Below are 57,671 nucleotides of genomic sequence, written 5' to 3'. Positions count from 1 at the left end.
GTCGATGGCGCGCAGCGCCGGCAGCAGGGTGCGCACCACGAGCGGCACGGCCACGACGGCCTGCGCCAGCGGCAGGATCCACCAGGAGCGGGTCAGGGCCAGCGGCGGGCGCGCCAGGGTGATGAGGAAGCCGAAGCCGACCGTCACGGCGGAGACGCCCAGCGGCAGCATGAAGGCGGCGTCGAGCCCGGTGATGACCCGGGCCAGTGCCCGGCTGCGGGGGCGGCGCGAGACGACCAGGCATACCACCACCCCCAGGGTCAGGGCGATGGCCGCGGCCGCCACGGCCACGCTCACCGAGTTCGCGGCCGCCTCCCACACGGTCACGAGCAGGGCGCTGCGCCCGCCGGTCGAGCCCAGGTCGGTGTAGTTGGCCAGCGTCCAGGCGCCGTCGCGCTGCAGGGAACGCGCCAGCAGCACCGCCATCGGCGCCACCAGCAGCCCCCCGACCGTGGCGGCGGTGAGCGCGAGCGCGGGGGTGTCGGCGGCGCGCAGCCGTGGGGCGGGCACCTCGGTGCGCAGGCGCAGGCGCGTCTGGGTGGCGGCGCGCGCCCGCTCAGCCACCCATAGGGCCAGGGCGATGACGCCGAGCTGAACCACGGACAGGACGGCGGCGCCCCGCAGGTCGAGGTACTGGGTGGTCAGCCGGTAGATCTCGGTCTCGATGGTGCCGATCCCCACCCCGCCGAGCACAAGCACCACCCCGTAGGCGGTGGCGCAGAACAGGAAGGTCAGGGAGGCGGCTGAGGCGATGGCGGGGGCCAGCGCGGGCAGGGTGACGGTGGCGAAGGCCCGCATCGGCGAGGCCCCCAGCGCCCGGGCGGCCTCCACGGCGCGCGGGTCGAGGCGCGACCACATGGTGCCCACGGTGCGCACCACGAGTCCGTAGTTGAAGAAGGCCAGTGCGGCCACGACCGCGGTCAGGGTCCCGTCCAGGTCCAGGGCCTCCAGGGGCCCGCCGCGGGTGACCAGGGCGTGGAAGGCGACGCCGACGACGACGCTGGGCAGCACGAAGGGCACGGTCACCACCCCGCGCAGCAGGTCGCGGCCGGGGAAGGCGCGTCGGTAGAGGACGAGGGCGCCGGGGATGCCGAGGGCCACGCACACGGCGGTGCCCAGTACCGCCTGGATGAGGGTCTGCGTGAGGATCCGCCAGGTGCGCTCGCGGGCCAGGACCTCGCCGAAGCCGCTCAGGTCCAGGGCGCCGTCGGGGGCGAGGCCGCGGCCCATGAGTGTGGCCACGGGCCAGGCGAAGAAGACCGCCAGGAAGGCCAGCGGGCCGACGACGGCCAGGGTCCAGCCGGCCCGCTCGCCCCAACCGGGCCGGGGGCCGCCGGTGCGCCGGGCAGCAGCAGCGCCACCTCCGGCCGGCCGGACTGCCGTCCCCGACGCCACCCCCGGCGCCGACGCCGCTCCCACCGACGGGGAGGCTCCGGCGGCGGGCCGGACCGGACCGCCTCCCGAGACCTCTGCTGAGCCCTGCACCCCGGCCACCGTCCGAGCCCGGCGGGGCGTCCCGGCGGGCTCAGCGTTCCGGGAGGCTCCGGCGTCGGCTCGCGCGGCGGCGTCGGCCCCTGGCGTCTCCTCGCCCGGCGCGTTCACTTGCCGACGGCCTCGGTCCAGGTGTTGAGCCACTCCTCGCGGTGGGTGGTGATCTCCTTGGGCTCGACCTTCACCGGCGACTTCGACAGCGGCCCAAACTTCGTGAGGGCCTCGGGCAGGGCGGCGTCGGGCAGGACCGGGTACATGTACATCTGTCCGGGGATGTCCTCCTGGACGGCCTTGGAGAGCATCCACGTCACGAAGGCCTTGCCACCCTCGGGGTTGGCGGCGCCCTTGAGGACCCCGGCGTACTCGACCTGGCGGAAGGCGGTGTCCAGCAGGGCGGAGGTGGAGCTGGAGCTCTTGTCCTTGGAGACCGTGAAGGAGGGCGAGGAGGCGTAGGACACGACGATGGGGTAGGTGCCCTTGCCGCTGCCGGAGAAGTCGGTCTCGTAGGCGGCGCTCCAGTCCTCGGCGATTCGGGCGCCGTTGGCCATGAGCTGCTTCCAGTATCCGGCGAAGGAGCCGGCGCCGAAGTGGCCGATGGTGGCCAGCAGCCAGGCCATGCCGGGCGAGGAGTTCGTGGGGTTGATGGCCACGAGCAGGCCCTTGTACTCGGGCTTGGTGAGGTCCTCGAAGGTGGCGGGGGGCGTCAGGCCCTTGCCGGTGAAGTAGCCGGTGTCGATGTTGAGGCAGACGTCACCGACGTCGATGGGCGCCAGGGCCGGGGTGTCGGCGACGACGTAGCTCTCGGCGCCCTTGGGGAGGGTGACGGTGGCGGAGGTGTCGATGACGCCCTGGTCGAGGGCGCGGGTGGCGTAGGTGTTGTCGATGCCGAAGACGGCGTCGCCCAGGGGCGCATCCTTGGTCAGGACGAGCTTGTTGACCAGGGCGCCGGCGTCCCCGGAGGTGGCGATCTTGAGGGTGTAGCCGGTCTCGGAGGTGAAGGCCTTCTGGAGGTCCTCCGAGACGTGGAAGGAGTCGTGGGTGACGACGGTGACGGTCTTGGAGTCGGCCTGGGAGCCGGCCTTCTTGCCCTTGCCGCAGGCGGCCAGGCTCAGGCCGACGGCGCCGGCGGCGGTTCCGGCGAGCAGGGCCCGGCGGCTGAGGGCCGGGCGGGGCCGGCCCGAACGGGGGTTGGACTGGATGCTCATGTGTGCCTCCTGGATGGTTCTCCGGAGGGCCCGGCGACCACCTGCGGCGCGCCGGGGAGATGGTCTCGACTTCCTTCGCCGGTACTAACCGGAGCAGGTTCGAGGGTCTGCGGGCTTCCGCACTCTCAGCGCCATCGGCGGCGGCCCGTCGACCAGTGGCGGCCGGGCCGACGACGGGGCGCTCCCCTGTCGTTGCAGGTCAACTGTAGTTCGAGGGCGCCCGCTGACACCAACTCCATCCGGCCCGCGCGGCGCACCCGAGCTGTGCCGCGGCCCCCGCACGTTCACCTTCCCGCACCATCGCCTTCCCGCGCGATCGTAGGGTAATCCGCGAGGTCGTACCTTGAACCCTCGACAGCGCGACCTACGGTACGACTGCGCAGGTCCGACGGCGGTGCCCGGCCGGTCCGACCACCTCCCCCCAGGGAGGAGTCGGGGCACACGCCGTCGTCCGTAGGGTGGAGGGCCGGCTCCCACGAATCGTCCCAACGACGCTCACACCCACCGGCAGCCGCCTCCTAACCTGCTCATATGAGCGCAAGGCGGCACCAGCCTGCCCCGGTTCTATGATGAGCGCCGCCCCATCAGCACCCACCGTCCCGCGCCATGCCGGGAAGGCCCGCCTTCCCCGCATCCAGGACAAACCCACCCCCTGCACCACGAGAGGAAGCCGCCCCATGAGCACCCCCTGGTTCCTCCCCGCTCCGCTGGTCGACGTCGCCGCCCTGGCGCTGTGGTGGGGGCTCCTCAGGCTCTCGCGGCGCCGCGACAACCGCCGGCTTCGCAACGGACTCCTGTTCCTGCTCCTGGTCGGCGCGACGGTGAGAGCACTGCTCCACCTGGCCTCCCTCATCCCCGTCCTCACGATCCCAGTGGGTCTGGGCAGTGTCGCCTTCTTCCTGCTCATCGCCCTCATGCCGTTCCTGCTCATGTTCAACGGCGTCGTCCTCATCCGCCGCGAGGGCCGGCGCCTGAGCAACCTGCTGTGCCTGGCGGCCGGCCTGGGACTCATCGCCACGCCGATGGCCGCGGTCGCCCTCGTGGCCACCGCCAACCCCTGGGCCCTGCTGGTTGCCGCGCTCATGTTCTGCGCCTGCGCCTACCTGGGCGTCTTCCTTCTCATCTTCCTGGGCCAGACGGTGGTGCAGCGGATCTGGGGCGGGCGTCGGGCCATGCCGCACCCCGACGTCGTCGTGGTCCATGGCGCCGGGCTCATCGACGGGAAGGTCGGGCCGCTGCTGGGCTCGCGGATCAAGGGAGGCATCGAGGCCTGGCGCGATGAGGAGGCCCTGCGCCCCGGGGTGCCGCTGCTGGTCATGAGCGGCGGGCAGGGCGCTGACGAGCCGGTCAGCGAGGCGCGCGCCATGGCCGACTATGCGATCACCCGCGGCGTCCCGCCTGAGCGGATCCTCCTGGAGGACCGCTCGACGACGACCCGCACGAACATCTCCTACACGCGCGACCTGCTGGCCGAGCGCGGCATGGTCGACCCGCAGGTGCTGCTGGTGACGAGCTCCTTCCACGCGGTGCGCACCGCGATCCTGGCCTCCGACATGGGGGTGCCGTGGGCGGTCGCGCCGGCGCGCACGGCCTGGTTCTACATCGTCAACGCCTGGCTGCGTGAGTACGTCGCCGTGCTGACCTACCGGCGCCGCTCGGCCCTGGCCTGCGCCGCAGTCGCCGGGGTCTTCGCCGTCCTGTACGCACTGCTGGCCCTCGGCGCGCAGACGGGGCTCATCGGCTGAGTGAGACGGCCTCCCTCACCCATGAGTTTCAGAACGATTGTTCTTGACTGATTGTTCCAGAATGTCTATTCTGGATTCATGGGACGACGACGTACCTTCATCGAGAGCGAGGTCATCGGCTCCGCCACGGCGGTCTTCGCCGAGCGCGGTTTCGCGGGAGCCTCTGTGGACGATCTGGTTCGTGCCACCGGCGTCAATCGCGCCAGCCTCTACGGGGTCTTCGGCTCCAAGGACGGGCTCTTCCAGCGCTGCCTCACTGGGGCACTGGCTGCTCTGAGTCCTGCGGCCACCCCCAGAGATTCCGCCGACGCCGCAGGGGCGGGACGCGAGGAGCTCGACCTGATCCTTGTGGCACTCATGGAGATCGCCCCCGGGGACCCGGCCGTGCGCGAGGCCCTCGAGATCGCTTTGAACCGGGCGGGCATCACCGCCGAGGCGCTCGGCCGGCGACTGCTGGTGCGGGCCGGCGCCACGACGTCGGGCTCGGCCGCATCAGCCCCGACGGCATCGACCTCACCGCCGACATAGCCCACCCCGCCCCCGCGCTCACTAGCCAGACCACCAGCTCACTTCCACCCAACCGACCTGCCCGCGAGAGGAGCAGACATCATGAGCCGCAACACCGTCACCATCACCGATACCTCCCTGAGCGTTGAGCCGCACGGGCTGGACAAGATGTGGTCCTACACCTCCCGACTGGAGTTCCCGCTCGCGCACGTACGCGGCGCCACGCACGACCCCGGTCTGCGTCACGAGCCCAAGGGCTGGCGCGGGCCCGGCCTGCAGGCCGGCAGCAAGCTCTCCGGGACCTTCCACGCCGAGGGCACCGCGCAGTTCTGGAACATCTCCGGTTACGAGAACACCCTGGTCGTCACCCTGGAGGACGAGCGCTTCACGCACCTCTACCTCACGGTCGACGACCCCGCAGGCTTGGCCGCACAGATCAACGCCGCCATCCGCCCAGCCCAGGCGTGAACCCAGACCTGAGCCGCCGCCTCACCCAGGCAGCGGCTCAGCACCACACACCACGACACCCATCACTCTCCCGCGCGTTCGGGGGTCAGGGCACCGCTTCGAGCCCTGACCCCCGAACGCGCGGCGCACAGTACGAACGCCCGGGCCCGGCGGTTGGCGCCACGCGGGCGGGCACTGGCTGCGCCGTCGGCCCGGGAGGTACCACACACTCCAACACCCTCACATACGAAGGGGGAGGCCACCTCCAGCCAACTGGCTCAACCAGATTGCTTCAGCCCCACCTTCTTTGAGGACCTCCAGGTTCGCCAGCAGGCGACTCCGACCAACAGAACCAGCGGCCCAATGACTCCCGCCGCGGAGCCGGCGTTCGTCCACATCGCCACCAAGGGCAGCGGCACGAGGAGTAGCACGGCACCGACAGCCGCGGCGAAGGACTTTGAGTGAAGCGCCATCAATGCACAGGCAATGACGGCAACAGAAGCCAGTGACAAGACTCTTCCCGAACCCGACCAGTTAACGGCAACAAAGAGCACTGCGAAAACAATGACAATGACATACGTCAGTAGGGCACTCACACTACTGTGCTCTCGCAGCATTCATGCACCCCCATCAAGCAAGCGCGGCGCCTACTCTTCAGCAGACGAGCCCACCAGCAGGCACCCCCTGGAAATCCTGACTGTTCAAGACGAATCGAGAGACTTCCAACACCTCATGAAAGAAGGTAACAGGGCGAACTGACGAGTACAAGGCGCCTGCCACTCATTTTTCTGGGAACCACTGAGGCTCTCCCTGAAACGTCTTAACAATCCAATGCATTGATGCCATCCGCCCTGCTCGTTCAAGCGCCTGGCGCCACGAGAATCCCCTCCCACCCGGGCCCGCCGGTTGGCGCCACGCGGGCGGGCACTGGCTGCGCCGTCGGCCCGGGTACGGCATGATCGGGACGGAACGGACCGACTCCGTCGGCCCCACCACCAAGCAGGCAGGTACCCACGACACCGCCCGGCCCGGGCGCAAGGAGGACTCATGAGCGCACAGGACCCCGCCGAGATTGACCAGACCACCGACTTCATGTGGAAGGCGACCGCGGCCGTGGCCACGCTGGCCTCGGGGTTCGTGGCTGAGAAGGTCGTGGCGCTCGGCTGGCGAGCCATCTCCGGCAAGCCGGCCCCGCGCGAGGAGGACCAGCTCCTCAACTACAAGCTGGCTGAGATCGTCACCTTCGCCATCATCTCCGGGGCCACCGTCACCCTGGTACGTGAGCTCGGACTGCGCCAGGCCGCCAAGTGGTACAGCGCCCGCCGCCCCGACTCCCCCTACGCGCAGCGCGCCATCAGCGCCTGAGGACTCCATCGGTGCCGGCCCCAGTGCGGGGTCGGCACGCTTTTTTGCGGTCCCGTGTCACGATTGGCGACTTTTCCCGCCCGACCACCGTTCACGAGGGACCTCCACACACTCGGCACCACGGTGTCCGCGCAGGTCAGAGCCAGTCTCCGAGGATCCGGCTTAGCTCGCGGCCACCGGCCGCGCCTTGAAAAGTCGCCAATCGTGACACTTTTTCCTCTGCCGCGCCTCACCTGCCTCTTCCAGCTCCCCGCCGACCCACAGGTAGGCTGAAGGGAAGCGCCAACGGTGTGCCGCGCAGGCGACCCTCCGGGGCGCCACCGGCCACCTCCCAGCGCTTCCGCCTTTGCCTTCGGAGACCTGAGGAAACCCGCCCCGATGAGTGCCGTGCAGATCGCCTGTCTCGTTATCGTCGTCATTGCCACGACGATCGGTATCGCAGTTTTCGCACGCGCCTGTTGCACTATTGGCGCCCGCATGGCCGTGGGCCGCGCAACCGCACCGGAGCGCCTGCGCCCGGTCGGCCGGCGCCTGGCGCTCACGCTGGGGGCGCTCGTGGGCCACACCGCCTTCAAGGGCCGCCCCTTCATCAAGGCCGCCCACTGGCTGGTCATGGTCTCCTTCCCCCTGCTGTTCCTCACGCTCGTGGCCGGCTACGGGCAGGTGCTGGGCGGGCCCGACTTCGCGCTGCCTCTCATCGGCCACGCCGCCTGGTGGGCCTGGGTCGTCGAGATCATCGCCTGGCTGTCCACCTTCGGGATCGTGGGCCTGACCATCCTGCGCTGGCGCCTGACCCGGGCCGGCCGGGCCGCCCCGCCCTACGCCCCGGACTCCGACGGCGGTAAGCGCCCGCGCACCTCCCGCTTCGCCGGGTCGACGTCGGCCCAAGCGAAGTTCGTCGAGGCCACCATCATCGGCGTGGTCGCCTGCGTGCTGGCGCTGCGGATGCTGGAGCACGCCCACCTGGCCGCCTCCTCCGACCCGGCGCAGCGGGCCCTGGCCTCCTGGACGCACTTCCCCTTGACGGCCTGGACCGGCGCGCTGCTCGCCCCCGCGAGCGCCGGCGCCCTGGCCAACGCGATCCTCGTCGTCGCCACCATCAAGGTGGTGCTGTCGATGACGTGGTTCGTCGTCGTGGGCCTGCAGCCCTCGATGGGTGTGGCCTGGCACCGGTTCCTGGCGATCCTCAACGTCTACGCGCGCCGCGAGGTGGACGGCTCCAAGGCGCTGGGCCCGCTTCAGCCGCTCATGGTCGGCGACGAGCCCCTGACCGAGGCCACCATGGACACGCTGGAGGAGGCCATGGAGGCCGCCGACTCCGGCGAGGGCCCCGAGGTGCGCCTGGGCGTGGGCCGCATCGAGGACTTCACCTGGAAGGGCCTGCTGGACTTCTCCACCTGCACCGAGTGCGGCCGCTGCCAGGACCTGTGCCCGGCGTGGAACACCGGCAAGCCCTTGTCCCCCAAGCTGTTCGTCATGGCGCTGCGCGACCACCACTCGGCGGCCGCCCCCTACCTGCGGGCCGCGAGCGCCCTGGGGGTCGAGCCCGACGACGTCACCGAAGAGATGGTGGCCTCCCGCCCCACCTCCGGCGGGCTGGTCGGCAAGGCGCTGGGCATGCACGATGGGCTGGCGCGCGAGACGAACCTGGGCCTGGAGCCGGGTACCGCCCACACCGGCGACGTGCTCGGCGCGCTGCTGGCGGCCAAGGCGGCCCCCACCGAGACGGGTGTGGCCACGCGGCCGGCGCCCCTGGCCGGGGAGGTCATCCCCGCCGACGTCCTGTGGGCCTGCACCACCTGCGGGGCCTGCGTGGACCAGTGCCCGGTGGATATCGAGCACGTCGACCACGTCGTCGACGTGCGCCGCCAGCAGGTGCTCATGGAGTCGGCCTTCCCCAAGGAGCTCGGCGGCATGTTCCGCAAAATGGAGTCCAAGGGGAACCCGTGGGGGCTGCCGGCGCGCAAGCGCATGGACTGGGCCAAGAACCTGGACTTCGAGGTGCCGGTCATCGGCGACGACGTCGAGAGCGCCGCGGATGTCGACTACCTGTTCTGGGTGGGTTGCGCAGGCGCTTACGAGGACCGGGCCAAGAAGACGACACGGGCGGTGGCCGAGCTGCTGCACACCGCGGGGGTGAGCTTCGCGGTCCTCGGCGACGCCGAGACCTGCACCGGCGACCCAGCCCGGCGCGCCGGCAACGAGATCCTCTACCAGATGCTCGCCGCGCAGAACGTGGAGACCCTGGGTGAGGTCGGGGCGCAGCGGATCGTGGTGACCTGCGCGCACTGCTTCAACACGATCTCGCGGGAGTACCCGCAGATCGGGGGCCGCTACGAGGTCGTCCACTACACCCAGCTGCTGAACCGGCTCGTGCGCGAGGGTCGGCTGCGTCCGGCGCCGCCGCAGGCTGCGGGTGGTTCGACGACGCCCGACGCCCCCTCCGCCCTGGCCACGCCGGCACCCGCCACCGGGCAGGACGGCGACTCACCGACCGAGGACGCCCCGACATCGAGTGCCGAGGCCCCAGCGGCGCCGTCGGGCGAAGAGGAAGCCGGTAAGACAGCGGGCGAGCCGGTCATCCCGACGGTCACCTACCACGACGCCTGCTACCTGGGCCGCCACAACCAGGTCTACTCCCCGCCGCGCGAGCTGCTGGAGGCGACCGGCGCGACCACGGTGGAGATGCCGCGCAGCCGCGAGCGGGGCTTCTGCTGCGGCGGCGGCGGGGCGCGCGCCTTCATGGAGGAGACCATCGGGACGCGCATCGCCGTGGAGCGCTCGCGCGAGGCCATCGGCACTGGCGCGCAGGTCATCGCCACGGCCTGCCCCTTCTGCACCACGATGCTCTCCGACGGCGTCGCCTCCGAGGGCGCCGACGTGCGGGTCACGGACGTGGCCACCCTCATGCTGGAGGCCGTGCGCCGCGGCGGGGAGTAGGCGAAAGTCTGCCTCACCCCGTCGGCCCGGCCGGGGACATTCCCCTCCGGCCGGGGACATCCTGCGCGTGCGGGGACAGGATTCCGGCCCCCGCACGCGCGAACCGCACCCGGCCGGAGGAGAATGTCCCTGTCGATGAGAGGCACCGCGGCAACCGGCCTATGTCTCAGTCCCCCGACCGTGCGAAACGGCTCCGCACGCGTCGATGGTCCCCGGCCGGGGCAGGACGCACCCGCCGTTGGGATACCGGTGGACCATGCACCGCAGGACAGGCAGGACAATTCCCGCCATCGGGCTGACAGGGCCCGGCCGCCCGGGGGAGACTACGAGGTGCGCGGCCCCACTGCCGACCCCCGCACACGGGGCCGCCCGCGACACGACCGGCAGGACCGGCGGCGTCCCACCACGGCGCCTCCACTCGGGAGGACACCCCATGACCTTCACCTACACGCTCACCTGCACACTCAACACCACCACGGCCCTCCCACCTGTGGCCGGCAGTGAGGAGCAGCGCGCCTACTGGGTCACCCCCACCATCCTGGCGTGGCCGCTGTCGCTGCTGCCCCGGGGAATGGACCGCGAGGTCGTCGTCACCGACGCCGGTGACCCCCTTCCCGGCTCCGGCCTCGCCCTGCGTCTCATCACGGCGCCCGACGGCGGCGCCGCAGCCATCCACGGCCGGATCCTGGGCGCGGACGGCATGCCCGCCCCGACGGTCACGCCCCTGCGCATCGTCGGGAACCTGCCAGGTGAGGTCCTCGCCGCGCACCCCCACCTGGAGGGCTGCATCGCCCTGAGCGCGACCGACGCCACCGGCACCCCCCTGCTCGACGACGCTGCCGTCACCTCCGCTCTGACCGGCCAGGTTGCCATCGCCCAGTACGTCGGGCTCCCGGACCCCACCGAGGCCGCCGACATCAGTGGCGCCCGTCTCGACGCCTTCACCGGGGTGCAGACCGCCATCCTGCTGGACCATCTCTACGCTGAGGCCGCCACCCGCGCCGAGCTGGGCGTCACCTTCACCGGCGGCCGGCCCTCGTTCGCCCTGTGGGCACCCACCGCGCAGGCCGTCACCCTCCTGACCTGGGAGACCGGCGACCCGCTGGGATCGGTGCCGGAGGTCCCCGACCCGCCGCGACGCACCCCGGCGGTGCGCACCAGCGACGGCCGCTGGGTCGTCACCAACCACCCCGATTCCCCGGCCGACGCCGCCTCGAGCGCCCCCTCCGCCCCCATCACTGCCGGCTGCCAGTACCTGTGGGAGGTGCGGGTCTACGTGCCCTCCACTCGGCGCGTGGAGACCAACGTCGTCACCGACCCCTACTCGACGGCGCTGACAACGGACTCGACCCGCTCGGTCGCCGTCGACCTGGCCGACCCGCGCCTGGCCCCCGAGCAGTGGGCCACCACCCCGGCTCCGGCGGTCCGCAACGACTCGGCCCGCAGCATCTACGAGCTCCACCTGCGGGACTTCTCCGCCGCCGACGGCACCGTACCGCCCGAGCTGCGCGGCACCTACCGGGCCTTCACGGTGGCCGGCTCGGCCGGCGTGCGCCACCTGGCCGAGCTGGCCCGGGCCGGCATGAACACGATCCACCTGCTGCCCACCTTCGACATCGCCACCATCCCCGAGCACCGCGGCTCCCAGCGCCACCCCAACATCCCCGACGGCGCGCACCCGGCCTCGGCCGACCAGCAGGCGGCCATCGCGGAGGTGGCCGACCACGACGCCTACAACTGGGGCTACGACCCGCTCCACTGGGGCGCCCCCGAAGGCTCCTACGCGACCGAGGGCCACCAGGACGGCGGGGCGCGCGTCGTCGAGTTCCGCGAGATGGTGGGGGCCCTGCACGGCCTGGGCCTCCAGGTGGTCCTCGACCAGGTCTACAACCACACGGCCGCCTGCGGGCAGGACCCGCGCAGCGTCCTGGACCGGGTGGTACCGGGCTACTACCACCGTCTCGACGCCGTCGGGCGGGTGACGAGCTCGACCTGCTGCGCCAACACGGCCACCGAGAACGCCCTGTGCGCACGCCTCATGGTCGACTCGGTGGTGCGCTGGGCGCGCTGGTACCGGGTCGACGGCTTCCGCTTCGACCTCATGGGCCACCACCCGCGCGCCGTCATGGAGCAGGTGCGGACGGCCCTGGACGAGCTGACGCTGGAGGCCGACGGCGTCGATGGCCGCTCCATCTACCTCTACGGGGAGGGCTGGAACTTCGGGGAGGTCGCGGGCAACGCCCTGTTCGTGCAGGCCACCCAGGGCCAGCTAGACGGCACCGGGATCGGCGCCTTCAACGACCGCCTGCGCGACGCCGTCCACGGCGGGGGCGCCTTCGACCCCGACCACCGTGTCTTCCAGGGCTTCGGCACCGGCCTGCTCACGCAGCCCAGCGGCCTGGACCACCGCGGCTGGCACGAGCAGTCGGCGGACCTGGCCCACCGCACCGACCTGGTGCGGCTGGGCCTGGCGGGCAACCTCAAGGACTATGTCATGACGATCTCGGACGGGTCGGTGCGCCGCGGCATCGACCTCATCCACAACGGGGCGCCGGCGGCCTTCGCCTCCCACCCTCAGGAGAACGTCAACTACGTCGACGCCCACGACAACGAGACGCTCTACGACCTGCTGGCCTACAAGCTGCCCCAGGGCATGCCGGTGGCCGAGCGGGTGCGCATGAACACCGTGTGCCTGGCCACGGTGGCGCTGGCGCAGTCGCCGGCCTTCTGGTGCGCGGGCACCGAGCTGCTGCGCAGCAAGTCCCTGGACCGGGACTCCTACAACTCGGGGGACTGGTTCAACACCATCGACTTCACGGGGCAGTCCAACGGTTTCGGGCGGGGTCTGCCGCCGGCCAGCCGCAATGAGAGCTCCTGGGCTATCCAGGGGCCGCTGCTGCAGGACGACTGGCTGCGGCCGTCACCCGAGGAGATCGCGGCGGCCCGCTCCCAGGCCCTGGACCTGCTGCGGCTGCGCGCCTCGACACCGCTGTTCAGCCTGGGCTCGACCCGCCTCATCCAGGACAAGCTGAGCTTCCCGGGGGCGGGCTTCGGGGCGCCGGCGGGAGTGATCGTCATGCTCATCGACGACACCCGGGGCGGCAGCGACGTGGACCCCGAGCTCGACGCCGTCCTGGTGGTCTTCAACGCCTCGGGCCAGACGCTCACTCAGTCGCTGCCCGAGCTGGCGGGCCGGGACTTCCGCCTCTCCCCCATTCAGGCCGAGGGGGCCGATGAGGTGGTGCGCCGCACCGGCTTCGACCGTGCCAGCGGGACGATCTCAGTGCCGGCGCGCACCGTGGCCGTCCTGGTGCAGCCCCAGAGCCGCTGAGGCGGCGCGCTCGTTCGACTGAGGCTCCTCGACGAGGAAAACTGTCACGTTTGGCGACTATTCCTCGACCCTCGCCACTCTGCTGCGACCAGCAAACCGCCCTGACCTGGGCAGATGCACACAAGCCACGGAGGACCGTGGAGGCGATCAGCCCAAAAAGTCGCCCACAGTGACACAAAGCGGCCCAGGGCGGCTGACTCAAAGAGCTTGCATGCGTCTTCACGCCCTCCCCAGGACGTCGGCGGGGTCGACGACGCCGCCGCGCAGGGCCAGCAGCACGAGCTGGATACGGTCGCGGCAGCCGGTTGTGGACAGCAGGTGGCTCACGTGAGTCGTGACCGTGGGCATGGACAGCCACTTCCGGTCGCAGATCTCCTGGTTGGTGAGCCCCAGGGCGATGAGCGCCAGGATTTCGCGCTCGCGCTGGCTCAGGCCCGCGACCTGCTGGGAGGCCTCGGCGGCCCGGAGTGCCTCGACTGAGTCCTCTGAGGCGTGGCGCCCGGCCCCCTCCCTAGCCCGTACACCACTGACGTGGCCGGTGCGCGCGGCGGTGAGCAGCCGGCGTGTGGGCCCCGGGGAGATGACGGAGCTGCCGTCGTGAACGGTACGGATCGCGGCGGCGAGCTCCTGGGGTGGGGTGCTTGTGAGCAGGAGGCCGGAGGCACCGGCCTCGATGGCGTCCATGACGGAGCCGTCGGTGTCGGAGGTGGTCAGGATGACGACTCTGCCGGTCGCACCGCGGGCCATGAGCTCGCGGGTGGTGGCCGGGCCGCTCAGGCCCGGCATCTGCACGTCGAGGAGGAGGACATCGGCCGGGTCGGCGGCGTTGCGCGCGAGCGCTTCCTTGCCGTCGGCGGCCCGCCAGATGATCTCCATGTCCGGCTGCGCCCCCAGCAGCGTGGCCAGGCCCATGATGTGCAGCGGCTCGTCGTCAGCCAGACCCAGGCGGATCACAGGCGCCTCCCCTTCTTGACGGCAACTCACCGGAAGTATCCGCCCTTCCGGTTCGGCCGGTGCGGTTTTGTCCTGATGAAGTGCCGACGGCGCCCTGCGAGGTTCGCCATATCAGAGTGATTGGCTCTCACTGTGACCAGGCGGGGGGCCTTACCGCCACCCACCACCCCGGCGGAGCCGGCCGATCCGACCAACCCCGCCGGCGCCCGGCCCTCACGCGCCCTTGGCGAAGTGGTTGAGCAAGGAGTCGATGTCCTGCTGGATGCGGCCCCAGCGCACGACGTGGGCGCCGGTGTCCTCGTAGCGCTCGTAGCCGATGCCGGCGCCGTCGAGCACCTTCTCGAAGTTCTGCTGGCTGGGCAGCACGATGCTCTCGTAGCGATCGCTCTCGGTGCCGCAGACGAGGAAGACGCGCTTGCCGCGGTAGCTCTCCACGTGCTCGACCGGATTGTCGGCACTCACCCGCGCCTGGTCCCACGGGATCCCGTAGATGGTGCCGCCCTTGAGGTCGGTGGCGCTGGCGGTGAAGTTCGCCCAGTGGACCACCGCCCCGTCCTGGATGCGCAGGTCGGCCGGCCCCGAGTGGCTGGAGACCGACGCGAAGAGCTCGGGGTACTTCGCGGCGTACTTCAGGGCCCCGAAACCACCCATCGAGAAGCCGGAGATCGCGCGACGGGATGCCTGCCCGGTGGTGGCGAAGGTGGCATCGACCCAGGGGAGGAGCTCCTTGATGTGGAAGGTCTCCCAGTTGCGCGGCCCCACGTTGGAGGACTCAGGGTCGCAGTACCAGCCGGCCGCCCCGCCGTCGGGCATGACGACGATGAGGTCGCGGCCCGCGGTGTGGTTGCGGATGTCGTACTTCGTGTCGAAGGTCGAGTAGTTCTCGCCGCCGCCGTGCAGCAGGAAGAGCACCGGGTAGCGGCGCGAGGTGTCGTAGCCGTCGGGCAGCAGCACGTTGACGCGTGGCAGCCAGCCGATCGAGGACGTGGCCAGCTTGTAGTACTGCATGCGGCCGTGGTCCTCGTGCTCGGCCACGGTGAGGGCGGCCTGGGCCGGGGCCGCTCCGGCGACGACGCCGCCGCCCCCGATGACGGAGGCGGCGGCGAGACCACCCACCCCCTTGAGCAGGGTCCGGCGGCTGAGCCGGTGGGCGCAGGCACGGTTGGGCTGAAGGTGGGATGGCGAGTCAGCGGGCGGGGTCTGTGCACTGAAAGGCATGGCGTGTCCTTGGATGTCGACGGTGACGGGCATGGCGGGGCGGACCTGCCGCCCCGTGGACCAGCCGGCTGACGGGCACCGGCCGACCCTTGCGACAGGGCCTCACGGCGGCGCCTCCATCGGCATCCACCTATGAGACTTGCTTCACACCATACGCTAACCGCTCGGTTAATACCACCCCTGTCGCGGCCGACCCGGAGGAGCTCAGGCGTCGAGCAGGGCGCGCAGGTTGTACACGTACCGCTCGAAGGCCACGCGCCCCTCAGGGGTCAGTGCCAGGTAGGTGGCGGGACTGCGCCCGGAGTAGGTCTTGTTCTGCTGCACGTAGCCCGCCCCCTCCAGCTTGGACAGGTGCGTGGACAGGTTGCCCGCCGTCATGTCCAGCAGCTCGCGCAGCCGCGGGAAGTGCAGCTCGTCGCCAACGGGCACGGCGGCCAGGGTCGCCATGATCCGCAGGCGGGCCTGGGCGTGAATGACGGGGTCGATATCGACGGCGGAGGCCGTTGCAGCAGCGAGGACTTCAGCTCCGGCACCGGCCGACTCAGCCGACTCAGCCGCCCCCTCCGCCCTGCCGGCACTCTCCGACCTCTCGGGCCGCTGCACCCTCGCCCCTCCGGTCACGTCACGCACCTCGCTTCGATTCTGCGGCAGCAGCGACGACAGCGGCCACCAGCATGCCGCCCCCACCGGCCACGGACATGATCCACCAGGCCCAGGGCATCCCGACAATCGTGACCACCAGGGTGACCAGGAGGATCCAGCCGCCCAGGACCCCCATGACCGCCTCATTCCACAGTGCGGCACTCATGAGGAAGATGACGCCGACGACGAGGCAGGGCAGGGCGTTGGACACCACGCTGGCAACCTCGTTGGCCTGGCTCGTGTCGAGGGCGGCCAGGAAGGCATTGACCCGACTGAGGATGAGGGCGCTCAGCGGCATCCCGAGGCACCAGGCGAGACTGTAGTAGGTGCCCTCTCGGCTGCTCCGGCCGCGGATGCCGCGCACCTTGGGGACGATATAGGCGAAGGTGAACAGCAGGGCCGCCGCGAGGCAGCCGCAGAAGAACAGGTAGGGCACCAGCGGCAGGCTGTAGTCCGACCTGCGGGAGAGGGCCAGGGCGGCATAGCCGATCAGCCAGGCCAGCCCCCAGGCGACCAGGACCGGAGTCGCCTTGACCCTGTGCCGCTTGAGATAGGCGCTCCGCTGGGCCTCGACGACGGCGAGGGCCTCGTCGGGTCCCGCCGGAATCCGCTGATCCTCAGTGGCAGCACTCATGGTGAACCTCCTCGTCAACAGGGGTTTGCGTTTCAAACCAACTCCAGGATAACGCCCCTTGGTTTGCGTTGCAAACTACTTTGAACAAGCCAACGTCGCCGCGCGGCTCCTTCCGGCGTAGGAGGGTCCACCCAGGCTCTCCCCCTAGAATCGGCGTCATGACAGATGCGGCACCAGGGTCGCCCCCGCCGGCCGGCGACCTCGACCACGCCTCGACGCTCACCTCGCCTCCTGGCGAGTCCCCCACCGCCGTCGACCAGCAGGCATCTGCGGCCGCCGTCTCGTCGGCCACCTCGTCCACCACCGCGCCCTCCGCGCCCTCCGCGCCCTCCGTGGAGTCGACCTCCACCTCTCCTGTCGGCATCCCGGTCATCGGGGTCGCCCCAATGGCCGAGCCCGCCCCGGCCTCCAGCCCCGCCCCCCGCTCGACGACGCTCCTGGTGGACACCACCGCGCACCGCCTGCGCCGCACGGAGGACCTGCTCGACCTGGCCCTGACGCTCCTGGGCATCTTCGCCGTCCTCGTCCTGGCGATCTACGCCCACGAGACCACCACCGGCGTCACCCAGGACGTCCAGAACGCCCTGGCGGTGGTGCTACGCCGCATCCTCGTCTTCCCCCTGCAGACCATTGAGGGCCTAGTCACCTTCATCGTGCCGCTGGCCGTTCTGCTGGACCGCGTCCTGCGCCGCTCCTGGCGTTCCTGCGGCCAGGCCGTCCTGTCAGGGATCGCCGGCCACCTGGTCGCCGTCGCCGCCATGACCGGCCTCGTGGCCTGGGGCCCCACTGCCCTGGTCATGGGACTGACGGTCACCGCCTCGGGCACCGCCCAGCTGGGCATCTCCACGGTCTTCGCCTCCATGGCCGGCCTGCTCACGGGCGCCGGCGACCGCAACAGCTCCACCGTGATGCGCTCGGCCTGGGCGGCCCTGTGGGTGGTCCTGGGCATGGCGGTCCTGCGCGGCGCCCTGACCCTGCCGGGCGCGGTGCTCTCCCTGCTGCTGGGCCGCACCGTCGGCCTGCTGGTCCGTTACGTCTTCGGTGTGGAGGACCGCCGCGCCCACGGGGTCACGCTCGTGCGCGCCCTGCGCCGGGCCGGGATCGACGCCGTGCGCGTGGTCCGCATGGACCGTGCCCCTGAGGCGCGCGCCTGGGTCGTCACCACCGATGCCCCCCTGGGCTACACCGAGCAGGTTCGTGAGCAGGTGCGTGAGCAGGTCAGCGAGAACCCGCTGGGCCCGGCCCCGCAGGAGCCGGCGGGCCTCGAGCCCACCACCGACGACGCCTCCGCCCCCACCGACGCGCAGGTCACCGACGCACTCACCGGCTCATCGAGCGGCGAGACCGCCTCCCCCCTCGACTCGACGCCGTTGGACACGGCCGGGACCGGGGGCACCGGGGCGCCGGCGGGCGCGAACACGATCAGGCCGGCCTCCGATGTCGACCTGGCCGCGGTCCTGGCCGAGGCCTCCAGCGAGGCCCTGTCCCAGGAGCGGGCCTCGGTCCACCGCATGTACGCCGTGTGGGACTCGGCCGGTGAGCGTCACAACGTCACCCTCCTCGACGCCGACCGGCAGGTGGCCGGATTCCTCTCCAACATCTGGGACCAGATCCGCGTTCGGGGCCTGTCCCCCACCCGCGACCTGTCCCTGCGCCCGGCCGCCGAGCACGCCGCCCTCATGACGATGGAGGCCCGCCGCGCCCGCGTGCGCACCCCCGGCCTGCTGGGGATGGCCGAGGCCGCCGAGTCCGTGCTGCTGGTGACCGACCACGTCGTGGGCGCCCGGTCCATCAGCGACCTGGGGGCCGAGGTGGACGACGACGTCCTGGACCAGCTGTGGAGCCAGCTCCAGCGCGCTCACGCCGCGGGGCTGGCGCACGGCAGCATCGACGCCTCGAGCGTCGTCGTCGACGAGTCCGGGCGGCTGTGGCTCCTGGACTGGGCCTCGGGCGAGACGATCTCAACCGAGCTCTCCCGCCGCGTGGACCTGGCTCAGGCCCTGGCGCTGACGGCGCTGGCGGTCGGTGCCCAGCGGGCCATCGACGCCGCCTCCCGCTCACTGACCACCGCGCAGCTGGCCTCGATCGCCCCCATGCTTCAGCGGGTGGTGCTGCCGCGTCAGACCCGCGAGGTCATGGGGCGGCGCGGAGCGAGCCGGCAGGTCCTCCAGGATCTGCGCGACGCCCTCGTGGCGCTGACCCCCACGGCCGACGCCGAGCCGGCCCGCCTCAACCGCTTCTCCACGCGCACCGTCCTCATGGCCGTGGTGGCCCTGGTGGCGGTGTGGACACTGTTGGCCCAGCTGGACTTCCAGCAGGTCTCCGCGGCCGTCTCGCAGGCCAACGTCTGGTGGATGCTGGCGGCCCTGTTCTTCTCGGTGGCGACCTACGTGGGCGCGGGGCTCACGCTGGTGGCCTTCAGCCCCGAGCGGCTCTCCCTGTGGCGCTCCACCGAGGTGCACCTGGCCAGCGCCGTCGTCTCGCTCGTGGCCCCGGCCGGTGTGGGCGGGGCGGCCATCAACCTGCGCTTCCTCAACCGCAAGGGGGTGCCCACCGCGGTCGGCGTGGCCACGGTGGCCCTGGTCCAGGTCGTCCAGTTCGTCGTCACCGTGGTGCTGCTCGTGGTGCTGGCGGCCATGACCGGCCAGTCGACGGGGCTGACCCTGCCGTCCGGCTGGGTGCTGGTCGCCGCGGGCGCCGTCGTCGTGGTGGCGGCGGTGGTCCTGACCATCCCCAAGGCGCGCAGCTGGGCCTGGGCCAAGATCGAGCCCACCTACCGCCAGGTGTGGCCGCGGCTCGTGTGGGTCATGTCCAACCCGATGCGCCTGGTGCTGGGGGTCGGCGGCGCGCTCATGCTGACCCTGTCCTACATCCTGTCCTTCAGTGCGAGCCTGTGGGCCTTCGGCTACACGGTGCCCTTCGCGGTCCTGGCCATCACCTACCTGGCCTCCAACACGGTGGGCTCGATCGTGCCCTCCCCCGGCGGTATCGGGCCGGTCGAGCTCGCCCTGACCGCCGGGCTCGTCGCCGCCGGCGTCCCCTACGGGGTGGCGCTGTCCACGGCGATCGTCTACCGCCTGGTGACCTTCTGGATCCCGATCCCGGTGGGCTGGCTCAGCCTCCAGCGCCTTCAGAAGGTCGGGGACCTGTAGTGCGCGTGCACGGACAGGGCCCTGTCATGAAGGTGCCTTCGGTGCGGGCCGGTCACGCCCGGGCAGAGGCGCCCACGCACCCCAGTCAGCGAGGCCACGGTCAAGACTCACGTATCCGCCATCATTGCCAAGCTCGGAGTCCAAGACCGGGTGGGCACAGCGGTGTACGCCCTGCAGCACAATCTGGTGTGATCGGACTCATCCAATCCGTCTATCCGGACGGGTGATTTACCTTGTCACCCAGGTAAAATACCCAGTGCACCATATCCAGGAAGGAAGAACGATGTTCAACCTCATTTTCTCACTCAACCCTGCCTCTTTCAGCAAAGAATTCACATGGTTGAAATTTTGGGATTGGGCAGTCAGTTTCTGACCGGAACACACATGCTTGTTGCAGCAGACCCGGAGGCTTATTCACGGTATCCATCGAAGGTGCTGTGACCTGCGCAGATGCCAGCGTCGGCTAGCCCTGTGAATAAGCCTCCCGGGCTGAGCGAGAAGCTCCGACATGGCCGGCCTGAGCCGCCACGCGTTCCTCCCGGCAGGTCGCCCCTGCGCGGCCCCGGTCGTCGAACGCACACCCTCAGTGACGTCAGCGGGCGGGCCGAGTGCACCTCGGCCCGCCCGCTGACTCGTTGGCTACACGCCTACTCGTTGCCGTGGCAGGTCAGGCCCTTCTTGGGCATGGTGCCGGAGATCAGGTAGGCGTCGACGGCGTCGTTGACGCAGGAGGCGTCGCCGCCGTAGGCGGTGTGCCCATTGCCCTCCCAGGTCAGCAGCTGGCCGGAGTCGAGCTGCTCGGCCAGGGACTTCGACCAGGTGTACGGGGTGGCCGGGTCCCCAGTGGTTCCCACCACGAGGATCGGCGCAGCCCCGCGGGCATGGATCTGCGTGGGCTTGCGGGTCCCGTTGTGCCCCCACACGCTGCACACCAGGTCCATCCCGACCGCGGTGTTCCCGAAGACCGGAGCCTCGCGCTGGGCCTGCTCGTACTGCGCGGCCCAGGTCGTCTTGTCGCCCTCCACCGGGTAGTCCAGGCAGGTGACGGCCTGGAAGGCCCCGCCGCCGTCATCCTTCGAGGAGGTGTCCTGCTCCTCGGAGGCCACGAAGGCTGAGCCGTCGCGGTGGTTGATGGCCTGGTCGAGGGCCTTGTTCAGGGGCTCCCAGTTCTGCTCGGTGGTGTAGAGGTACTCGCTCAGGGCGGTGACAATGTCCGCGCCGGTCACGGTGCGGTTCGGGTCACCGGTCGCCAGGGGCGTGCTGTTGGCGGAGGTGATGAGGTCGCGGATCTGCTGGACTCCGGCGTCAGTGCCCCCGCTCAGCGGGCAGCCGGTGGAGTTCTGGCAGTAGTCCACGTAGGTGCGCAGCGCCTGCTCGAAGCCCTTGGCCTGCCCCAGTCCCTGCTCAGCGAGGGATAGAGAGGGGTCGATGGCGCCGTCGAGCACCATGCGGCCCGTGTTGCCGGGGAAGGTCTCGGCGTAGACGGTGGCGAGGTAGGTGCCGTAGGAGAAGCCCAGGTAGTTCAGCTTCTCCTGGCCGGCCACCGCCCGCAGGATGTCGAGGTCCCGGGCTGCGGAGACGGTGTCGACGTGGTCGAGCAGGGCGGCGGGCTTGGTGTTGGCGGCGCACTTCTCGGTCAGCTCCTGGAAGGACTGCCGGGTCGACTCCGCCCACTCCTCGTAGGAGTCGCCGCCCGAAGCGGCCTCGGCGGAGGCCTCCGCGGAGGGCTCAGTGCCTGCCGACGGCGTGCCCGAGGCCGACGGCGAGGCCGTGGCCCCAGCCGAGGCGGAGGGCTCAGCGGTGCCGGAGGATGAGTCGTCGTCGCTGGAGCAGGTGATGGCCGTGGAGGAGCCGACCCCGCGCGGGTCGAAGCCGATGATGTCGTAGGCCTCGAGCAGATCGGGGCTGAAGGCGTTGCCCGCCCGCTCGGCGAAGGAGACCCCGGAGTCGCCGGGACCACCGGGGTTGATGAACAGGGCGCCCTGGGCGTGGCCGCCGGTGGCGGCGCGCTTCTTCACGGCGATCGAGATGGTCTCGCCCTTGGGATTGGCGTAGTCCAGGGGGACGGTGATGACGGCGCAGCTGAAGGTGGCCGTGTCGGTCTCCTCCTCGGAGGAGCCGGCCGTCCCGGTCGCGCCGGTCGCGCCGTCGGCGCTCGGGGTGGCGGTGGTCTGCGCCGGGGCCGTGGCGGCCGTCGTGAAGGCGCTCGCCTGGGCGGTCTTCTCGGAGGCCTTCTCCACGCCGTCGGTGGCGGCGCAGGGGTACCAGTTGACGGCCTGGCGGTAGAAGGACTCCAGGCCGGAGGGAATCGGGCCCGGGACGGTGGCCGAGCCGCCCGCTGCGGCGGACAGTCCCGTCCCACAGGCGCTCAGGCACCCGCCGACGAGGACCGCCAGGGCACTGATGCCCGTGCGACGACGGCGCGGTGCGCCGCCTGTCATCGAGGACTGCGCGGACGTCTGCGCCGCGCTGGCGCGCCCTGGATCGACCGGACGCCGCCTTGGTGTTCTTGTCATGCGCGGCATCCTACGAAGGCCACCTGTGTCCCCCATATGCCCGGCGTGTTCGTCGGGTAAGTCACGCGGCCGTACCCTGAACCCTCATCGCGCGGCATCACCCTCGACAGCGCGGGAGCACGATCACGAGGCGAACAAGTGCGAGACCTCTCGCTTCTGGCGCCGTCCGGGGACGGTCAGGGCCAGGTGGATCGCGACGGCGAGCATCACCGCTGCCCCCACCCCCAGGCTGACGCTGAGCCCCGCATCCGTGGCGGAGCGGACCAGCGGTGCCAGGTGGGAGCGCATGTCAGCCGTCATGGCGGTGGGCCAGCCGTCCAGGGCCCGCAGCCCCTTGCCGGAGGCCACCAGGGAGATGAGACGCTCCCGATCCGCGGCCCGCCCCAGGACACCGATCTGCGGGGCCGTCGTCATCACGCTCCGGATGACGCGCTCATAGCTCACACCCATGACCGCGACCCCCATGACGATGCCGAGCTGCCGAGCGGAGGCGGAGAATCCTGAGGTCATCCCCGCGGTGTCCTCATCGGCCGAGGAGACCGCCAGCTGGTTGACGATCGTACCGGTGGCCCCGGTGGCGGCCCCCGCCAGGACGAGCCCGGGGATGAGGACCAGCCAGGTACTCGATCCGCGCAGGAGCATGAGCAGGCAGGAGCCGACGACGCCGCCCAGCACGATTCCCAGCAGGCTCGCCCTGGCTCCGTGGCGTCTGACCGCTCCCCCGCAGGTGGCGGCCACGATGAGGGCGGAGGCGCTGAAGGGCAGGAAGCACAGCCCGGTCTGGGCAGGGGTCAGCCGGTAGATGTTCTGCGCGTACAGGGACAGGAAGGCCATTGGGCCAATGAGGGCCGCCTGGATGATGAAGCCGACCAGGACGCTGCCGGCGTAGGTGGGTTCGGTGAGGATCGAGACGTCGACCATGGGGCTGGCCGATCGTCTCTCGACGAGGCAGAACGCGGCGAGCAGCACCGCCGAGCCGGCCAGCAGGGAGACGATCACGGGCGAGGCCCATCCCCACGTGTTGCCCTGGAGGAGCGCCAGTGTGAGCGCCCCCGTCATGGCGACGCACAGCACCGTGCCCGGCCAGTCGACCTTCCTGGATGCCGCCTTGCCCGCAGCGCCGCCCCGGTCCGCGCCGACCTCGGGAACCCAGCACGATCCGAGCCAGACCGCCAGGCCCACCGGGACGTTGACCCAGAAGATCGAGCGCCAGCCCGCCATCAGCACGAGCCCTCCGCCAAGGAGCGGGCCCAGGGCGATCGCCGCACCGGAGACCGCGCCGTAGACACCGATCGCTCGCGCCCGGGCGGGGCCGGCCTGGTAGCGGTCCGAGATCATGGGGACGCCGACGCCCAGGAAGATCGCGCCACCGACCCCCTGAATGAAGCGGCTCCAGTCCAGGACACCGACCGACGGCGCCAGCGTGCAGACCAGGGAGCCGGCCGTGAACAGGACAACGCCCCAGCGGAAGAGGCGCAGCCGCCCCACCGATCCGCTCAGCGTCGCCGCCGACATGAGGAGTGTCCCCAGCGGCAGGGTATAGGCATTGACCACCCACTGGAGCTCGCTCAGCGACGCCCCCAGTGCGGCCCCCATGTCAGGCAGCGCGACGGAGACGACCGTGACGTCCAGGACGTTCATGAAGCTGGCGGTGCAGATCAGCAGCAAGACGAGTGTCTGCCTCACATGGCGCACCTTTCGCGAGGGTTCTCGGGTGGCGGCACGCGCCCCCAGACCTAAACGACCGCCACACAGATTAACACCGGGGCGACCACCTGTGCGCAGCGCTCACCCGGCTGCACGACCGCGCGGTCGTAGGGTAGGTAGCGCGGTCGCACCCTTAAACCCTCGATCTCGAGGCATAAGGCACGACCGCGCGAAGGCAAGCACCCTGCCCGCCGCAGAGAGCCTCAGGCCCCGACGGCGCGCAGGTGCCCCAGCACCTCGGCGTGGGCGGTCGGGGTGCCCACGAGGAGTGAGCCGGCGCGGCGCACGTCGAAGGGCGCCCCGTCCATCCGGGTCAGGACCGCGCCGGTCTCGGTGCACAGCAGCGCCCCTGCCGCGACGTCCCAGGGCTGGAGCCGCGGCTGGGCGTAGACGACCGCGCCGCCCGCGGCCACCTCCGCCATCTCCAGGGCGGCCGCCCCGTAGCAGCGCATGCCGCGCGAGGCCTCGATGGCCTGACTGATGCCCGCGTTCTGCGTGAGCTGGTAGTGGGCGATGAGCATGCCCTCGCTCAAGGGCAGGTCCTTCAGCCGCTCCAGGGCCCGCGGCGCCGCGTCGTCGGTGCCCGCCGACCCCGCCCGGAGCGGCTGCACCCATGCGCCCCGCCCGCGGATGGCCGTGTAGAGCCGGCCCGCCACGGGGTCGGCGAGTACGGCGAGCGTGGGTACGCCGTCGTCGACCAGGGCCAGGGAGATGGCCCAGTCGCGGTGGGTGGCCACGTAGTTGAGGGTCCCGTCGATGGGGTCGAGCACCCAGGTCCGCCCGCGGTAGGTCTCGAAGTCCTGGACGCGGTGCGCCTCCTCGCCGTGGATGGGCACGCCCGTGGCCTCCAGATGGCTGGCGATGCGCTCCTCGACGCCGCGGTCGACCTGGGTGACCAGGTCGTTGCGGTGGGCCTTGGCCTCGATGCGCAGCTCCTCACCCGGGTCCAGGGCGAAGGCGGCCGCCTGGCGGACCGCACCCACCCCGCGGGCGAGCAGCTCCTCCAGGGAGGCCGACGACGTCGGCCCCTCTGACGGCTTCGGGGTCACTGACCCACCACCGGCACTCACGACTGGAGCTCCTGCTGCCTGGCGAGCCGGCTGCTGTGGACGAGCCAGGCCACGCCTAGCACCACCAGCCACAGGGGCGAGGCGAAGACCGCGATGCGAGTGTCGTGGGCCTGAGTGAGGGTCCAGATGACGAAGGCGAAGAAGGCCAGGCACAGCCAGGCCGCCCCACGCTCACCGGGCAGGCGGAAGGTGCTGGCGCGGTGAAGCTCGGGCCGCAGGGTGAGGAACCGCAGGTAGCTCACGACAATGACGCACCACACGAGGATGAACAGGACGCTGGCCACCGTGGTCACCGTCGTGAAGGCCGCGATGATGGACGTGGAGGTGTAGAGCAGCGGGATCGAGGTGAGCAGACTGGCGCAGGTGACGGCCAGGGACACACCCGGCACCGAACGGGCCGTCAGCTTGCGGAAGACGTGAGGGGCGTTGTCCGCCCAGGACAGGCCGAAGAGCATCCGGGAGGTGGAGTAGACCCCGGAGTTGGCCGACGACGCCGCGGCCGTGAGCACCACGAAGTTGACGACGCTGGCGGCCACGCCGAGCCCCGCCAGGGCGAACATGGCCACGAAGGGGCTTGCCTCGGGGTTGATCTCCTGCCACGGGGTGACGGCCATGATGGCCGCGAGCGCCCCCAGGTAGAACAGGACGATGCGCACCGGGATGGCGTTGATGGCCCGGGGCAGGGTGACCTCCGGGTCCTTGGCCTCGGCGGCCGCGGTCCCCACGAGCTCGGTGCCCACGAAGGCGAAGATGGCGATCTGGAAGGCCCCGAAGAACCCGCTCAGACCATTGGGGAAGAGCCCGCCGCTCCAGATGTTGGAGAACTGGGCGTGGGCACCGTTGGGCGCCGTGAACCCGCGCAGCACCATGAGGACACCGACGACGACGAGCGCCATGATGGCCACGATCTTGACGATGGAGAACCAGAACTCGATCTCACCGAAGGCCTTGACGGTGGCGAGGTTGAGGCTGAACAGCAGGATCACGGTCACCACTGGCGTGATCCACAGAGGCAGGTGCGGCCACCAGTACCTCACGTAGCCGGTGATGACGATGACCTCGGCCACGGCCGTCACCAGCCAGCACACGTAGTAGGTCCAGCCCACGAAGAAGCCCGCCCACGGCCCGATGAGGTCGTGGGCGACGTCGGCGAAGGACTTGTAGGACAGGTTGGACAGCAGCACCTCGCCCAGGGCCCGCATGACCAGGAAGAGGATGGCGCCGATGACCGCGTAGACGAGGAACACACCGGGGCCGGCCAGGGAGATCGTCTTCCCCGACCCCATGAACAGCCCGGTTCCGATGGCCCCGCCGATGGCGATGAGCTGGACGTGGCGGTTGGTGAGGTGGCGCTGGAGCTGGGGCTCGGCGTCGTGGTCCACCATCTGGTCGAGGTCAGGCCGCTGAGGCGGCGAGGACTCGGCCGCCGAGGTGGAATCGGCGGGCGGCGGCGTGAGGGGCATCTCGTCTCCTGATCGTGGGTGACACCACGAGCCTAGCGCTACCAGGTTCATCCCCGATTCACACGGGTAGGCTCGGCGCCGTGAACCTCAAGGAGCAGATTCGCCACTCGATTCCGGCTGCGATCGTCGTCGTCATCGGCGCCTGGGTGATGATCTACTACTCGATCGTCCAGTGGGAGACGATGAAGCCGGTGCCCAGCTGGGATCTGGCGATCTTCTCCGAGCTGGCCAAGGCCTACGCCCACTTCCAGACCCCGATCGTGCCGGTCAAGGGTGACGGATACAACCTCCTGGGTGACCACTTCCACCCGATCCTCATTCTGCTGGGGCCGATCTGGAGGCTCTTCCCCACGCCCCTGAGCCTGCTCATCACTCAGGACCTGCTGCTGGCGTTCTCGGCCTGGCCGCTGACCCGCCTGGCCAGCCGCCTGACGAATCAGTGGGTGGCCGGCGGGCTGGGGCTCGTCTACGTCCTGTCCTGGGGGATGCAGGGGGCCGTGGCGGCACAGTTCCATGAGATCGCCTTCGCGATGCCGCTGCTGGCCTATGCCTCGGTGGCCTTCGTGGAGCGGCGCTGGGGGGCGGTGACGGCCTGGTCGGTGCCCCTGGTCCTGGTCAAGGAGGACATGGGGCTGACGGTGCTCATGATCGGAGTGGCCGTCATCCTCACCTCAGCCGTCCCGGCCTGGTACCGCAGCTGCACGGTCATCCGGCCCAGTGGACGCGGGGCCGACGGCCTCAACGCCGCCGCTGGGAACGCTCCCACGGACGAGGCCACCCGCAACCGGCATCGGGGGCTGCGCCTGGGCGTGGGCATGATCGTCGGCGGGATCGCGGCCTTCCTCTTCGCCATCCAGGTGTTCCTGCCGGCCTTCAACATCAACGGGGTGTGGGACTACGGCCTGGGCTCGCAGGACCAGCCCGCCTCACCCGACGCCCTGACCCAGAAGGCCACGGTGGTCGTCATGCTGATCCTCACCAGTGGGGTCGTCGGGGTCACCTCGCCGTGGCTGCTCGTGGTGCTGCCGACGCTGGCGTGGCGGTTCCTGGGGTCGGTGGAGTTCTACTGGGTGTGGGACAACTGGCACTACAACGCCACCCTCATGCCCATCGCGCTGGGGGCGCTGCTCGACGTCGTCGCCCGGCGCCGGGCCCACGGCTCCTACGTGGCCGACCGCCCCGTCAGGCAGGTGGGGGTCGATGGCCGAGCGGTCATGGGGCGCTCCGCCCAGGCCGCCCTGGCCGCCGGGGAGGCAGGGGAGGCAGGCACCGCCGGCGAGTCCGACGTCGACGGCCCGCGCCGGCGCCCGACCGCCTTCCCCACCTGGCTCACGGTGCCGATGCGGCACCGCTTCGTGGTGGCCACGAGCATCCTCACCGCGGTGGCCACCGGGGTGCTGACCGCCCCCTACCTCCCGCTGTGGCAGGCCACCAACAAGAACTTCGACCCGCTCGCCGCCGAGGCCAAGCAGAGCGACGAGGCGAAGAGAACCGAGACGCATCGGGTGGCCGTCGCCCACGAGGTCATCGCCACGATCCCCGAGGGGGCCACGGTGGTCACCGACCTGTCGCTGCTGGCCTACCTGGTGCCCCGGGCCGAGGTCTCCTGGGCGGGCACGAGCGGCCCCGACAAGGAGTACATCGTCATGACCCCGACCAGCGCCAACCAGTGGGGCAGTAGCGATGCCGCCGCCTGGGGCAAGAAGCACTCCAAGCAGGGAGCCACCTACACCCTCATCTACAACAAGGACAACTACCAGATCGCCAAGCGCAATGGCTGAGGCAGACCCCGGCGCCGGCGCCGGAACCCGCGGCGCCTCCGAGGCCGGAGGCGACCCCGCGCCGGGGACCTTCACCCGCCCGGGGGCCGGGCCGGGGACTGAGCCGGCCCCGGCCGTGGCCCCCTCCCCGCCGGCAGCCGGGCGGGCCCCATCCGTGGCTGCGTCCCTCGCCCCGTCCATGGCTGCGTCCCTCGCCCCGTCCATGGCTGCGTCCCCCTCTGCAGCCGGCTCCCCCTCGGCAGCCGGGCGAGCCCCGTCCGTGGCCGCCTCCCTGGCCCTGGTCGCCGCGGGCGGATGCGCGGGCACGCTGGTACGCGCTGCCCTGGAGCGGGCCTGGCCCGCCTCCCCCGGGCACCTTCCGGTCACGACCCTGGCCCTCAACGTCGTCGGGGCCCTGGCCCTGGGGCTGCTGCTCGGGGCGCTCGGCGAAGGCCGCCCCCGCCTGCGACTGGCCCTGGGCACGGGGGTGCTGGGCGGGCTGACGACGCACTCGACCTTCATCCTGGAGAGCCACCGGCTCCTGACCTCCAGCGGGGACGGCGGCCACCCGGTCCTCGGCGCCGCCTACCTGGTGGGGTCGATGGTGGCCGGGCTGGTGGCGGCCGGGATCGGGCTGTGGCTGGCCGGCCGTCTGCGCCACCCGGACAGCACGGGCAGTGCGGGCCGAGCAGGCAGAGGCCCCCTCCCGGAGGCGTCATGAGCGGGGCCGCCGCCGGGCTGGGGACCTGGCTCGCCGACTGGCTCCCCCTGGCGCTGGCCGGCGGGGTGGGGGCGGCCTGCCGCTGGGGCGTGGACACCTCCGTCAGCCGCCTCAGCGGCCGAGCCGCCCGGGAGGCTGCGGCGGGAGGCCGGCAGCGGCGTCGTTCCGGGGTGCGGGCGCCCTGGATGTCGCGGATGCTGCGAATGCCGTGGGGCACGGTCGTCGTCAACGTGACCGCCTGCCTGCTCATGGGCCTGCTCGTGGGCCGGACGGCAGACCCGCCGCACTCCGGGACCTGGGCCGCCACCGCACTGACGGTCGTGGGGACCGGCTTCCTGGGCGGGTACTCGACCTTCTCCACGGCCTGCGTCGAGGGAGCGCGCCTGCTGCTGGCCGGACGGTGGGGGCCGGCCCTGGCGCACGCGACCCTCATGACGGCGGCGACGCTGGGCGCCGTCGGACTCGGGCTGGCTGCCGGCGCAGCCCTGCGTTAGAGCGCCACCGGGCCGGCCCCGACCTCACTTCGACAAAATCTTCATAATCGACGCGGCTCCGGGTCGATAATGAAGATTCGGTCGAAGTGTGTGGGTCGGAGGATGGGCGACGGCGCCTCCGGGGCCGATGATTCTCGGTGACCTTCGTGAGCGTGCCGTAAGCGGCTCGTGAGCGCCCCGTGAGGTTGGCGGGCCTGCCGAGATCGGCCTGAGACGGCTGTGACGAACTGTGCTCTCATCAGCCATATCAGGCGTATTGCGGGGCCTGTCTCCTCTGACAGACTCGCTGCCATGAGTGTTCAGCCGCCTTCTTCGACGCCGACGCAGACGCAGTCGAAGACCAACCGCGCCACGGTCATCACCCTCGTGGTCATCGCCGTCATCCTGGCCGTCCTCGCCGCAGTGCTGCTGCAGAACGTCGCCTCCCGGCGCCATCAAGCCGCCGCCGCCAGCCAGGCGCCCGCCTCCTCCTCCGATTCGGCCGCCGCGGTCCCCGAGCCCGAGCCGGCCCCACCGGTCGCCGACCAGCAGACCCTCGAGCTCATCCACTCCGAGATCCACCGCGACCCGGCCGACGGCCAGGCCAAGGGCAAGGTCGACGCGCCGGTCGTCATGGTCATCTACTCCGACTTCGCCTGCCCCTTCTGCACCCAGTTCGCCCAGAATGTCGAGCCCGAGCTGAACAAGCTGGTGGAGGAGGGCACACTGCGCATCGAGTGGCGCGACCTGGCCCAGATCAGCGAGACCTCGCCCCTGGCCGCCCAGGCCGGGCGGGCCGCCGCCAAGCAGGGAAAGTTCTGGGAGTTCCACGACGCCGTCTACGCCGCCGCCGACCCCAAGGGCCACCCGGCCTACACCGAGGACTCCCTGGTCGACTTCGCCAAGAAGGCCGGGGTGGCGGATCTGTCGAAGTTCCGCACTGACATGACCGCCGCGGAGACCGTCAAGGCCGTCGCCGAGTCCACCGACCACGTCCACTCCATCGGCATTCAGGGAACTCCGTTCATGATCGTGGGCGAGACCTACATCAACGGGTACCAGGACGCCGACTACATGACATCCGTCGTCAAGAGCCAGGCCGCCAAGGCCAAGGAGGCCAAGGGAGCCCAGGGCACTACCGGGTCCGCGAGCCCGACGAGTCCCGCGGCACCGGCGTCGGCGCACTGACCGCCGCGCAGCGGAGCGCCGACGGCGCCCGTCGGCTCAGGTGCTCCTGCCCCACCCCGGGGCTCCTCCCCCGACTCGCCCCACGGGCGGGCCGGGGGACGCTATTCTTCCATCACTTATCCCATTGATCGTCTGACGAGCGACACCGCACGCAGCGACGTCAGCAACGGTCGTTTCACCAAGGAGTGCGCATGGCACTGAGCATCGGAGTGGATGTCGGCGGAACGAAGATCGCGGCCGGCGTCGTCGACGACGAGGGGAAGGTTCTTCAGACGATTCGGCGAGACTCCCCCGCCGCCGACCGCCAGGCGATCATTGACACGATCACGACGGTGGTGCGCCGGCTGCGGGAGGACTTCCCCGACGTGGCCACCGTGGGCATCGGGGCGGCGGGCTTCGTGTCCTCCGACCGCAACACGATGGCGCACGGCACCAACCTGGACTGGACCGGGATGCGGATCGGCGACGTCGTCTCCGAGGGCGTGGGCCTGCCCGTCGTCGTCGAGAACGACGCCAATGCCTTCGGGTGGGCCGAGGCCCGCTTCGGGGCGGCCCGCGGCAAGCGCAACGCCCTCATCGTGGCCATCGGCACCGGCGTGGGCGGGGCCATCATCGTTGACGGCCACCTCCTGCGCGGGGCGGCCGGATTCGGCGGGGAGATCGGGCACCTCAACGTCGTTCCCGGCGGGCGCCCCTGCGGGTGCGGCCTGCGCGGGTGCCTGGAGCGCTACAGCGCCGGCACGGCCCTGGGCATCAACGCCTGGGAGCTGGCGCAGTTCCGCCCCGACTACGCGGCCCGCATCATCGAGCTCTCCGGCGGCAACCCGGAGCACATCTCCGGCAAGGCCGTCACCGCAGCCGCCCGCGAGGGGGACCCCGCCGCCCTGGAGTGCTACGAGCAGCTCACCCACTGGCTGGGGGTGGGACTGGCCGACATGTGCGCGCTGCTGGACCCCGAGGTCATCGTCATCGCCGGCGGCCTGGCCGAGGCCGGCGACATCCTGCTCGCCCCCACGCGCAAGGCCTTCGCCGAGAACCTCACCGCCGGCACCCACCGCCCCGACATTCCGGTGGTCCTGGCCGAGGGCGGCCAGGAGGCCGGGCTCGTCGGCGCCGCGGACCTGGCCCGTCAGCCCTGAGCGCCGCGGCCGGCCGGGCCGGAGGCCACGTCGTCGAGAACGTACTTTCTACACGAGGACTGCGTTCTCCTCCAGATGACTGGGGACGGACCTCAGTGGTCTGGAGGAGAAGTACGTTCTCGGGGCGAAACGCAGTCGCCGATTCCCTGAGCGCCAGGCTCGCCCTGCGGCCGTCAGTGCGCCGGGGCGCAGGCCTGAGCTCAGTCCTTGGTGGCCCGGCTGGAGTCCGAGGGTGCGGAGACCTCGACGTCGTCGCCGTCCCCACCGCCGCTGGCGCGCGTGGCCGACTTGCCGGCCTTCTCACGCTCCTTGATGACCTCAGCGCGCTTCTCGACGACGGCCCGGCCGTAGTCGGGGTCGGCCTCGCCAACGCCGTCACCGTCGAGGTCGAGCTGGTCGAGTACGCCCTGGTCGAGCTCATCGGGGTCGCGCACCGGCGAGTCGCCGGCGGACAGGAAGATCCCCACCCAGCGCGAGCGCGGGTCGGAGTCGATGAGGAGGGCTTTGACGAACAGGGTCAGCGGCACCGCCAGGATCGTCCCCATCGCCCCGGTGACAGTGGACCAGAACAGCAGGCACAGGAAGGTCGTCGTCGTATTGAGCCCCACCGCGTCCCCCGTGAACTTGGGCTGGATGAGGGACTGGATGACGAAGTTGGCCGCCGTGTAAGACAGCACCACCCACAGCGCCGTCCACGGGCCGGAGTCCACCAGCCCCAGGATCGCCGGCGGCACCACGCCCAGGACGAAGCCGATATTCGGGATGTAGTTGGTGATGAAGGAGACCACGCCCCAGGTGATGGCCATCGGCACGTTCAGGTACCACAGGGTGACCGCGTTGATGACGGCCACGATGAGACCGAAGACCGTCGAGACCATCCAGTAGGAGCGCACCGCCTCACAGAAGGAGACCAGGGCTGAGGCCATCCCCGGCTTAAGGACGCCGAGGGCCGCGGTGCGGATCTCGATCTTGGCGGTGTCGAACATGAGGAAGACGACCACCATCGACATGACGCCGAGCATCGCGCTGGCCGAGGTCAGCTGCCCCAGGACCGGCTGGGCCACCATGACCAGCTGGGAGGTGTCCAGGACATTGGTGACCTGCTTGAGCACCGCGGACTGGTCGACCCCCATGCTGTTGAGCTGGGTCTCGGCCTGCTTCCAGATCGCCTGGAACTTGGGGGCGTACTGCGGCAGGGTGTCGACGAGCTGGGCGACGGCGACGGCCAGGGCCGCGAACAGTAGGACGACGAAGGCGAAGATGAGCGCGATCGCCGCCGTCGCCGCAACCACGCGCGGCACCCGGTGGCGCGTCATCCACGACACCATCGGCCGGACCGTCACCACGAGAGTGAGGGCGAAGAAGGCCGGGGCGAAGAGGTCTTGGATGAGGTAGAGCCCCACCGCGCCAATGGTCAGTGCCGCCAGGAGATAGGCGATGGTTTCCCCCTGCGTGCGTTCCCCGGGGAGGGGAACGGCGGCCTTCCGAGCTTTTTCCGACACAACTGCCATGGGCGCATCCTCCCACGGACGGGCGGCGCACTGCGCCCCGACGGGCCTGTGCGCGCCGTGGGAGCTCTCCCCCTTTTCCGCGGTCACGGTGGTGGCGCGGCAGTGGCGCGACGGCGCGGCGACGGCAGTCCGGCGGCCGGGTGGCATGTCAGCCGCCTGCTCCCCCGTCTCAGCCCACCGGCAGGACCTCGGCCAGCCAGGTGTCGACGGCGCGGTAGAAGGCCTGCGGGTCGCTGCGACGCACCTGGTGGCCGGCCCCGGGCACGAGGACCGGGGTGATGCGGGGGTTGCGGGCGGCGGCGGCCAGGCCCTCGCTGCCCACGCGGGCGCTGCCGGGCCGGTCGCCGGTGAGCAGCAGGGCGGGGACCTCGAGGGCGGCCATGGCCTCGTCCCAGGGGACCTCGGGGGCGACGACGCCGGAGAGCAGCAGGCCCGGGTCGGTGCGCTGGGAGGCCCATACACCCGGGAGGGCCTCGGCGTCGGGCATGGTCTCCAGGGCGCGGCCGACGGCGGCCGGCAGGTCGGCGACCTCGGTGGCGCGGGCCCGCTCCCGGGCGGCGCCGCGGGCCAGGAGCTCGCGCGGGCTGCGGGTGCCGAAGCGGGCCGGGTCCTCCAGGACGACGCCGCAGAGCAGGTCGGGGCGACGGACGGCGGCCACCATGGCAGTGGCCGCGCCCATCGAGTGGCCGATGACCACTGGGGCGGGCGGCGTCGGCAGGCCCAGGGCGGCCCGGCCGCGCGAGGCTGCCTCCAACTCCTCCAGGACGGCGATGAGGTCCTCCACAAGGACCTCCCCGGCCCGCTCGAGCTCGGCCGGCTCCCACCGCGGGGACAGGCCGTGCCCGCGGGCGTCGACCGCCACGACCCGGTAGCCGCGGCCCACCCAGTGGTCGATGGCCTCGGCCAGGGAGACCGCGGAGCCGGTGATGCCGTGGAGTAGGACCAGGGTGGGGGCGTCGTCGGGCCCCGTAACGATGCGCGCCAGTGAAGTCATGGCCCCATCCTGCCTCGTGACTGCCCCGTAGGCTGAGCCCATGAGCGAGACGAGCCAGCAGAGCACGCCGAGGATGAACGTCGAGTCCTTCAACCTGGACCACACCAAGGTGGCCGCGCCCTACGTGCGCGTCGCCGACCGCAAGGAGCTGCCCGGCGGGGACGTGCTCGTCAAGTACGACGTGCGGTTCTGCCAGCCCAACCACGAGCACCTGGAGATGGAGGCCGTGCACTCCATCGAGCACCTGAGCGCCGAGCTCATGCGCAACCACACCGACCGGCTCATCGACTTCTCCCCCATGGGCTGCCAGACCGGCTTCTACGCCCTCATGCTGGGGGTGGAGACCGAGGAGTTCCTGCCACTGCTGGAGGCGACCTTCCGCGACATCCTCACTGCTCAGGAGGTGCCGGCGGCCAACGAGGTCCAGTGCGGCTGGGGGGCGAACCACTCGCTGGCCGCCGCCCAGGAGGCGGTGCGCGACTTCCTCGCCGCCCGCGAGGAGTGGACGCAGGTCATGGCCTGACGCAGCCGCGCGGCCCTGTGTCGCCCGCCCGGGGACTCTCTCCCAGCCGGGGACGTCCTGCGCGCCCGGGGACACTCCCGCCCAGCCGGGGACATTCCCTCCCGGCTGGGGGCAACCTGCGCGTGCGGGGACAGGATTCCGGTCCCCGACGGCGTCGAACGCCCCCGCCCGGAAGGACACGCACCCGGCCGCGCGGAATGTCCCCGCCGGCGAGACGCAGAGCCGGCACAACCAAGCACCACCAAGACCGGGAACCGAGGAGAGGGAGGAGAGGACCGTCCTCACAGTCTGGCAACACCCAGCCTGGCACAGTCATGGGGCGAGACAGCGCGCCGTCGCCGGGCTCCGACGTCGGGCCCGGTCCAGCACCGGCACCAACAGCATCCTGAATCGCACTCAGCCCACCCCCGCCCACCCTGTGCCCGCGCCGCGAGGCACCGAGACGAAGAGAACCTGACGCACGTGGAGAGCATCGAGACCGTCACCATCACCAACCCCGCCAACCCCATCCTCATCTGGTGGGTCATCGCTCAGCCGCTGCTGCTCCTGCTGTCCTTCCTCGTGGGGCGGCTGACGCGGTTCCTGCTGCGCGGGCGAGTCTCCGTGTCGGGTGCGGCGGCCACGCTCATCGCGCTTGTCGGCTTGTGGCTGGGGCTGCTGCTGGCGGGGTGGATCTTCGACGAGGGCGACCTGTTCTCGTTCAAGATGCTGGCGACCTCCTGCGGCGTGGCGGTCGTGGTGCTGGTGGCAACCTCCGCGGTGCTGGCGCGCGTCCAGCACCATCCCACGCTGCTGCCGATCGCGGAGGTCGCCCAGATGGGCGAGTCCGACCGCCTGGAGTTCAAGTCCTCGGCGCGCTGGAACCTGCGCACGGACAAGCGCGATGAGGCTATGGAGGAGATCGTGGCCAAGACGGTGGCGGCCTTCATGAACTCCGCGGGCGGCACGCTCCTGCTCGGCATCGATGACGGCGGCAACCTCATCGGGCTCGGCCCCGACTACACGACCCTCAAGCAGCCCGACGCCGACCGTTTCGAGCTGTGGCTGCGCGGCATGTGGCGCACACGCATGGGCACGAACGCGGCGGCGCTGCCGCAGGTGGACTTCGCGCCCACCCCGGACGGGACCGCGGAGGTGTGCCGGGTGACGGCACCCCCATCCCCGCTGCCGGTCTACCTCAAGCCGGCCAAAGGGCACGACGGAGCGGCGCTGTGGGTGCGGGTCGGCAACTCGACGCGGCGCCTGGAGGTGGACGACGCGGTCGACTACGTCATGCTGCGCTGGCCGCGGATCAACCACGTGGCCTGGCCGATCCGGCTGGGGAACTTCCTGCTGCGCCGCGACCAGTCGCGCCGGGCACTGCCCATCAACCCGGCCGCGGCCGTCACCGCCGCCACGGGCTCCCGGGACGACGAGGGCGCGGGTCAGTAGGGCGTCGTAGACCATGGGGCGCCGGAACACAGTGGGGCCCCGGACCTGGTGATGGGGTGCGGCACGGCACGGCACAGCGGTGGTGCGAAGCACGGCCCGGCGGACGCAACGGACTGGCCCGATACGTACGGGGACATCCTGCGCGTCCGGGGACACGTCCGCACCACCGGGGACATCCTGCGCGTGCGGGGACCGTATTCCTGTCCCCGACGGCGTCGAACGACCCCGCCCGAAACGACACGCACCCGGCCGCGCGGAATGTCCCCGGCAAGGGCGGGCCGGCGGCAATCCACCTGACCCGCCCTCGCCAGACCCCGCGAGCGCGGGCTCAGGACACGACAGCGGCCTGCCTGTCCTCGGCGTCCGCGGCGCCCTCAGCATCCTCGGCCTCATCGCCCGAGCTGTCCGTCACCGGTCGGGCGGACTCGCCTGCGGCAGCCTCCTCCTGCTCCAGTGCCTGCTCCAAGCCCTCCCCCTCGACGTCGACGACGGGGAGCAGCCGGTCCAGCCATGCCGGCAGCCACCAGGCCTTCTCTCCCAGCGCCGCCATGAGCGCAGGGATGAGGGTCATGCGCACGAGGAAGGCGTCGGCGGCGATCCCGACGGTCAGGCCAAGGGCGATGGGCTTGACGTACACGTTGTCGGTGTGGACGAAGGCCATGAAGACGCCGATCATGATGACGGCCGCCGCGACCACGACCTTCGCGCTGCCCAGGAATCCGGTCTCGACCGCCGCCACGGCCACCTCACGGCGAGCCTCGGGCGTCGCAGCAGTCGCGTCACCACGCCTCCGGGTCCACTCCTCGCGCATGCGTGAGACGAGGAAGACCTGGTAGTCCATGGCCAGCCCGAACAGGACTCCCATGACGATGACCGGCAGGAAGGAGATGACGGCGCCGACCTTGGAGACGGCCAGGAGGTCGGCAGCCCAGCCCCAGCCGAAGACGGCCCCCACAGCGCCCATGCCCGCGCCCAGAGACAGCAGGTACCCGAGGGTCGCGGTCACGGGAACGGCGATGGAGCGGAAGACCACCATGAGGAGGATGAGCGAGAGGCCCACCACCACGATGCCGAAGGGGATGAGGGCGGCGTTGAGCTCCTCGGCGACGTCGATCGCGACAGCGGTCTGACCGGTGACCATGACGTTGCTGAGCCCATAGCGGCTCTCATAGTCACCGGCGTGGGAGCGGATGTTGCGCACGAGCTCCATCGTGGAGGGGTCGGCCTGCGATTTCTCGGGGCGGAGCTGGACGAAGGCGAGGGTCCCGTCCTCGTTGGGAGTGGCCAGGGAGACACCCTCGACGCCGTCGAGCTGGGAGAGGTCACGGGCCAGACCCTGGACCGCGGCGACGGAGCCGGAGGGCTGAGAGATGTCAGCGATCACGACGATCGGGGAGTTGTAGCCCTCGCCGTAGGCCTCGGCAACGGCGTCGTAGGTCTCGCGCTGCTGCGACCCCTTCTCAGCGAAGCCGTTGTCGGTCAGGGCGAGGCGCAGGCCGCTGACGGGGACGGCGCACAGTCCCAGAAGGACGACGACGGCGCCGATGGTCACCCAGGGGCGGCGGGTCACCGTGCGCACCCAGCGGGAGGCCGGCCTCCGGTCCGCGTCCGCGCCGACGCCGGCGGCCCTACGACGCCGCGGGAGCAGGCGCTGACCGAGGAGGCCGATGAGAGCGGGCACGACCGTCAGCGCCACGAGCACGGCCACTGCCACGACCGCTGCCGAGGCCAGCCCCATCGTGGTCAGGAACCTGATGCCGGCCACGCTCAAACCGCACAGGGCCACGATGACCGTGGTGCCGGCGAAGACGACGGCCCCTCCGGAGGTGGCGGTGGCCCGCCCCGCGGCCTCGGCCGGATCGACACCGTCGGCGAGGTACTCGCGCGCCCGCGAGACGATGAATAGGGCGTAGTCGATGCCGACCGCCAGTCCGATCATGACGGCCAGGACCGGGGTGGTGGAGTTGATGTCGGTGAAGCTTGCTGTCGCGAGGATGCCGAGCATGCCGACGCCCACGCCGACGGCGGCGGCGATGAGCGGGGTACCCGCGGCCACGAGGGAGCCGAAGGTGATGAGCAGGACGATCGCGGCGATGGCGACGCCGACGAGCTCAACGGCGGAGATGCCGATCCCCACCTCCTGGTCGATGTTGCCGCTGCGCTGGACTGTCAGGGACGGGTCCATGGCCTCGGCGCGCTCGGCGAGGGTGTCGAGGTCCTGGGCGACGGTCTTGGCCTTCGGTGTGGTTCCGGTGGTGATGGAGCCGACCGAGGCGTCCGTCTGCACCTGGACGAGTACGTGGGTACCGTCCGCGGAGACGGTTGACGCGACACCGGCGGTCTTGTCCCCGAAGGGCGGGGAAACCGTGGCGACGCCGTCGATCTGCGATGCCCGAAGAGCAAAGGCGTTGACCGCCGGGGCGTGGTTCTCGATGCGGCCGTTGGAGCTGGTGATGAGGACCTGCTCGCTGGTGCCCGCCGCCTGGGGAAGCCGACCGGTGAGGACCTCCAGACCCCGCATCGACTCGGTACCGGAGATGGTGAAGGTGTCGTCGAGCTGGATACCGGTGGTGGCGACGACACCGCCGAGGGCAGCGATGAGCAGCGCCCAGGCCGCAAGGACCCGGGTGGCGTGACGAGCGCACCATCGTCCCAGGGATAGGAGGAAGTTGGACATGGCGGACCTTTCAGAAGGTACAGAGATGATCGAATTCGATACGCAAACGTACTGGATACATTCATGTATTGAAACCCAGGACGTTGTGACTCCTCACACCCCTATGGCGCCGGTAAGGTGGGCGGTCTCATGACACCGAGCACCGACCCGCCCGCCGCCGAGCGCACGCTGCGCAAGCGGGAGAACACCCGCGCCCGCCTCATCGAGGCGGCTGCGGACATCGTCGCCTCCAAGGGCATCGCCAGCACTCGCATTGACGACGTCGTCAAGAAAGCCGGCTTCACCCGAGGCGCCTTCTACTCCAACTACTCCTCGCTCCAGGACATCCTGACCGAGGCCATCGTCATGCGCTCCAACACCTTGCTGTCACGGGTCACGCAGGCCATCGACTCCTTCGAGGGCACCCCCACGATGGACTCGCTCGTGGAGCTGCTCGAGGCCATCCGCCCCGAGGCCCGCACCATCTACCTGCTGACCACCGAGTACTCCCTCTTCCAGCTGCGCAACCCCGACAGCCCGACGATCCCCGGGACGGCGCGCGCCGACTTCACCGCCAGACTGTCCGGAACGGTCGAGAAGGTTCTCGCCCGCATGGGGCGCCGCCCCACCGTCCCCACGGCGAGCCTGGCCGACCTCGTCAGCCTGCTCTTCATGGACTCGATCACTGAGAACACGGACTGCGACAGGCTGCGAGACCTCATCGAGGCGGTCATCACCGGGCTGAGCACGCCGACGCAGACCGGCGACGCCTGACGTCGCTCCACACCAGAGCTTGCCTCCTGGCGAAGCGAGAATTCCACCCCGACAGAAGGCCACCGCCCCACCGACCCCCACTGCACGCTCTCTACAGCGCCTCGACAGAGTTGCCGTGCGGCGAATCTGTCCAGATGGGACGACTTTGAATCACGGCACCCGCACCGCGGTCTACAAAAGCCCAGGTCATCGCCCTGTTACTTCCTGATAGTGGCTGCGATCGGCCGTCAATGCCGTCCCCTCTGGACAAAACGGACACACCTCAGTCCACAACCCCCCACTCCAGCAAGGCGCGTTTTGATGATGTTTGACATCATTTAGGTATGGATAAGTCATCCAGGATCGAGGGACTGCTGGCGCGTCTCGCCGCTTACCAGGGAGCAGCGCGCCTGAGCACGCTGTGCAGCACGCGGACCGAGCGTCGTCTGGTTGCCCGAGCCGCCGCCGACGGGCTCGTCACTCTTCACCCGAACCACGTGGCCGCGCTGAAGGGCGCCGACCCTCGTTTCATCCTCTGCCGACGCATCAGGGGTGTCATCACCTGTGCCCACGCGATGCGGCACTACGGCCTACCGCTGCAATCAGCGCCCACAACGTTGCATATCGCCATCCCCTGCAACCAGGGTCACATACCGGACGCAATCGGACGCGTCGTCACCCATCGGTTGAGTGGACTCATTCTGCCCGCCGCAGATGCGGCACCGGTGGCACCCGTGGAGCCAGCACTCATCTGTTACCTGCGTTGTGCGGATGAGCTTGATGCACTCATCGCGCTCGATGCGGCCCTTCGACTTGGTCTGACGACCCGTTCTCAGCTTGAGAGCCTCCTACGGGGTCCGCGAAACCACCGCTCCCGCACGCTTGTGTCGCGGTCGCTCCCCGATGCCCGCTCTCTTCTGGAGACGATCGCTCGTTACGAGCTGGAAGAGGCGGGATACCGGCCGGCGACGGCAGTGTTCGTCCCGGGCGTTGGAGAGGTGGATCTGGTGCTGACAGCTCATCCACACGACCTCATCCCCGGTCTCACGCCCGACACCAAGGCGCTTCGAGCAGACAGTCACCCAGCACTTCTCATCGAGACGGACGGCTACGCCTTTCATTCCTCCCATCTCGACTGGGAGCACGACCACCTGCGCGACCAGGCCGCACTCACCGCGAGTCACGTTCCAGTGCGTCTGACTAGCCGACAGGTCCTCCAGCACAGCACGGTCGATATTGTCGCCCCCATCGCCATGCGCATGGGGATCACCCCGATCATCCCGCTCCAGGCAGGGTGATGGCACTCTTACCTCATAGGTTCCGAGTGCGACGGGCACGGCAGATGAACCGGAGGGAACCGTCACCTGGATCGTTGGCGGGCGCATCCCGCCGCATCTGCCCCGCCCAGGAACCAGACGCCCCAGCTCTTGACCCGCGGACGTATGACGGCAGCATGTCTTCAGAGCAACGACACCGGCAGAGTCACCATGCAGCGATTCTGTCCATCTGGGACGACTTTGAATCACGGCACCCGCACCGCGGTCTACAAAAGCCCAGGTCATCGCCCTGTTACTTCCTGATAGTGGCTGCGATCGGCCGTCAAAGCCGTCCCCTCTGGACACTTTCAGGGCTCGGCCGCCCCTGTAGGCTCGGCGCGTGAGTCGCACCAGTGCCGCACCTGTCATCGTCTCCTGCGCCATGGCCGAGGAGGCCCAGCCCTTCCTGGACGCCCTGCCCAAGCGCGCGGCTGCCCAGGCGCCGACCCTGCCGGGGGCCGCACGCGCCTGGTCCCTCCAGCTTCCCGACGGCGAGCGCGAGCTCATCGTCGTGCGCAGCGGCATTGGGCTCGTGGCGGCCGCGAGCGCACTGGCGACGGTCCTGGCTCAGGTCCGCCCCAGCGCCGTCGTCTCGGCGGGAACCACCGGCGGGCTCGGCCGCCAGGTAGAGGTCGGCGACGTGTGCGCCTCGGCGACCCTGGCCTACACCGACGCCGACGCCACCGCCTTCGGCTACGCCCGCGGCCAGACCCCGGGCCAGCCGGAGACCTTCGCCGGGGATGCGGCCCTGCTGGAGCGCCTGGAGCAGGTGGGCCAGGAGGCCCTGCGCGGCGCCACGGCGTCGTCGGGCTCGGCGCGACTGCGCGTCGGTCAGATGCTGGCCGGCAACTCCTTCGTGACGGCCGCGAACGTCGCCGACACCCGTGAGGTCTTCCCCGCGGCACTGAGCACAGACATGGAGTCGACGGCGCTGGCGCAGGTGGCGGCGGGCGCCGGCGTCCCCTTCGTCTCGGTGCGCGGCGTGTCCGACCTGTGCGGCCCCGAGGCGGGCCAGGACTTCCACATCGCCGCCGAGGACGCCGCCGCCCGCAGCGCCGCGGTCGTCCTGGCCCTGCTCAGCTGAGTCGCTGACGCCGCCCGCGCCTCCCTCCCCACCCACACTTCGACAGAATCTTCAGAATCGACCCGGAGCCGCGTCGTTTATGAAGTTTTGGTCGATTTGCCGGGCGCCGCTCAGTCGGCCTGGCGCAGGCGGGCCTCGACGCGCTCGACCTTCGCGGTCATCTGGCCGGTCCAGCCGGGGCGGATGTCGGCCTTGAGGACGAGCGCCACGCGTGGGCTCACCTCGGCGACCGCCTCGCAGGCCCGCTTGACCACGTCCATGCACTCATCCCACTCGCCCTCGACCGTGGTGAACATCGACGTCGTCTCATAAGGCAGGCCGGAGTCGCGCACCACGCGCACAGCCCGGGCCACCGCCTCGGAGACCGAACCGTCAGGGGCGTCAGTGGTGGTCGGGGACACGGAGAAGGCGACAAGCATGCGGCCAGGCTAGCCCCGTGCCGCCACCCGGAGCCGCCCTCAACGTGGGGCTGACCCGTGAGGAGATCGTCGAGGCGATCCTGCACGCCTCGGTCTACGCCGGTTTCCCGCGGGCGCTCAACGCCACCTTCGTGGCCCGCGAGGTCTTCGCCGGGCGCGACGCGACCGACTGATCGTCTGCACCGCCCCGTCGCACGGCCTCAGCGGGTCACCAAAGAGGCGTGCGTGTCCACATCGGAGACAAAGGCGGGCTCCACGTGCACACCGCCGCCAAGAAACCGCATGATTCCGCGGTTCTATTGACGGCCTCATCGGGTCGCGGGCTTCTTTGTCTCCGATGTGGACATCGAGGGCTCACTCGGACCGGCTCCGGCGGCCCGGAGGCACTCCCCCGCCCACCACCAGGATCCGCGCCTACAGCGCCACGAGGACCTGAACCATGACGATCTTGACGACGATGGCCAAGGCGAACAGGGTCGCGTAGCCGGCCTCGATGCGCTCGTCATCGCGCTTTGACAGGGCGAAGGCGAGGATCGCGGGCTGCCCGACGAGCCCGGCCAGGCCACCGGAGGCGCGCTGCGCGGACACCCCGGCCCACCGCGCCCCGGCCAGCAGGACGATCGCATTGACCACCACGATGAGCGCGGCGAGCACCCCCACCTTGAGTCCCGTCATCGAGAAGGCCGAGGCCGCGAAGTCCGGCCCCGAGGCCAGCCCGATCGCAGCCAGGAAGAACAGCAGCCCCAGCTGGCGAATGGTGGAGTTGGCGGCATGCGGCAGCCCCCACACGAAGGGCCCGGTGCGCCCCACCCACCCCAGGACCATGCCGACGACGAGCGGCCCGGCCGCCACCCCGAGCCGCAGCGTGATGCCACCGGGCAGCGGGATCGCCACCAGCCCCAGGAGCACCCCGAGCGCCATGCCTGCCCCGACGGAGAAGGCGTCGATCTGGGCGATGGAGCGCTCGGAGTCGCCGAACCAGTCGGCGGCCTTCTCCAGCTCGTCGCTGGGGACGACCGCCAGCACCCGGTCGCCGAGCTCCAGGACGAGGTCCTCGCGGGCCAGCAGGTCCAGGTCACCGCGCTTGACGCGGGTGATGACGCCCTGGAAGCGCCCGGGCATGTCCACCTCGGCGATCGTGCGCCCGGCCACCCGTGTCGAGGAGACGGTCAGGCGCCGGAAGTCGACGGCGGTGCGGTCCTTGGCCAGGCAGTTGTGGAGCCCGGTGCCCAGGTCGTGCATGGCGGACTCGACGGCGGCCGGCGCCCCGACGATGACGACCTTGTCCCCGGGCAGCAGCTCCTCACCGGGGGCCACGACCCGGGTCTCACCGTCGCGCTCCAGGTAGGAGATACGGATGCGGCCCTCCTTGAAGGCCTTCATCTCGCCCAGGGCCACCCGCTGCAGGAGGTAGACGCTGGTGGCGGTGATGCCGTCGGCGCTGGCGGGCCGCGGGTCGCGCCGCCCGGGCCAGGTGCGCCCCACGACCCCGGCCACGATGAGGATGGCGACGGCGACGCCCACGGGGTAGGCCAGGGCGTAGCCGACGGCGGGCTCCTGGGTCCCGGCCGCCTCGATGGCGGCGTCGAGCACCGGTGAGGTCAGGGCCCCCGCGTAAGCGCCGGAGTCCATGGCGGGGCTCACCCCGGTCAGGTGGGAGTAGAGGCCGCCCGCCGCACCGGCGATCACGAGCGCGACGACGCACAGCGCCATGAGCGGCAGCTGCCTGCGCAGGTCACGGAAGAAGGTGTTGCCTGCGGCCAGTCCCACGGTGTAGCAGAACAGGGCCAGGCCGAGGCTGCGCAGCAGGGTGAGGTCGGCGCCGAGCCGGGGGTCGAGGGCGCCCACCGCGAGGCCCACGAAGAGCGCCCCGGCGGCGCCGAAGCGGATCGGCCCCAGCGGGATCTGCCCGACGGCGGTCCCCAGGCCGATGACGAGGAAGACGGTGAGGATCGGCGCCTGCGCGAGGACGTCGAGAACGGGATGAAGCACGGACACGACGCCAGGTTAGCCGCAGGCCCCGGGCACCCCGAACCCCGCGCACCGGTCCCGACCCGGGCCCGCCGGCATCATGCGCGACGCCGCACAGCAGCCACCGGAAGCATTATTCAATAGGTGGGATAAATGGTGCTGATATCGGAGCAGAGGGACGAACGCCCCGCCGCCGGACTCAGGATTGCTTCCTTTCCGCCACCAGGAGGAATACCCTGGGAGAGTCACCGCAGACGATGACGTCACACCTTTTCTCGACGACGAGAACGGAATCCCGATGCCCCAGAAAGAAGCCTCTCTGCCGACCTACTCACCGGAGGAGGAGAAGCGGATCATCCGCAACGCCGACGGCGTCCCCGTCGGCATACGTCCTGACAATCGATGGACACCCGCTCGGATCGCCACATGGGTGGCCATCACTGCCCTGGGCGTCCTGGGGTGGTGGATGCTGGCGGTCGTGCGCGGCGAGCACGTCAACACCATCTGGTTCGTGGTCACCGCCGTGTGCACCTACGCGATCGGGTACCGCTTCTACGCCCTTTACATCCAGCGGCGCATCATGCGCCCCGACGACACCAACGCCACCCCGGCCGAGCGCATCAACAACGGGCGCGACTTCGACCCCACCCACCGCGTCGTCCTCTACGGCCATCACTTCGCGGCCATTGCCGGCGCTGGCCCGCTGGTCGGCCCGGTCCTGGCCGCCCAGATGGGCTACCTGCCCGGCACCCTGTGGATCATCATCGGCGTGCTCGTGGCCGGCGCCGTCCAGGACATGCTCGTCCTGTTCTTCTCCATGCGCCGCGGCGGCCGCTCCCTGGGCCAGATGGCCACTGACGAGATCGGCCGGATCGGCGGCATCGTGGCGACCATCGTCGTCTTCGTCATGCTCATGATCGTCCTGGCGGTCCTGGCCATGGTCTGCGTCAACGCCCTGGCCGCCTCCCCCTGGGGAGTCTTCTCGGTGGGCATGACCATCCCGATCGCCATCGGAATGGGCCTGTGGCTGCGCTTCGTCCAGCCCGGCAAGATCACCCAGGTCTCCTTCGTCGGCTTCGGCCTGCTCATCGCCGTCATCATCGGCGGGCGCTGGGTGGCCGAGTCCTCCTTCGGCCACTACCTGCACCTGTCCCCCAAGACCCTGGTGTGGGCCATGATTATCTACGGCTTCCTGGCCGCGGTCCTGCCGGTGTGGGTCCTGCTCACCCCGCGCGACTACCTGTCGACCTTCATGAAGGTCGGCACGATCACGATCCTGGCCCTGGGCATCATCATCGTGCGCCCCCTGGTGGAGATGTCCGCCGTCACCGAGTTCGCCTTCAACACCGCGGGCCCGGTCTTCGCCGGCACCCTCTTCCCCTTCCTGTTCATCACCATCGCCTGCGGCGCCCTGTCCGGCATGCACGCCATGGTCTCCTCGGGCACCAGCCCCAAGATGGTGGAGAAGGAGACTCAGGTCCGCATGATCGGCTACGGCGGCATGCTCATGGAGTCCTTCGTGGCCATCATGGCGCTGGCCGCCGCGGTCTCGCTGAGCCCGGGCATCTACTTCTCCATGAACACCTCGACGGCGACCATGAACAAGCTCGCCGGCCCCGAGACGGTGGCCGCGGCCCCCTGCAAGACCACCGACGACCCCGAGCACCACTGCGAGAAGCTCGCCGAGGTCGCCGTCGGCAACCTCGGTGTCACCGACGCCCAGGGCCACAAGCCCACCCCCAAGTGGGACTCCTGGGACGACAACGGCAACCCCAAGACCTACACGGGTGCCGAGGCCCTGGAGCGCCTGGCCAGCGACGTCGGCGAGCCCAACGTCGTCTCGCGCACCGGCGGCGCCCCCACCCTGTCGGTGGGCATCGCCCACATCCTCCACCAGATCGGCGGAGGCCGGGCCATGATGGGCTTCTGGTACCACTTCGCCATCATGTTCGAGGCCCTGTTCATCCTCTCGGCCGTCGACGCCGTCACCCGCGTGGCCCGCTTCCAGCTCTCCGACGCGCTGGGCAACGCCTTCCCCAAGTTCAAGGACCCGTCCTGGCACGTGGGCGCCTGGGGGACCACGGCGGTCGTCGTCGCCTCCTGGGGGGCGCTGCTCCTCATGGGTGTCACCGATCCGCGCGGCGGCATCCAGACGCTCTACCCGCTGTTCGGTATCGCCAACCAGCTCATCGCGGCCGTGGCGCTTCTGGTGGTCACCGTCATGGTGGTGCGCAAGGGCTACACGAAGTGGGTGTGGATCCCCGCGATCCCGCTGGTCTTCGACACGGCCGTCACCTTCACGGCCTCGTGGCAGAAGATCTTCTCCAGCGACCCGCTCGTGGGCTACTTCCAGCAGCATCAGGAGGCCGTGGCCAAGCTGGGCACGCTCACCGACCCGGCCAAGATCGAGGAGACCCGGGCGATCGTGCGCAACACGATGATTCAGGGGACGCTGTCGATCATCTTCCTGGTCATGGTGGCCTTCGTCATGGTCTGCGCCCTCATCCGTATCGTCCAGACGCTCCGCAACCGGGACACGACGACGTCGGAGGACCCGTACCAGGAGTCCAACTTCTACGCGCCCGAGACGATGATCGCCTCCTCGCTCATGAAGAAGGTCTCCCGGGAGTACGAGCAGGTGGGCGACCCGGCCCTCATCCCGCACAAGGCCCACGCGGAGAAGTCATGACACCTTCTCCTTCGACGCCGCAGCAGGCGGATCGGGCAAGCGCCCGACATCGGGTCCGCCAGGTCCTGACCCGAGCCCGCACCCTGTGGCGGGACATGACCGGGGAGTCCGCCTATGACCGCTACCTGGAGCGCTACGCCCGCGAGCACGCGCAGTGCCCCCACGGACACGGGGGCGCCCACGGTTCTGAGCACGGCTCGGGGCACGGTCCCATGAGTGAGCGCGAGTTCTGGCGAGCCCGGGCCAAGCAGGCCGAGACGGAGATCAACGCCAGCTGTTGCTGAGCCGGGGCCGCTCCCGCACTCTGATGTGCTCTGATCGTTACCGCCCGCCTTCCGGGGTTCCCGGAGGGCGGGCGGTAGCGTCGTGAGCGTGCCCGCCCAGCAGCCCGCGCCCGACGCACTGACGTCAGCCGAGTCCCCTGACACCTCCTGGGGGACATCACCGGCGTCGGCCGCGTCGCCGTCGGCCGGCCGCGCCACGGACCTCCAGCCCTCCAAGCCTCATCCCCCGGGCCGAGCCTCCTACGAGCGGATCGCCCGCGTCGCGGCGGTCATCCTCCTGGCCATCGTCTGCGTGGCGGTGGTGTGGCCCTCCGGGCGTGAGGTCGCCGAGCTCAAGGACACCATAGGACCGGGCTTCCTCAGCTCCGAGGGCAAGGACATCGTCCTCAACCTGGTGATGCTGGCACCGGCCACCTTCTGCGCGGTCGTAGGCTGGCGGGACATCCCCTGGTGGATGTGGGCGCTGGTGGGTTGCGTGGTCGGGCTGAGCGCCGAGGTGCTCCAGAGCCTCCTGCCGATGCTGGAACGGCGCCCCTCGCTGGCCAATGTCGGTCAGAACGCCGTCGGCGCCTGGATCGGGGCCCTGGCCGCCTGGTACCTCCTGCGCCGCCTGCACCCGCACCCCGCCTCCGCCTGACTCCCCCGTCACACGGGAGCCACGCCGCACCGCCCCGCCGCGGGCCCCGAACAAGGCGGCCAACCAGGAACCGGAGACAGCGAAAGGCCCGGACCATGTGGCCCGGGCCTTTCCGTTCTGTGCGCGGGGGGGGACTCGAACCCCCATGATCGTAAGATCACACGGACCTGAACCGTGCGCGTCTACCAATTCCGCCACTCGCGCGAGAAGCGAGCATGAGACTAGCCTGCCATCCCCGCCCGCGTCCAATCCTCACCGCCATATCCGGCCGTGAGACCGCTCACGACACAATTACCTCACACAGAGGGGGCCGTCTTCCCTGCGATGGCTTCGCTACCGTTACGATGGGAACGGTATCGGCCTGCACGCAGGTCCGTGCAGGCCCATAGCGAGGCGGGACAGTCCCGTCTCCCGGCTCCATCCCGGGGGCCGCCACACCATATTTGGGGGAGGTACTGTCCATGGGATTCCTGGACAAGTTCGAGAAGGGCGTCGAGAACGTCACGAACCGCGCCATGTCCCGTTTCTCGGACGACATCGAGCCCATCGAGATCGCCTCGAAGCTCCGCGAGACCATGGACAAGCGCGCCGCGTCCTTCGCCCGCGACCGCTCCGTGGTTCCCAACATCTTCCGCATCCACCTCACCCCGCCGAGCATCGAGCGCATCACCGCCTGGGGCCAGGACGAGATGGTGCGTCAGATGGAGGAGGTCGCCACCTCGCACGCCGCGGACCAGGGCTACTCCTTCGTCGGCCCGGTCGAGGTCTCCTTCCTCGTCAACAACAACCCCAACGCCCCGGCCATCGAGATCGAGTCCTCCACGCGACGCGGCGCCGCCGCTCCGGCCGCCTCCGCCACCGCCACCCCAGCGCACCCGATCGTCGACATCAACGGCCAGCGCTACCTGCTCACCGGACCGGTCACCGTCATCGGGCGCGGCTCGGAGGCGGACATCATCGTCGACGACTCCGGCGTCTCCCGCCGTCACCTGGAGATCCGCCTGACGCACGGCAACGCCATCGCCAGCGACCTGGGCTCCACCAACGGCACCTTCGTCGAGGGCCAGCGGGTCGACGCCGTCACGCTCGTGGACGGCAACACCCTCACCATCGGCCGCACCCAGATCCTGTTCTGGGATGGCACCCAGAACAGCGGAGTCAACGGTTGAGCGCACTCGCCTTCACGATCCTACGGCTGGGCTATCTGGTCCTGCTCTGGTTCTTCCTGTACCTCATCGTGCGCGTCATGCGCCGCGATATGGCCGACTCCCCCGTCGCCGGCCCGTCACGTCGACGCTCCGCGGGCGGCTCCGAGCAGCCCTCGGGCCCACCCCCCAGGGGCCGACGCCGCAGCGCCACCCGCCTGGTCATCACCGAGGGCCCCCTGGCCGGCTCGACCGTGCCCCTGAGCCCCTCGTCGATCATCATCGGCCGCTCACCCTCCTGCACCCTGGTCCTCGATGACTCCTACGCCTCATCGCGCCACGCCCGCGTCTTCCCCAAGGACGGCGCCTGGTGGCTGGAGGACCTGGGATCCACCAACGGAACCATGATGGACGGCCGCCCCGTGCACGGCGCCGTGGAGCTCCCCATGAACATTCCTGTCAGAATCGGCCAAACGACGCTGGAGCTGCGCTCATGACCATCTCCCTGCGCTTCGCCGCACGCTCCGACGTCGGCCTGGTCCGCCAGTCCAACCAGGACTCGGGCTACGCCGGCCCCCACCTGTGCCTTCTGTGCGACGGGATGGGCGGACCTGCGGGCGGAGACATCGCCTCGGCGGTCGCCGTCGAGCACCTCATGCCCCTGGACGCCGACTCCCACCAGGCCGGCGAGCTGTTGGGCCTCATGCGCGACGCCGTCCAGGCCGCCCACACCGAGCTCGTCACCCTGTCCTCGCAGGACCCCGACCTCGCCGGCCTGGGCACCACCTGCATCGGCGTCATGCGCAGCGGCAACAAGCTCGCCATGGTCCACGTGGGCGACTCACGCGCCTACATGCTGCGTGACGGCACCCTCACCCAGGTCACCACCGACCACACCTTCGTGGAGTACCTCGTGGAGACCGGGCGCCTGACCCGGGACCAAGCCCGTCAGCACCCGCAGCGCTCCGTCCTCCTGCGCGTCCTGGGGGACACTGAGGGCGAGGTCCAGCTCGACGAGTCGATCCGCGAGGCCGTTCCCGGTGACCGCTGGCTGCTGTGCTCCGACGGCCTGAGCGGCCCGGTGACCGCCGAGACCATCGGTGAGGTCCTGGCCGGCGTCGCCGACCCCGGTCAGGCCGCCGACCAGCTCATCGACCTGGCCCTGCGCGCCGGCGGACCAGACAACGTGACCGCCGTCGTCTTCGACGTCGTCAAGGACGACCCCGAGCCCCAGACCGTCCCGCAGGTGGTGGGCAGCGCCGCCACCGAGCGCCTCGCCCAGGAGCGCGCCGCCGCCGCCCACCGTGCCGGTGACGAGCAGGCCGAGGCCAAGGACACCGAGGCCGCCAGCCCCGCCGCCAAGGCCGCAGCCCTCATGGCCACCCTGGAGGACAAGCCCGAGGCCGCCTCCGCCAAGGAGTCCTCCGAGGTCGACGAGGCCATCGCCGCCGAGGCCGCCACCCAGGAGAAGGCCCGACGCCGCCACCGCCGTCGGGTCCTCGTGGGCAGCCTCGTCCTGCTGGCCACGCTCGTCGGCGCCAGCGCCCTGTTCTACCGCTGGACCCAGACCCGCTACTACGTCTCCACCTACAAGGGCGAGGTCGCCATCTACCAGGGGATCCCCCAGTCCGTCGGCCCGCTCAAGCTGAGCCACTCGGTCAAGACCTACGCGGACCTGCCCGTCGAGGCCCTCGATCACAACATCCGTGAGCGCCTGGAGGCCACCGTCACCCAGTCGTCGATGAGCGCCGCGGAGACCTACGTGGACAAGACGGTCCGCTCCTACCGCAAGCAGGCCCCCGCCCCGCAGGGCACCGCGAGCCCCACGGCCAAGCCCTCCTCCTCGTCCTCCTCCACCCCGTCGCCGGCCTCCGCCACACCGACCCAGCCCGCCAAGCCCGGGCAGGAGGGGTGAGATGACTGCTGCTCCCGGTCCCCTGGGCGCCCCCGCAGGCGTCGCGACCATCCAGCCCGCCGGCGTCGCTCGATACTCGGGACGCTGGGCGGAGGCGGCGCTGCTCGGCGTCGCCCTGGTCCTGGGGCTGGGCGGCTTCGTGCTCACCGCTCTCAACCGCACCGGCTCCTCCCCGGCGCAGACCGTGGGCGTGGCCATCGCCTTCCTCGTCCTGACCGTCCTCATGCACCTGTGTGTGCGCTACGCCGCCCCGTGGGCCGATCCGGTGCTCCTGCCGACGGCGGTGGCGCTCAACGGGATCGGCCTGGCCATGATCCGGCGCCTGGACCTGGCCTATGAGGTCAACGAGCAGTGGCAGTTCTATGTGGGCTCCAAGCAGCTGGTCTGGACGCTGCTGGGCGTCATCCTCTTCGCCGTCACGCTCCTCCTGCTGCGCGACTACCGGCGCCTACGACGCTGGGACCGGTGGGCCATGTGGTCCGGCCTGGTCTTCCTCGTCCTTCCCTTCATCCCGGGGATCGGCCAGAGCATCAACGGCGCCCGCATCTGGATCCGGATCGGCCCGATGAGCTTCCAGCCGGCCGAGCTGTCCAAGGTGCTGCTGGCGGTCTTCTTCGCCTCCTACCTCGTGGCCAACCGGGACAACCTGGCCCTGGCGGGCCGCAAGGTCCTGTGGATGAGCCTGCCGCGCGCCCGGCACCTGGGCCCCCTGTTCATCGTGTGGGGCGTGAGCATCGGCGTCCTGGTCCTCCAGAAGGACCTGGGTTCCTCGGTGCTGCTGTTCGGCCTGTTCGTCGTCGTCCTGTACGTGGCCACTGACCGGCCCTCCTGGCTGCTCATCGGTGCCGCCCTGTTCCTCCCGGCGGCCTGGTTCGCGGCCACGCACCTCAACCACGTCCAGCAGCGCATCAACGGCTGGCTCCACGCCACCGACAATGCCGTGTACAACGCAGCGGGCGGTTCCTGGCAGCTGCTGACGGGCATGTTCGGGATGTCCACCGGCGGGCTCATGGGCGCCGGCTGGGGCAAGGGCTCACCGACCCTGGTCACCTTCGCCAACTCCGACTTCATCTTCGCCTCACTGGGTGAGGAGCTGGGGCTGACCGGCACGCTCGTCCTGCTCATGCTCTACCTCGTCCTCATCCAGCGGGGACTGCGCACCGCCGTCTCGCTGCGCGACGGCTTCGGCAAGCTCCTGGCCGTGGGCCTGTCCTTCGCCATCGCCCTGCAGATCTTCGTGGTCATCGGCGGTGTCACCCGGCTCATCCCACTGACGGGGCTGACCCTGCCCTTCCTGGCCTACGGCGGCTCCTCACTCATCGCCAACTGGATCATCCTGGCTCTCCTGCTGCGCCTGTCCGACGCCGCCCGGCGGCCGGCCACCCACGCACCGCGGATCATCGACACCGCCGAGCTGCCGCTGTCCCTGCGCCGTCGGGTCCAGGACGCCGGGTCCGAGGACTCGATGGCCCAGGCCGCTGATGACGCACCGGCTGGAGGCGCACCGGCTGACGCCGGGGGCTACGCCTCCCCGTCGGCCGCACCCGGCTTCGGCAGCCTGGAGGATGACGCCCGGCCCGCCGTCGCCGTCAGTCCGGAGGCGCCGCCTCCGCCGCACACCGCACCGGACGGGGAGACCCTGCGCTCATCGCGGGCCCCGGGCTTCACTGAGGACACTGACAGGAGGCAGCTGCCATGAACCGACAGATCCGTCAGGTCGCCTTCCTGGTGCTGGTCATGTTCGCCACGCTGGCCCTGTCCGTCACCAGCGTCCAGGGACTGGCCCGCCCCTCCGTGTGGGAGTCGTGGTCGGCCAACGGGGCCCTCAACTCCGACCCGCGCAACCGCCGTACCGTCAGCCGCAACTTCGACACCGAGCGGGGCCCGATCCTCCTGGCCGGCGGCACCACGATCGCCAGCACCCAGAAGTCCGACGACGGCCAGGGATCTGAGGACTATCAGCGCGTCTACGCCAACGGACCGCTCTACGCTCCGGTGACCGGGTACTTCTCTCCCGCCTTCGCCTCCATGACCGGCATGGAGAAGGAGGGCAACTCCGTGCTCAACGGGGACGACCCCTCCCTGTTCTCCTCCCGGATCAAGACCCTCATCACCGGTGACTCCCAGCGGGGCGGGGCCGTGGAGCTGACCATTAAGCCCGAGATCCAGCAGGCCGCCTATGACGCCCTGGCCGGGCGTGAGGGCGCCGTCGTCGCCCTGGACCCCAAGACCGGGGCCATCCTGGCGCTGGTCTCCACCCCCTCCTACGACCCCTCGGCCTTCGCGACCCGCAATGGGAACGCCGCCAATGAGGCCAATGCGACCCTCAGCCAGGACTCCTCCCGTCCCCTGGACAACCGGGCCATCGCCGGCAACCGCTACCCGCCGGGGTCGACCTTCAAGATCCTCACCACGGCGGCGGCGCTGCGCACCGGCAAGATCAAGCCCGATCAGGAGGTCGACGCCCCCGACACCATCACCCTGCCGGGCACCAGCCACTCCCTGGAGAACTACGGAGGGGAGTCCTGCGGCGGTGGTCGGACCACCTTCTCCCACGCCTTCGCCGAGTCCTGCAACACTCCTTTCGCGCAGCTGGCCATGAACGTCGGCGAGGAGGAGCTCTCCAAGGAGGCGAAAAACTGGGGCTTCGACTCTGACCTGTCCATCCCGTTGAAGGTCACGCCGTCGACCTACCCGCACAACGACTCCCAGGCGCAGACCGCGATGGCCGGCATCGGTCAGGCCTCGGTGCAGGCGACCCCGCTCATGATGGCGATGGTGGCCGCCACCGTAGCCAACAAGGGCGAGCAGATGACCCCCTACCTGGTCTCGCGCATCCTGGACCCCGACCTCAACGAGGTCAGCTCCACCTCCACGAAGGTGGCCCGCACCCCGATCGACTCGGCTACCGCCAGCTCCCTGTCCTCCCTCATGCAGACCGCCGTCGCCGAGGGCACGGGCACCAGCGCCCAGGTCTCCGGGGTCCAGGTGGCCGGCAAGACCGGTACCGCCGAGACCGGCACGGACAGCGGCCCCACCACCTGGTTCGTGGGCTTCGCCGGCACCGACATCGACAAGCCTGAGATCGCCCTGGCCGTCGTGCTCGACGGCAATGCGGAGACCGAGGACGGCGCCACCGGCGGCAAGATCGCCGGCCCCGTCGCCGCCCAGGTCATCGATGCGGCGGTGAACCAGTGAAACCTGTTGCCGGGCTCCAGCTCCAGGGCCGCTACGAGCTGGTCGAGCAGATCGCTCTGGGCGGCATGGGCCAGGTGTGGCGCGCCACCGACCTGCGCTCGGGTCGAGCCGTGGCCGCCAAGATCCTGCGCCCCGAGCTGACCGGTGATGAGATCTTCCTGTCCCGCCTGCGTGCGGAGGCCAAGAACTCCAAGGGGCTGCGCCACCCGAACCTCGCCGTCGTCCTGGACTCCGGGGAGAAGGACGGGACCGGCTGGCTCATCATGGAGCTCGTCCAGGGGCGCGCCCTGTCCGACATCATCGCCGAGAAGGGGACCCTGTCGCCCGCCGAGATCCTGCCGGTCCTGGCGCAGGTGGCCCGCGCCCTGCAGGTCGTCCACGACTCCGGCGTCGTCCACCGGGACGTCAAGCCCTCCAACATCCTCATCAACCGCGAGGGCCTGGCCAAGCTCACCGACTTCGGCATCTCCACCGGCATCAACCAGCGCCCGCTGACGGCCTCTGGCATGGTGATGGGCACCGCCCAGTATCTCGCCCCCGAGCAGGCCATGGGGAACATGGCCACCCCGGCCGGCGACCTCTACGGGCTGGGCATCATCGCCTACGAGGCCCTGGTGGGGCGGCGCCCCTTCAGCGGAGCCACCCAGGTCGATATCGCCTTCGCGCACGTCAACGAGGAGGTGCCCGCCCTCCCCGACGCCGTCCCGCCCCAGGTCCAGGCCATCATCCTCAAGCTGCTCGCCAAGAAGCCCTCCGACCGGCCGCACTCCGCCCGCGAGGTGGCCCGCGCCCTGGACCGGGCGGTGGTGAACCTGCCCACGGACGCGTGGGATCCCCGTGAGGCGCTCAGCTGGGAGTCCACTGGCCGCCGCGGCCCGCAGACCCGCGAGCTGCCCCGGCCCGCCACCGTGCGGCCCGGCCGTCACGCGGCCGAGGAGCCGACGCCGTCGCGCACCGCCCGGCACGCCTCGGGACGCTCCTTCCTCGGCCTCAACCTGCTGACGCTCAGGGCCCTCATCCCGGCGCTCTCGCTCATCACCCTGCACAGCACAGGTACGCTTGCCCATGCGCATCAGGTCGTGCCAGCCTTGATGCTGAGCATCCCTGTCAAGGAGGTACTGTGACCAGTCAGTTCCCCCAGGTCCTCGCGGGCCGTTACGAGATCCGCGACCTCATCGGACGTGGTGGTATGGCAGAGGTGCACCTCGGCTACGACACTCGCCTGTCGCGAGTCGTAGCCATCAAGCTGCTGCGTTCGGACATCGCCGGCGACCCCACCTTCCAGGCCCGCTTCCGCCGGGAGGCCCAGTCCGCGGCGGCCCTCAACCACCCCGCCGTCGTCGCCGTCTACGACTCCGGGGAGGAGGAGCTCCTCCAGCCCGGTGGCGCCAGCCGCACCGTCCCCTACATCGTCATGGAGTACATCGAGGGGCACACGGTGCGTGAGCTCCTCAGCGAGGGCGAGGCCGTCCCGATCGCGGAGGCCGCGGAGATCGTCTCCGGGGTCCTGGACGCCCTGGAGTACTCCCACCGGGTGGGGATCGTCCACCGTGACATCAAGCCCGGAAACATCATGCTGACCTCCACCGGCGCCGTGAAGGTCATGGACTTCGGCATTGCGCGGGCCATTGAGGACTCCGCCTCCACGGTCACCCAGACCCACACGGTGGTGGGCACCGCCCAGTACCTCTCCCCGGAGCAGGCCCGCGGCGAGTCCGTGGACGCCCGCTCGGACCTGTACTCCACCGGGTGTCTTCTCTACGAGCTGCTCACCGGCCAGCCGCCCTTCCAGGGCGACTCAGCCGTGGCCATCGCCTACCAGCACGTGCGGGAGATTCCCAAGCGCCCCTCCTCGCTGGCGGCCGATGTGCCCGAGTCCCTGGACCGGGTGATCCTCAAGTCCCTGGCCAAGAGCCGCGAGGACCGCTATCAGGACGCCGCCCACATGCGCGCCGACCTGCAGGCGGCCGCCCGGGGCCTGTCTGTGGCCGCGCCGGCCGCTGACTCCTGGTCCCCGGCCACCTCAGTCATGGCCTCACCGGCTGCCGAACCGGTTCAGCCCACCTCTTCCTTCGCCCAGGTGCCCTCCGGGGCCTCTCCGATGCAGGCGGCCAAGGAGGCCGAAGAGCCCGAGGAGAAGCCCAAGAGCCACGCCTGGGTCTGGGTCCTCGTGTTCCTGCTGTTCGTGGCGCTGGCCGTCGTCGCCGGACGGTGGGCCTCGGGGGCCTTCGACAACGTACCCACCCCGACGCCGAGTCCGACCATCAGCAAGGTGGAGGTCCCCGACACCTCCGGTCAGGACGAGGAATCGGCCAAGAAGACCATTGAGGACGCCGGCCTGAAGTTCGCCAAGGACGAGGTCGCCAACGAGGAGGTCGGTGCGGGACTGGCCGTCTCCTCCGACCCGGGCAAGGGCACGAAGGTCGAGCCGGGCTCCACCGTCACCGTGCACTTCTCCACCGGATCGGCGATGGTCAAGGTTCCCGACCTGTCCGGCAAGACTCAGGAGGACGCCCGCAAGGCCCTCAAGGAGGCCGGGCTCGAGGGCGGAAACACCTCCCAGGAGGACTCCGCCACGGTCGCGAAGGACCGGGTCATCTACACCAACCCACAGGCGGGGAACTCCGTTGCGCGCGGCACCACGGTGGACCTGGTGCTCTCCACCGGGAACACCTCCGTCCCCGACGTCTCGGGCCAGGACGAGGCCACGGCGAAGAAGTCCATCGAGGACGCCGGCCTGCAGTTCAAGAAGGGCGACGACGTGGCCTCTGCGGAGGTCGAGCGCGGCAAGGCCGTCTCCTCCAACCCGGCCGCGGGCACCAGCGTCTCCGCGGGAGACACGATCACCGTGAGCTTCTCCAGCGGCGCGGCCACACAGGCGCCGAACGGCACAGTGACGGTGCCCGATGTCAGTAAGAAGACTGTCCAGGAGGCAACAACCGAGTTGCAGAAGGTTGGTCTGAACGTCGGTGTCCAGTCCGACAAGCCCTCCAAGGATGTGGACACCGGTAGGGTCATCGGCACTGATCCAAAGGGCGGCACTAAGGTTCCTGCTGGAACGACCGTCAACCTCACGGTCTCCTCCGGTAAAGACGGTGACGACAACAATCAACAGCAGCCGGGTAACCCCAATCCCGGCGGCGGGGGCGCCAACAACGGCGGCGTGGGCTGAGCGCCTGACGGTCCATGGCGCCGCGCGAGGGGTGTCCCCGTCGCTCAGCAGGTGACTGGTGCTCCAGGCTTTCCTGGCCTGGGACACCAGTCACGTCCTTTCGATGGGGCCGTGTCGTGACGATCACCGTCAGCCCCGGAGGTGCGGCCAGCCCTGCGCGTCGGGATGCACCCGCTGTCGTCATGTCACTCCTTGCGTGGGAGTAACCGACCCCGGGGGTCCGTCACTGGGTGGGGTCAGGTGGTGTTTGCACCGTTGATGATGTCGTTGAGTTTCTCAGTTGGGGTCTGTCCGTTCAAGACGAT

42 protein-coding genes, 1 tRNA gene, 2 pseudogenes and 1 riboswitch (1 of these 46 running past the window's edge) are annotated in these 57,671 nt (G+C 70.4%); of the genes and pseudogenes, 29 read left to right on the top strand and 16 right to left on the bottom strand.

Translation table 11 applies throughout. From position 1 onward, the window contains the following. Together AB7V09_RS10250 and AB7V09_RS10245 are read right to left on the bottom strand one after the other, a co-directional pair. Nucleotides 1-1,602, bottom strand: partial view of an ABC transporter permease gene (locus AB7V09_RS10250; RefSeq protein ID WP_419143681.1) — the 5' portion only. 498 nt of this gene lie to the left of the window's left edge; the window shows 1,602 of its 2,100 coding nt (coding positions 1-1,602); the start codon lies at nt 1,600-1,602; the stop codon falls past the left edge of the window. Then, entirely contained in the window at nt 1,599-2,696 is a 1,098-nt protein-coding gene (locus AB7V09_RS10245; protein WP_009406898.1) for a thiamine ABC transporter substrate-binding protein, read from the bottom strand. Before AB7V09_RS10245 ends, AB7V09_RS10250 begins: the two co-directional genes overlap by 4 nt. A 53-nt stretch (nt 2,697-2,749) precedes the next feature. Then, nucleotides 2,750-2,894: riboswitch (TPP riboswitch) on the bottom strand. A 479-nt stretch (nt 2,895-3,373) separates the two neighbouring features. On the opposite strand from AB7V09_RS10245, the gene AB7V09_RS10240 reads away from it, so the two are divergent. From AB7V09_RS10240 to pulA, 6 genes are all read left to right on the top strand, one after another. Next, entirely contained in the window at nt 3,374-4,441 is a 1,068-nt protein-coding gene (locus AB7V09_RS10240) for a YdcF family protein (RefSeq protein WP_419143680.1), read from the top strand. A gap of 78 nt (nt 4,442-4,519) precedes the next feature. Next, nucleotides 4,520-4,969 carry a TetR/AcrR family transcriptional regulator gene (locus tag AB7V09_RS10235; protein WP_419143679.1) on the top strand — a complete coding sequence of 150 codons (450 nt, stop codon included), beginning with the start codon at nt 4,520-4,522 and terminating at the stop codon, nt 4,967-4,969. An 81-nt stretch (nt 4,970-5,050) separates the two neighbouring features. Beyond that, a complete protein-coding gene (locus AB7V09_RS10230) occupies nt 5,051-5,416 on the top strand; it encodes a hypothetical protein (RefSeq protein ID WP_279015329.1) in 366 nt (121 codons plus the stop codon). Between the two features lie 1,026 nt (nt 5,417-6,442). After that, a complete protein-coding gene (locus AB7V09_RS10225) occupies nt 6,443-6,760 on the top strand; it encodes a DUF4235 domain-containing protein (RefSeq protein WP_003788704.1) in 318 nt (105 codons plus the stop codon). Nucleotides 6,761-7,138: 378 nt separating this feature from the next. Next, a complete protein-coding gene (locus AB7V09_RS10220; protein ID WP_419143678.1) occupies nt 7,139-9,700 on the top strand; it encodes a heterodisulfide reductase-related iron-sulfur binding cluster in 2,562 nt (853 codons plus the stop codon). A gap of 433 nt (nt 9,701-10,133) precedes the next feature. Next, on the top strand, nt 10,134-13,031 hold the full coding sequence (pulA, locus tag AB7V09_RS10215; protein WP_419143677.1) for a pullulanase-type alpha-1,6-glucosidase: 2,898 nt from the start codon (nt 10,134-10,136) through the stop codon (nt 13,029-13,031). 219 nt (nt 13,032-13,250) lie between these two features. On the opposite strand, the gene AB7V09_RS10210 is transcribed toward pulA, so the two are convergent. From AB7V09_RS10210 to AB7V09_RS10195, 4 genes are all read right to left on the bottom strand, one after another. Then, nucleotides 13,251-13,985: a response regulator gene (locus tag AB7V09_RS10210; RefSeq protein ID WP_419143676.1), complete on the bottom strand. Its 735-nt coding sequence runs from the start codon at nt 13,983-13,985 to the stop codon at nt 13,251-13,253. 213 nt (nt 13,986-14,198) lie between these two features. Beyond that, nucleotides 14,199-15,203 (bottom strand): alpha/beta hydrolase, encoded by a 1,005-nt coding sequence (locus tag AB7V09_RS10205; protein ID WP_419143675.1) that lies wholly within the window; start codon nt 15,201-15,203, stop codon nt 14,199-14,201. A gap of 204 nt (nt 15,204-15,407) precedes the next feature. Then, nucleotides 15,408-15,833, bottom strand: a complete 426-nt coding sequence (locus AB7V09_RS10200) for a winged helix-turn-helix domain-containing protein (RefSeq protein ID WP_419143674.1) — start codon at nt 15,831-15,833, stop codon at nt 15,408-15,410. After that, on the bottom strand, nt 15,826-16,479 hold the full coding sequence (locus tag AB7V09_RS10195; RefSeq protein WP_419143673.1) for a hypothetical protein: 654 nt from the start codon (nt 16,477-16,479) through the stop codon (nt 15,826-15,828). The genes AB7V09_RS10200 and AB7V09_RS10195 overlap by 8 nt, the downstream gene beginning before the upstream one ends. Before the next feature lie 158 nt (nt 16,480-16,637). On the opposite strand from AB7V09_RS10195, the gene AB7V09_RS10190 reads away from it, so the two are divergent. Together AB7V09_RS10190 and AB7V09_RS10185 are read left to right on the top strand one after the other, a co-directional pair. Beyond that, nucleotides 16,638-19,631, top strand: coding sequence for a lysylphosphatidylglycerol synthase domain-containing protein (locus AB7V09_RS10190; protein WP_419143672.1), 2,994 nt, complete (start codon nt 16,638-16,640; stop codon nt 19,629-19,631). 81 nt (nt 19,632-19,712) lie between these two features. Next, nucleotides 19,713-19,823 (top strand): annotated as a pseudogene (locus tag AB7V09_RS10185) (LuxR C-terminal-related transcriptional regulator); the annotation flags it as partial. A gap of 455 nt (nt 19,824-20,278) precedes the next feature. On the opposite strand, the gene AB7V09_RS10180 reads toward AB7V09_RS10185, so the two are convergent. The 4 genes from AB7V09_RS10180 to AB7V09_RS10165 all read right to left on the bottom strand — a co-directional run bounded on the left by AB7V09_RS10180 (nt 20,279) and on the right by AB7V09_RS10165 (nt 26,387). Continuing rightward, on the bottom strand, nt 20,279-22,156 hold the full coding sequence (locus AB7V09_RS10180; RefSeq protein ID WP_419143671.1) for an alpha/beta hydrolase: 1,878 nt from the start codon (nt 22,154-22,156) through the stop codon (nt 20,279-20,281). 114 nt (nt 22,157-22,270) lie between these two features. Next, nucleotides 22,271-23,833 carry an MFS transporter gene (locus tag AB7V09_RS10175; RefSeq protein ID WP_419143670.1) on the bottom strand — a complete coding sequence of 521 codons (1,563 nt, stop codon included), beginning with the start codon at nt 23,831-23,833 and terminating at the stop codon, nt 22,271-22,273. A 224-nt stretch (nt 23,834-24,057) separates the two neighbouring features. Further along, nucleotides 24,058-24,924, bottom strand: coding sequence for an inositol monophosphatase family protein (locus AB7V09_RS10170; RefSeq protein ID WP_419143669.1), 867 nt, complete (start codon nt 24,922-24,924; stop codon nt 24,058-24,060). Then, nucleotides 24,921-26,387 carry an amino acid permease gene (locus AB7V09_RS10165; RefSeq protein WP_419143668.1) on the bottom strand — a complete coding sequence of 489 codons (1,467 nt, stop codon included), beginning with the start codon at nt 26,385-26,387 and terminating at the stop codon, nt 24,921-24,923. Before AB7V09_RS10165 ends, AB7V09_RS10170 begins: the two co-directional genes overlap by 4 nt. Before the next feature lie 80 nt (nt 26,388-26,467). Between AB7V09_RS10165 and AB7V09_RS10160 the strand changes: the two genes are divergently transcribed. From AB7V09_RS10160 to AB7V09_RS10140, 5 genes are all read left to right on the top strand, one after another. Beyond that, entirely contained in the window at nt 26,468-28,168 is a 1,701-nt protein-coding gene (locus AB7V09_RS10160; RefSeq protein WP_419143667.1) for a DUF2079 domain-containing protein, read from the top strand. Next, nucleotides 28,161-28,868 carry a CrcB family protein gene (locus AB7V09_RS10155; protein WP_419143666.1) on the top strand — a complete coding sequence of 236 codons (708 nt, stop codon included), beginning with the start codon at nt 28,161-28,163 and terminating at the stop codon, nt 28,866-28,868. The genes AB7V09_RS10160 and AB7V09_RS10155 overlap by 8 nt, the downstream gene beginning before the upstream one ends. Next, nucleotides 28,865-29,362 carry a fluoride efflux transporter FluC gene (locus AB7V09_RS10150; RefSeq protein ID WP_419143665.1) on the top strand — a complete coding sequence of 166 codons (498 nt, stop codon included), beginning with the start codon at nt 28,865-28,867 and terminating at the stop codon, nt 29,360-29,362. Before AB7V09_RS10155 ends, AB7V09_RS10150 begins: the two co-directional genes overlap by 4 nt. A 219-nt stretch (nt 29,363-29,581) precedes the next feature. Further along, complete coding sequence (locus tag AB7V09_RS10145) at nt 29,582-30,529, top strand: DsbA family protein (RefSeq protein ID WP_419143664.1); 948 nt, start codon at nt 29,582-29,584, stop codon at nt 30,527-30,529. 191 nt (nt 30,530-30,720) lie between these two features. Next, entirely contained in the window at nt 30,721-31,668 is a 948-nt protein-coding gene (locus AB7V09_RS10140; RefSeq protein WP_419143663.1) for an ROK family glucokinase, read from the top strand. Between the two features lie 200 nt (nt 31,669-31,868). On the opposite strand, the gene AB7V09_RS10135 is transcribed toward AB7V09_RS10140, so the two are convergent. Together AB7V09_RS10135 and AB7V09_RS10130 are read right to left on the bottom strand one after the other, a co-directional pair. After that, nucleotides 31,869-33,179, bottom strand: coding sequence for an AI-2E family transporter (locus AB7V09_RS10135; protein ID WP_419143662.1), 1,311 nt, complete (start codon nt 33,177-33,179; stop codon nt 31,869-31,871). A 169-nt stretch (nt 33,180-33,348) separates the two neighbouring features. Beyond that, nucleotides 33,349-34,173, bottom strand: a complete 825-nt coding sequence (locus AB7V09_RS10130; protein ID WP_419143661.1) for an alpha/beta fold hydrolase — start codon at nt 34,171-34,173, stop codon at nt 33,349-33,351. Nucleotides 34,174-34,213: 40 nt separating this feature from the next. Here AB7V09_RS10130 and AB7V09_RS10125 point away from each other — a divergent pair, with 40 nt between their 5' ends. Next, nucleotides 34,214-34,696, top strand: coding sequence for an S-ribosylhomocysteine lyase (locus AB7V09_RS10125; protein WP_009406873.1), 483 nt, complete (start codon nt 34,214-34,216; stop codon nt 34,694-34,696). A 462-nt stretch (nt 34,697-35,158) separates the two neighbouring features. Beyond that, nucleotides 35,159-36,127, top strand: coding sequence for a helix-turn-helix domain-containing protein (locus AB7V09_RS10120; protein ID WP_419143660.1), 969 nt, complete (start codon nt 35,159-35,161; stop codon nt 36,125-36,127). Nucleotides 36,128-36,455: 328 nt separating this feature from the next. Here the strand turns inward: AB7V09_RS10120 and AB7V09_RS10115 are convergent, their stop codons facing one another. Continuing rightward, a complete protein-coding gene (locus AB7V09_RS10115; protein WP_419143659.1) occupies nt 36,456-38,804 on the bottom strand; it encodes an MMPL family transporter in 2,349 nt (782 codons plus the stop codon). Nucleotides 38,805-38,933: 129 nt separating this feature from the next. Here AB7V09_RS10115 and AB7V09_RS10110 point away from each other — a divergent pair, with 129 nt between their 5' ends. The 3 genes from AB7V09_RS10110 (at nt 38,934) to mtnN (ending at nt 41,936) form a co-directional block, all read left to right on the top strand. Then, the gene (locus tag AB7V09_RS10110; RefSeq protein WP_419143658.1) at nt 38,934-39,557 is read left to right on the top strand and encodes a TetR/AcrR family transcriptional regulator; all 624 of its coding nucleotides are present in this window, start codon (nt 38,934-38,936) and stop codon (nt 39,555-39,557) included. Between the two features lie 323 nt (nt 39,558-39,880). Next, on the top strand, nt 39,881-40,834 hold the full coding sequence (locus tag AB7V09_RS10105) for a hypothetical protein (protein WP_009406780.1): 954 nt from the start codon (nt 39,881-39,883) through the stop codon (nt 40,832-40,834). A gap of 358 nt (nt 40,835-41,192) precedes the next feature. Further along, a complete protein-coding gene (mtnN, locus tag AB7V09_RS10100; RefSeq protein ID WP_419143657.1) occupies nt 41,193-41,936 on the top strand; it encodes a 5'-methylthioadenosine/S-adenosylhomocysteine nucleosidase in 744 nt (247 codons plus the stop codon). 110 nt (nt 41,937-42,046) lie between these two features. Here mtnN and AB7V09_RS10095 read toward each other — a convergent pair whose 3' ends face one another. Further along, nucleotides 42,047-42,355 carry a thiamine-binding protein gene (locus tag AB7V09_RS10095; protein ID WP_003788613.1) on the bottom strand — a complete coding sequence of 103 codons (309 nt, stop codon included), beginning with the start codon at nt 42,353-42,355 and terminating at the stop codon, nt 42,047-42,049. 29 nt (nt 42,356-42,384) lie between these two features. On the opposite strand from AB7V09_RS10095, the pseudogene AB7V09_RS10090 reads away from it, so the two are divergent. Further along, nucleotides 42,385-42,528 (top strand): annotated as a pseudogene (locus tag AB7V09_RS10090) (carboxymuconolactone decarboxylase family protein); the annotation flags it as partial. A gap of 241 nt (nt 42,529-42,769) precedes the next feature. Here the strand turns inward: AB7V09_RS10090 and AB7V09_RS10085 are convergent. Further along, the gene (locus AB7V09_RS10085; protein ID WP_075414277.1) at nt 42,770-44,353 is read right to left on the bottom strand and encodes an aspartate:alanine exchanger family transporter; all 1,584 of its coding nucleotides are present in this window, start codon (nt 44,351-44,353) and stop codon (nt 42,770-42,772) included. Nucleotides 44,354-44,624: 271 nt separating this feature from the next. On the opposite strand from AB7V09_RS10085, the gene AB7V09_RS10080 reads away from it, so the two are divergent. The 3 genes from AB7V09_RS10080 (at nt 44,625) to AB7V09_RS10070 (ending at nt 47,936) form a co-directional block, all read left to right on the top strand. Then, nucleotides 44,625-47,015, top strand: coding sequence for a carbon starvation CstA family protein (locus AB7V09_RS10080; protein ID WP_419143656.1), 2,391 nt, complete (start codon nt 44,625-44,627; stop codon nt 47,013-47,015). Next, nucleotides 47,012-47,299, top strand: a complete 288-nt coding sequence (locus tag AB7V09_RS10075; RefSeq protein WP_009406913.1) for a YbdD/YjiX family protein — start codon at nt 47,012-47,014, stop codon at nt 47,297-47,299. The genes AB7V09_RS10080 and AB7V09_RS10075 overlap by 4 nt, the downstream gene beginning before the upstream one ends. A gap of 88 nt (nt 47,300-47,387) precedes the next feature. Next, nucleotides 47,388-47,936 (top strand): VanZ family protein, encoded by a 549-nt coding sequence (locus AB7V09_RS10070; protein WP_419143655.1) that lies wholly within the window; start codon nt 47,388-47,390, stop codon nt 47,934-47,936. A gap of 120 nt (nt 47,937-48,056) precedes the next feature. On the opposite strand, the gene AB7V09_RS10065 is transcribed toward AB7V09_RS10070, so the two are convergent. Continuing rightward, nucleotides 48,057-48,140: transfer RNA gene (locus AB7V09_RS10065), tRNA-Leu, on the bottom strand. Nucleotides 48,141-48,397: 257 nt separating this feature from the next. On the opposite strand from AB7V09_RS10065, the gene AB7V09_RS10060 reads away from it, so the two are divergent. From AB7V09_RS10060 to pknB, 7 genes are read left to right on the top strand one after another with little or no spacing between them, the layout of a single operon-like run. Next, nucleotides 48,398-49,105: an FhaA domain-containing protein gene (locus tag AB7V09_RS10060; RefSeq protein ID WP_003788601.1), complete on the top strand. Its 708-nt coding sequence runs from the start codon at nt 48,398-48,400 to the stop codon at nt 49,103-49,105. After that, nucleotides 49,102-49,578, top strand: coding sequence for an FHA domain-containing protein FhaB/FipA (locus AB7V09_RS10055; RefSeq protein ID WP_003788599.1), 477 nt, complete (start codon nt 49,102-49,104; stop codon nt 49,576-49,578). The genes AB7V09_RS10060 and AB7V09_RS10055 overlap by 4 nt, the downstream gene beginning before the upstream one ends. Then, nucleotides 49,575-50,996 carry a PP2C family protein-serine/threonine phosphatase gene (locus AB7V09_RS10050; RefSeq protein ID WP_075253678.1) on the top strand — a complete coding sequence of 474 codons (1,422 nt, stop codon included), beginning with the start codon at nt 49,575-49,577 and terminating at the stop codon, nt 50,994-50,996. Before AB7V09_RS10055 ends, AB7V09_RS10050 begins: the two co-directional genes overlap by 4 nt. 1 nt (nt 50,997) lies before the next feature. After that, nucleotides 50,998-52,695, top strand: coding sequence for an FtsW/RodA/SpoVE family cell cycle protein (locus tag AB7V09_RS10045; RefSeq protein ID WP_075414280.1), 1,698 nt, complete (start codon nt 50,998-51,000; stop codon nt 52,693-52,695). Continuing rightward, nucleotides 52,692-54,194 (top strand): peptidoglycan D,D-transpeptidase FtsI family protein, encoded by a 1,503-nt coding sequence (locus AB7V09_RS10040; RefSeq protein ID WP_009406764.1) that lies wholly within the window; start codon nt 52,692-52,694, stop codon nt 54,192-54,194. Before AB7V09_RS10045 ends, AB7V09_RS10040 begins: the two co-directional genes overlap by 4 nt. Next, nucleotides 54,191-55,318 (top strand): serine/threonine-protein kinase, encoded by a 1,128-nt coding sequence (locus tag AB7V09_RS10035; protein WP_009406845.1) that lies wholly within the window; start codon nt 54,191-54,193, stop codon nt 55,316-55,318. The genes AB7V09_RS10040 and AB7V09_RS10035 overlap by 4 nt, the downstream gene beginning before the upstream one ends. Further along, nucleotides 55,315-57,366, top strand: coding sequence for a Stk1 family PASTA domain-containing Ser/Thr kinase (pknB, locus tag AB7V09_RS10030; protein WP_419143654.1), 2,052 nt, complete (start codon nt 55,315-55,317; stop codon nt 57,364-57,366). The genes AB7V09_RS10035 and pknB overlap by 4 nt, the downstream gene beginning before the upstream one ends. The last annotated feature ends 305 nt before the right edge of the window (nt 57,367-57,671 follow it).

This window comes from Actinomyces sp. SKVG-SVH-4(1) (assembly GCF_048514265.1).
GTDB lineage: Bacteria > Actinomycetota > Actinomycetes > Actinomycetales > Actinomycetaceae > Actinomyces > Actinomyces oris.
The sequence above is the reverse complement of the archived record's forward strand: the minus strand, read 5'-3'. Positions and strand labels throughout refer to the sequence as shown.

Bases quoted from the DNA above. Each gene is read 5' to 3' on its own strand.
- AB7V09_RS10205 (WP_419143675.1), bottom strand. From the start codon at position 15,203: ATGCCTTTCAGTGCACAGACCCCGCCCGCTGACTCGCCATCCCACCTT.
- AB7V09_RS10195 (WP_419143673.1), bottom strand. From the start codon at position 16,479: ATGAGTGCTGCCACTGAGGATCAGCGGATTCCGGCGGGACCCGACGAG.
- AB7V09_RS10165 (WP_419143668.1), bottom strand. From the start codon at position 26,387: ATGCCCCTCACGCCGCCGCCCGCCGATTCCACCTCGGCGGCCGAGTCC.
- AB7V09_RS10115 (WP_419143659.1), bottom strand. From the start codon at position 38,804: ATGTCCAACTTCCTCCTATCCCTGGGACGATGGTGCGCTCGTCACGCC.
- AB7V09_RS10235 (WP_419143679.1), top strand. From the start codon at position 4,520: ATGGGACGACGACGTACCTTCATCGAGAGCGAGGTCATCGGCTCCGCC.
- AB7V09_RS10040 (WP_009406764.1), top strand. From the start codon at position 52,692: ATGAACCGACAGATCCGTCAGGTCGCCTTCCTGGTGCTGGTCATGTTC.
- AB7V09_RS10060 (WP_003788601.1), top strand. From the start codon at position 48,398: ATGGGATTCCTGGACAAGTTCGAGAAGGGCGTCGAGAACGTCACGAAC.
- AB7V09_RS10230 (WP_279015329.1), top strand. From the start codon at position 5,051: ATGAGCCGCAACACCGTCACCATCACCGATACCTCCCTGAGCGTTGAG.
- AB7V09_RS10220 (WP_419143678.1), top strand. From the start codon at position 7,139: ATGAGTGCCGTGCAGATCGCCTGTCTCGTTATCGTCGTCATTGCCACG.
- AB7V09_RS10045 (WP_075414280.1), top strand. From the start codon at position 50,998: ATGACTGCTGCTCCCGGTCCCCTGGGCGCCCCCGCAGGCGTCGCGACC.
- AB7V09_RS10155 (WP_419143666.1), top strand. From the start codon at position 28,161: ATGGCTGAGGCAGACCCCGGCGCCGGCGCCGGAACCCGCGGCGCCTCC.
- AB7V09_RS10135 (WP_419143662.1), bottom strand. From the start codon at position 33,179: ATGGCAGTTGTGTCGGAAAAAGCTCGGAAGGCCGCCGTTCCCCTCCCC.
- AB7V09_RS10150 (WP_419143665.1), top strand. From the start codon at position 28,865: ATGAGCGGGGCCGCCGCCGGGCTGGGGACCTGGCTCGCCGACTGGCTC.
- AB7V09_RS10050 (WP_075253678.1), top strand. From the start codon at position 49,575: ATGACCATCTCCCTGCGCTTCGCCGCACGCTCCGACGTCGGCCTGGTC.
- AB7V09_RS10225 (WP_003788704.1), top strand. From the start codon at position 6,443: ATGAGCGCACAGGACCCCGCCGAGATTGACCAGACCACCGACTTCATG.
- AB7V09_RS10190 (WP_419143672.1), top strand. From the start codon at position 16,638: ATGACAGATGCGGCACCAGGGTCGCCCCCGCCGGCCGGCGACCTCGAC.
- AB7V09_RS10075 (WP_009406913.1), top strand. From the start codon at position 47,012: ATGACACCTTCTCCTTCGACGCCGCAGCAGGCGGATCGGGCAAGCGCC.
- AB7V09_RS10125 (WP_009406873.1), top strand. From the start codon at position 34,214: ATGAGCGAGACGAGCCAGCAGAGCACGCCGAGGATGAACGTCGAGTCC.
- AB7V09_RS10110 (WP_419143658.1), top strand. From the start codon at position 38,934: ATGACACCGAGCACCGACCCGCCCGCCGCCGAGCGCACGCTGCGCAAG.
- AB7V09_RS10095 (WP_003788613.1), bottom strand. From the start codon at position 42,355: ATGCTTGTCGCCTTCTCCGTGTCCCCGACCACCACTGACGCCCCTGAC.
- AB7V09_RS10245 (WP_009406898.1), bottom strand. From the start codon at position 2,696: ATGAGCATCCAGTCCAACCCCCGTTCGGGCCGGCCCCGCCCGGCCCTC.
- AB7V09_RS10080 (WP_419143656.1), top strand. From the start codon at position 44,625: ATGCCCCAGAAAGAAGCCTCTCTGCCGACCTACTCACCGGAGGAGGAG.
- AB7V09_RS10140 (WP_419143663.1), top strand. From the start codon at position 30,721: ATGGCACTGAGCATCGGAGTGGATGTCGGCGGAACGAAGATCGCGGCC.
- AB7V09_RS10130 (WP_419143661.1), bottom strand. From the start codon at position 34,173: ATGACTTCACTGGCGCGCATCGTTACGGGGCCCGACGACGCCCCCACC.
- AB7V09_RS10240 (WP_419143680.1), top strand. From the start codon at position 3,374: ATGAGCACCCCCTGGTTCCTCCCCGCTCCGCTGGTCGACGTCGCCGCC.
- pulA (WP_419143677.1), top strand. From the start codon at position 10,134: ATGACCTTCACCTACACGCTCACCTGCACACTCAACACCACCACGGCC.
- AB7V09_RS10105 (WP_009406780.1), top strand. From the start codon at position 39,881: ATGGATAAGTCATCCAGGATCGAGGGACTGCTGGCGCGTCTCGCCGCT.
- AB7V09_RS10180 (WP_419143671.1), bottom strand. From the start codon at position 22,156: ATGCCGCGCATGACAAGAACACCAAGGCGGCGTCCGGTCGATCCAGGG.